Genomic DNA, 55635 nt, shown 5'->3' with positions numbered 1-55635 from the left:
GGTGCGCGCCGCCGTAGCCACCGCCGCCACCGATCGACTGCAGCAGCAGCGCCGGCGCCGCGTCGCCGACAGTGGAGACCTGCGCGCCCGCGGTCAGGCTCACCCCGACCGGGCCGCCGCTCCCCGAGGCGCCGCCCGCGCCGCCGATCCCGAACGTGTAGCGGTGGCCGCCCGGGCCGGCCGCCACCGAGGCGAGACCGCCGCCGCCGCCGATGCTCTGCGCCAGGATGCCCACCGCCCCGAAGCCCGTCGTGGCGACCGTGCCGGATTGCACGATCGTCACGCCGCCACCATCGCCCGCCACGCGCCCGGAGCCGCCGAGCGTCAGGCTGCCGGATCTCTCGGAGACGCCGGCCGGATCCTCCGGTGGGGCGATCCGCTCGATGTCGAGCGCGGCGAGCAGGGCGTCCGCCAGCGCCTGGGCGTCGCTCTTCGTCCCGCCCTTCGTCTCGCTCTTGGTCTCGCTCTGAACCTGGCTCGGGCCCGGCTCCTTGGATGATTTCGTCCCCTCCGCCGCAGCGGCGGGGGTGGCAGCGGCGGGAGTGTCGGCCTCGGCGGAGGGCGCCGAGAAGCTTCCGCCACCGCCGCCGATGCTCTGGGCGACGACGGCATGCGCCTCGGCCCCGGCTGTGGTCACCGAGCCGCGGTTATCGACCCGGACAGATCCGCCCCGGGCGCCGGTCCCTCCCGATCCGCCGACGGTCAGGTTGAGCGTCAGGCCCTTGTTCGCTTGGCTGCCGGCGGCCGTGGCGCCGACGCCGTTGCCGCCGCCGCCGCCGATGCTCTGCGCGTAGAGGCCGTAGGCGGCATCGTCCGCGGTGGCGACCGAACCGGTGTTCACGATCTTGGCCGTGCCGCCGATGTTGCCGCTGCCGCCCGTGCCGCCGAGCGTCGCCGTCACGGTCGTCCTGTTGGTCGCCTCCGCGTAGGCGAGGCCACCCTGGCCGCCGCCGCCGCCGATGCTCTGCGCCAGGATGCCGTGCGCGCCGATCCCCATCGTCCGGACGGTGCCGCCGTTCTCGACCGAGACGCGACCGCCGTTCCCGCCCTGCGCGCCGCTCCCGCCGAGCGACAGGGTGAACGCCACGTCGGGCAGCTTGGTGGCGCCCTTCTTCTGCGCGTCCAGATAGCTCGAGACGCTGCCGCTGTAGGACTTGAGCGCCTTGCCGAAATCCGAGTTCTTGAGCTGATCCGCCAGGCCCTTGTACGTGTCGCTGGACTTGATGTCCTTCAGGAATCGATCGAGATCGTCCTTGTTCTCCTTGTCCTTCGCCCACTCCTGGTAGGCGGCGACACCGATCGTCTTCTTGATCTGCGTCCAGATCGTTCCGACGGTGTCGGGGTCGGAAACGTCACGCGCCGCGACGCTGCCGCCCATGCCGCCGCCGCCGCCGATGCTCTGCGCCACGATCCCGTGCGAGCCGTCGCCGCTGGTCGCGATCGCGCCGGCGGCGGCATTGGTGACGGTCACGTCCCCGCCGCTGCCGCCGCTGCCGCCCTGGCCGCCGAGCGTCAGGCCGACGGTGAGCTTGCCGACGGCCGATCCGGACACGGTGCCGCCGTTGCCGCCGCCCCCGCCGATGCTCTGCGCCTCGATGCCGTGGGCGTTCGACCCCCCGGTCGTGATCGCGCCCCGGTTCGTCACCGTGACCGCGCCGCCGACATTGCCCTTGCCCTTCCCGCCGCCGATCGTCTCCGTCACCGAGAGGGTATCGGCGATCGGAAGCTTTCCGACGAGGCCGTTCAGGGTCTTGTCGAAGGAGAAGCCGGGGGCCGCGAGGCTCGCGGCGCTGCCGCCGTTGCCGCCGCCCCCGCCGATGCTCTGCGCGAGGATGCCGACCGCGCCGGCTCCCCCGGTGGTGACGCTGCCGGACTGCGTGACCGTGACCGCGCCGCCGATCCCGGCGACGCCCGCGGTGCCGCCGACGCTCCGCGCCACCGTGACGTTCTGCTTGAGGCTCAGGCTGTTGCTCGTCGCGGTCGCGCCCCCGCCATTGCCGCCGCCCCCGCCGATGCTCTGGGCCTGGATGCCGATCGCGCCGTCCCCGGAGGTGCGCACCGCGCCGCTATTCGCGGCGGTGACGGTGCCGCCATTGCCGCCGCCGCCGCCCGTCCCGCCCAGCGTGGAGGTGGCGGACACGGCCATCTGGCCCGGCGGAGCGACCGCCAGCGCGTAGGCGGCGGCATCGCCGCCGATCCCGCCGCCGCCGCCGACGCTGAGGACCAGCAGCCCCGCGGCCGCGTCGCCGTAGGTGGTGACCCGGCCGGCATTGATCACGCCCGCCGGGCCGCCGTTGCCGCCGTCGCCCCCCGAGCCGCCGATCGCGGTGGAGAAGGCGAAGCTCGGCAGCGACTGCCCGCTCGGCGTGGCCAGGGGCGTCGTGATCGCCGTCGCGCTGGCCAGGCCGCCGACACCGCCGCCGCCGCCGATGCTGAGGACGGCCAGGCCGTCCGCTCCGAGACCGGCGGTGGTCACGGTGCTGCTGCTCTCGATGCGGGCCTCGCCGCCGTTGCCCCCCTTGCCGCCGGATCCGCCGATCGCCCACGAGGCGGAGAGCGCCGCGCCCACCGCGATGCTCCTGACGTCGCCGCCGGCGCCGCCGCCGCCGCCGATGCTCTGCACCAGCACGGCCGTCGATCCCGTCCCGCTGGTCTCGATCGCGCCGGCCCGGCCGGTGAAGCGCGCGAGACCGCCATCACCGCCGCCGCCGCCGCTGCCGCCCAGGCCGACCGCGAAGAAGGCCCCGGCCGGGAAGGCGCCGCCACCGCTGCCGCCGCTGCCACCGATGCTCTGCACCAACGCCCCGAAGGCCGAGTCGCCCTCGGTCGTGATCCGGCCACCCGCGTTGACGATCTCCGCGGTCCCGCCCGCGCCCCCGGTCCCGCCGGCCCCGCCGCGGCCGAACCAGAGCGAGATGCCTCCGGCCCCGCCGCCGCTCCCGGGCGCCACGTCGAGGGCCGCGAGCGGCAGGGCCGAGAGGGCGCTGCCGCCGCCGATGCTCTGCGCCACGAGGCCGGTCGCCCCGGCGCCGGACGTCGTCACCATCCCGCTGTTGGTCAGGGTCACCGATCCGCCCGGGGCGGCATCGCCCCCGCCGCCGCCGCCGAACACGCCGCCGCCGCCCTTGCCGCCCGGCCCGCCGACCGATTGCGCGACGAGGCCGAGGGCGTAGTCGCCCGCCGTGACGATCGTGCCGCTCTGGGTCACCGTGACGGTCCCGCCGTCACCGCCCCGGCCACCGGGCCGGCCGCCGGCATCGGGCTGTATCCCGCCGTCGCCGCCGATGCTCTGGACGAGGCCGCCGAGGGCAGAGTCGCCGGAGGTCCGGATGGTCCCGGCCATGTCGAGGCGCGCGGTGCCGCCCGCGCCGCCCGGCGTCACGAAGGGGTTGCTGTAGAAGGTCCCGGACCCGCGGATCGAGCCCGCGCCGCCGATGGACTCGACGATCACCGCGGTCGCCCCGACACCGTCGGTCGTCACCTGCCCGGAGCGTGTCACCGTGAGCGCGGCCGCGCCGCCGGCGCCGCCCCGTCTGGAGGCGGTCTGGTCGGCGTCGGTGCCCCCGCGGCCGGCATCGCCGCCGACCGCACTGACCCGGACCCCCAGGAAGGCCTGCCCCTCGGTCGCGACGCGGGACGACAGGGTCAGGGTCGCCGGCCCGGCATCGCCGCCGGCGCCGACATCCTTCTGGGCGTCGCCGCCGTTCCCACCCCGGGAGAAGACCCAGAACCGCGGGATCGGCCGGAACTGGAGCTGGGAGACGCGGGCGCGCGTCGTGTAGCCGACCTGATCCCCCTCTCCGCTCACATCCTCTCCGAGCGTCACCGCGACGGCACCGCCGCGCCCGCCGCTCGCGCCCGGGACGGATGCCAGCCCCGGGACCGCGTCGCCGCGCCCGCCCGCTCCGCCCACTGAACCGGTCCGGATCGTCGCGGCGAGGTCGTTGCCGGCGGCCGCGGCATCGACATCGATCAAGGACAGGTCAGGGCCGTCGGCACCGGCCGTCGCGACGACATTCGACGCGATGACGTTGGCTCTTCCGTCGCGGCCGCTGGTGGCGGTCACCACCTCGGGCCGAGGTCGCTCCAGGGCGCGCGCCGGCAGGTCGAGGACCAGGACCAGGCCGGTGCTGGCCGCGACGACGAGCCGTCCGCCATCGCGGATCTGCCGGTCGCGGCGTGGGACACAGAGCTGACCTGGCCGGTGACCCATCAGGAACGCGTCTCTCTGCGCCGCTGTCTCAAGAAAAAAATCCGGGCCCTCGCGGCTCAGGGCAACCAGCGATCGTCCACACGAAGTTTTGAATGCATTCCTCTCACATGGTTAACAAAACGTTTAGGACGATCTTTCGGGCCGATGATGGTCCTATTTTTCCCAATTCTGGAGCAAATGTGCGGACTGAGATCGATATTTCTGACAGCGACCGAACCCATATTTCTTGGTAATTCACGATTTTTAGTATCCGAGTCCATGTTTAAACGTCCTCAGATATTCGAGGCCGCGCCTGGAGCGAATTGCACGCGTCGCGGGTGCAGCAATGTAGGTGCGGTGGATTTAGACGGTCGGCGTTGCCCACCCCGTCGGGGGACGCGTTTCACACCGCCACAGGCCGGAGACGGAACAGGAATGACGGCTGTCCCTCGACGACCGTCCTGCCGGGTCTCGTCGCCGTAGCCGGCCGTCGGAACCGGACACGCTCGCCGGGCTGCTCGGTAAGGCAAGGCGCGCGCCGGCGTGGCAAATGGCGACGCCCGCGATATATTAGGATCCGCTAAATAAGAGACCCTGAGAGCGCCCGGATCCGGACCGATGGACGTCGTCACGCCGAACGAACTGCTGCGCCTTCAGGACAGGGCCGGCGACGCGGCCCGTCTGCTCCGTCTCCTCGCCAACGAGAAGCGCCTGCTCATTCTGTGCCTGCTGGTCGCCCGCGGCGAGATGGACGTGACGAGCCTCGCCGAGGCGGTCGGACTCAGCCAGTCGGCCCTGTCGCAGCACCTCGCCAAGCTGCGAGAGGACGGGCTGGTCGCGTACCGGCGCGAGAGCCAGACGCTTCACTACCGCCTGGAGGATCCCCGGGTCGCCCGCGTGCTGGCGACCCTCAAGGACATCTTCTGCCCGGAACTCGCCTGACCGCGTCAGCCACGCAGGATCTCCACCGCGAGTCCCGAACGGTCCGGCCGGTTGCGCAGCCGCAGGCTCGGCCCGCTGCGGCGTGACGCCATCGCGGCGATGGCGAGAGCGAGCCCGCAGCCCGTCGCGCGCGGCGATCGCGGAGGAATCCCGCGTGCTCCGGGAAGCCGGCCGGCGCGTCGCTCCGGCGCTCGCAGGCTTGCCGCAGAACATTAGGATAAGCTAAATAAGAACCGTCTAATGTTCTCGCGCGGGACAGCGTTCTCCGCCGCCGAGCCGGGCCTCGCCTGGACCGGAGCTGTGGGCAGATCGAGATGGATCACTTCACCCCGGTCGGCGCCCTTCTCGGCGGAGCGATGATCGGCGCATCCGCGTCGCTCCTCCTCCTCCTCACCGGGCGCGTCGCCGGAATCAGCGGCATCCTCGGCAGCCTCTTGGTCCCGCCCGCGCGCGGGACCGTTTGGCGGGCCGCCTTCGTGGCGGGCCTCGTCCTGGCGCCGGTCGCTTACAGGGGTCTCGGGGGCGACCTGCCGCCGGTGACGATCGGGGCGTCGTTCCCGCTCCTCGTCGTCGCGGGCCTGCTGGTCGGCTTCGGCGCGCGCCTCGGATCCGGCTGCACCAGCGGCCACGGCGTCTGCGGCATCGGCCGCGGCTCGCCCCGCTCGCTGGCCGCCACCGGCACGTTCATGACCGTCGCGATCCTCACCGTCCTCGTCGCGCGGCGTCTCGTCGGAGCCTGAGCCATGGCCAAGACCGTCTCCGCCCTCGCCGTCGGCCTCCTGTTCGGCCTCGGCCTCCTCGTCTCGGGCATGGCCGACCCGGCCAAGGTGCGCGCCTTCCTCGACGTGACGGGCCGCTGGGACCCGAGCCTCGCCCTCGTCATGGCGGGTGCCGTCGCGGTCTCGGCCGCCGGTTACCGCCTGGCGCTGCGGCGCGGCCGGCCGGTGCTCGCGCCCAGGTTCGATGTCCCGACCCGGCGCGACCTCGACCTGCGTCTCATCCCCGGGGCCGCGATCTTCGGCCTCGGCTGGGGCCTGGTCGGCCTCTGCCCCGGCCCCGCCCTCACCATCCTGACGGTGGCCCCGGCCGAGGCCCTGACCTTCGTGGCGGCGATGGTCGCCGGCATGCTGCTGTTCCGCCTCGTGCCGCCGGTACGTCCGAAGCCGAAGGCCGTGCCGGGAGCCGGCGCCTGAAGCGCACCGCTCGGGCGAGCGGGTTCGCTGCGTCGGGATCGGACGCTCCCGCCATGTCGTCCGCGTGCCGGCGTCGCCGTGGGCTCGCGGTCCGACAGCCCCAAGGCGACGCTCTGCGGGCGCGGCGGGCACGGCTCGGGTCCGGAATCCGGCATCGCTCCGGTGGTGGCGGCCGCGACGGTGATGCGGCTCCAGCCTTCGGGTCTCGCGCTCCGCGCATCGCGCCCGACGGAGCGTCGGCGGCGCTGTCAGTCGGTGGGCTGGAGCCGCAGAGCGATGCCCCAGGGATCGCGGACAACGAGCGCGCCGTCGTCCGCGCCGAGGGGCGCGTCGGCCTCGCGCAGACGGTCTCCCGTCGATGCCAGGGTCGGTCGATCGACCAGCAGCAGCACCTCGGCGAGGCCCGTCCGCCCCTCGGATCTGACGGCCGCACCGCGGCTGTTCCAGACGTTGCCGGCCAGTTGATGGTGGTAGCCGCCGGAGCCGAGGAACAGGGCCCCCGGATAGCGGCACATCACGTCGAAGCCGAGCAGGTTCGCGTAGAAGCGCTCTGCCGCTCCGAGGTCGCCCACTTGGAGGTGGACGTGCCCGACGCAGGCGGCGGCCGGCATCGCCGACCAGGGACGTGTCGCGGCACCGACGATTCCGGCCTGATCGAGCCGTTCGTTGCGCATCACGACCGAACCGTCCGACGCACGCGGCCACGCCGATGCCGGGCGATCGACGTAGATCTCGATGCCGTTGCCTTCCGGATCGTCGAGGTAGACGGCCTCGCTCACGAGGTGGTCGGCGCCGCCCGTGAGCGCGATGCCGTGCCTCTCCGCGTGCAGGAGCCAGGCACCGAGGTCACTCCGGTCAGGCAGCAGGAACGCCGTGTGGAACAGGCCGGCCTCGCGCGGGTCCCGTGACCGCGCGTTCGGGTCACGGCGCAGGACGAGGCGCGTCGCGTCGCCCGTCCCGAGCTGCACGGCACTCTCGGTCTCCGAGAGGATGCCGAGCCCGATGATGTCCCGGTAGAACCGCGTGAGCGCGTCGAGGTCGTGCACGGCCAGGGTCACCGCACCGATCCGGTACGGCGCCTCGGCCAGGACGCGGTCCGGCCCGGCCTGGGGCCGGCTCGAAGCGGGTGTCGCCATGGTTCGTCTCCCGATCTCTGTCCGTCCGGCAGGTGGGATCGCCGGCCGGTCCTCAGCGGCTTCTCGTCTCCCGGGCGGCGGGCTCCGGCGCCCCACGCCAGGATCCGAACAGGCTGAAATGCGGGGTCCCGCCCTCGGACGCGACCGCGACCGTCGCCGTGCGGCCCGCGACCAGGCGGGTCTCGTCGGGAACGTCGTCCAGCTTGATCCGCACCGGGATGCGCTGGGCCAGCCGGACCCAGGCGAAGGTCGGGTTGACGCTGGCCAGCAGGTTCGAGCCCGCCGTGCGCTCGCGATCCTCGATGCCGCCCGCGAAGCTCTCCACGCGGCCGTTCAGCGTCGACGTCTCGCCCATCAGGCGGACGCTGGCCTTGTCGCCGACATGGATGCGCGGGAGCTTCGTCTCCTCGAAATAGCCCTCGACGCGCAGCGTGTCGCTGTCGATGAGCGCCATCACGCCCCGCCCGGTGGACACGTAGGTGCCGGGACGCAGCTCCATGTTGGTGATGCGCCCGTTGACCGCGGCCTTCACCGCGGAGCGTTCGAGGTTGAGCTTGGCGAGGTCACGGTCGGCCACCGCCTGCCCGTACGCCGCCCTGGCCTCCAGGTCGGTCGCCCGGGCGGCCTCGACCCTCTGCTGGGACGCGGCGGCGTCGCTGAGCTTCTGATAGCGGACGTAGTCGGCGGCGGCCCGCTCGGCGGTCGCCTGCTTGCCCTCGACCACCGCCTCCGCCTGGCGCAGGGCGAGATCGAAGCGCTCGGGATCGATGCGGAACAGCACGTCGCCCCGCTTCACCACCTGGTTGTCCGCCACCAGCACCTCGGTGACGAGGCCGGAGACGTCGGGGGCCACCTGCACCACGTCGGCGCGCACGCGCCCGTCGCGGGTCCACGGCGCCTCCATGTAGTAGTCCCACAGCGCCAGCCCGACGACGATCGCGGCGGCGACCGTCCCGAGGGTGACGAGGAGGCGGAACGAGAGGGCGAGAAGCCGGGGCATGGAGGGATCCGGAAGGTGTGGGCAGGGCGAGACCGGGCGGCCGGACGAGCCCGCCGGTCAGGAGGTGAGAGGGACCGCGACCGAGACGACGAGGCCGAGGAGCACGACGTAGAGGGCGAGGTCGAACAGGGGCCGGTGCCAGACCATGCGGTAGAACCCGGTCCGGGCCAGCAGCCGCCGCACGAGCAGGCTCAGGGCGAAGGCGATCAGCATCCAGGCCGCGAGGCTCGGCACGAACACGCCGTACAGGTCGAGTTCACCCGTCATGCCGCGAGCTCCGGATGCGTGGTGGTGGGCAGCGTCGACCGGTAGGGCGGCGCGTCCGGGAACAGGCCGCGCCGGACGCCGACGAGACCCATCAGCGCGGCCCGGCCGGCCGCCTGCCGCGCGTCGCGGGAGGCGGCGTCCAGGGCCCCGTCGACGGCATCGAGCAGGCCGGGGGCGGGCTTTCCCGGCTCGGCCGCGAAGTGCCGCGACAGCGCGACGAGGAGTGCCTCGACCGCCGCCCGGGTCGGCTCCGAGAGCTGCCGCCGGTCGCGCCGCAGTTCCACGACGTTGATGCCGACCCGGACCTCGGCGAGGAGGTCGGCGGTCCATTCCGCGTCGTCGGACGGCAGGGCGGCCAGCCGCGGCGCGATCAGGCCGACCCGGTCGAGCATCAGCGCGGCGAGTTCGAGACCGTTCTGCGCGCCCTGGCGCCCGGCGGCGCGGGCGAGGCTGCGGCGGTTGACGGCCCGCAGGCGCCGCGCCGACCAGCCGGCGCCGACCGAGCGGACGAGGCGCGTGACGATGGCCGCGACCCACATGCCGACGATGACCGCGACGGAGGCGTTGGTGAAGGCCGCGAAGTCCCCCGTGTAGCTGCCCTGGAGGGCGATCATGGCCGAGCCGTTGACCGCCGCGCCCATCGCCAGGGGCGCGGTCCTCGGCTGGGCCATGAACACCCCGCAGGCCAGGAGGGCCGGGGACAGCGCCAGGGCCAGCATCTCGAAGGTGGTGGCCAGCGGCAGGACCGCGAACAGGTAGGCGCCCGCCCCCAGGGCGCCGACGATGGCCGAGTTGGCGAAGCTGACGATGAACGGGGCGGGATCGTCCTGGGCGGCGAAGAAGCAGCAGCCGACCGCGGCCATCATCGGGGCCGCCGAGCCGTGCGGCCATCCGGTCGCGATCCAGATCGCGCAGGTGACCAGGATGGTCAGGAACACGCCCAGGGCCGACAGCAGCGCCATGCCGTGGTCGCGGTGGCGGATCGTGCGCGCCGCCGCGGTGTACCGGAAGGTCAGGTCCTCGGTGACCGGCGTCCCGTCCGCGATGTGCCGCTGCAGGATCCGGGCGTCCTGGCGCAGGTCGATGAAGTCGCGCAGCCGCGCCAGGAGGCTCGCCAGCACGAGGGCGTCCCAGGACGGCCGCTCCCCGAGCCCGGGTTCGAGGGCGTCCGCCTCGGCCTTCAGGCGGTCGGCCTCGGCCTGTTCGGTGGTTCCGGAGGCGAGCCAGCCGGCCATGGCGTCGAGGAGGATGCGCAGGCGCTGCGGCAGCGCGCTCGCCCGCTCCAGCGTCTCGATGCGGTCCGAGACCGCCGAGGCGATGGGCAGGAACATGAGCATGTGCTGGCGCAGAGTCGCCATGGCATCCGCCGAGCGTTCCGCGCCGGTCATGTCGTAGCGCAGCGGCGTCGCCAGGGCATCGAACGCGACCGCGTCCGAGGCCAGCTTCAGCCGGGTGGCCTGCGTGTCCGTCGTCGCGCGGGTGCGGCCGAGGACGTCGATGACCCAGCCCCGCGCGTCGCGCAGCCAGAGGTCGAGCCGGCCGGAGATCACCGGCGCCACCGATTGCGGCAGCACGATCGTGTTCACGAGGCTGGCGCAGAGGATGCCGAGGGTGATCTCCTCGGCCCGGGCCACCGCGACATCGAACATCGTCCCGGGATCGCCCACGGCCGGGAAGCCGATCAGCGCCGCCGTGTAGCCGCCGAGCATCATCAGGTAGCTGCGCGGGGTCCGGTCGAGGAGGGAGAAGTACAGGCACGTCGCGACCCAGGTCGCGATGGCGAGCGTCAGGAGTTCCGGCGCGTTCACGAGGTTCGGCACGAGGGCGACCGTGACCACGGCCCCGAGCAGGGTGCCGAACACCCGGTAGAGCGCCTTGGAGCGGGTGGCGCCGGCCAGCACCTGGCTGGTGATGTAGACGGTGCCGAGCGCCCAGTAGGGGTTCGGCAGATCGATCCAGAACGCCAGGAACAGGGCCAGCATGCCGGCACCGAAGGTCTTGAGCGCGAAGGCCCAGTCGCGCCAGCCGGGGAGCGTCATTCCGCGGCCTCGCCGCGACGCGCCCCGGCCTCCGCCCCGTCGAGCCCGGCCTCGCCGCGGAGATGATCCTGCAGGGCCTGGAACACCCGCAGGCCGGCCTCCAGGTCCGCGGCGCTCACGGTCGCGAACACCGTCTCCCTGAGGCGCTCGAGATCCGCCTCGATCCGCGCGACGACCGCCTGTCCCGCGGGCGTCAGGGTCAGCACCTTCGCGCGGCGGTCGGTGGGGTCCTCCCGGCGCGCGACGAGGTCCGCCTTCTCCAGTTGATCCAGGAGCCGCACCAGCGACGGCCCCTCGATGCCGATCGCGTCCGCCAGGGTGGTCTGGCGCGGCTCGCCGCCCATGCGGGCGATCAGCACCAGCGGCAGGGCCTTGGCCTCCGAGATGCCGTGGGCCTCGGTCGCCGCGTTGGCCAGGCGCCGCCACTGCCGTCCGGAGAGCAGCAGCGTGTGGGTGTAGGCCAGACGGAGCTGCCGTAGGGTCTTGGCTGCCATCTCAAGCCTCCCGGCGGATCGTGGTGACGCGCATCGGGCGGCCCCGCACCGATATTGATAGTAACCTATCGATTGGCGCGGCGCTGTTCAAGGGCGCGCGCCGGCGGGCCACAACGCGCGGTGGTCCATCCCGCGGATCTTCGAGGCCGGAAGCCCGGTCCGCGAGGAACGCGACGCCGGCCTCGGCGATGCGCCCCTCGCGGCCGATGAGCCGACGCCGGCGCCGTCTCCGCCTGGGACGTCCCGGCAACGCGGCGTGTGCGGCCGGGGGGCTCCCACCTTCCCGCCCATGCGGCGGGCCAGGCGCCCGGGCGACCGTGACCTTCGTCACGGTCGCGGAGCGGCGCACAGGGCATGTCAGTCTCCGCAGGCCAGGAGGATCAGATGACGGCTCCGTTCTCCCTCATCAGGCGATGGCTCGACTGCCGTCGCGCGCGGAGCGAACTCGCGTCGTTCAGCGAGCGCGACCTCGCGGATCTCGATCTCGTCGGCTGTGACGTGAAGCGCATCGCCTCGGCGCGGTCCGTGCGGAGAGGCGCGGCCTGAGGATCCCGGCGCCGTCAGCGCGGCGACCTGCGCCGGTCGCGTGTCAGGCGGTCGACGGCGAACTCCGCGGCGATGCCGATGACGGCACCCGCCAGCACGTCGGCGGGGAAGTGCGCCCCGCGGAGAACCTGCGCCGTGACGACGCCGGCCGCGGCGGCGTAGGACGGTCCCCTGATCTCCGGATAGGCGCGCGCGGCGGCGCACGCGACGGCGGTGCTCAGGGCGGAATGACCCGAGGGGAAGGATTGCCACGGACCGATGCCCGTTCCCGGCCATCCCCGCACGTAGACCCCCTCATCCATCAGGACGTTCGGCCGCGTCCGATGCACCGCCCGCTTCAAGCTCGTCTTGACGACACCGGCCAGGAGACCGGCTTGCAGCATGTGCCGCCCCGCTTCTGCCATCCGGCGATCGCGCACCATGAGCCCCAGGACGAGGGTGCCGGCAGACAGCGAGAGCAGGGACTGCCAGCTCCCGATCTCGCTCGCCGTCCCCACCGTTCGAACGACGGGGTGGTCTTTCGCGCGTGCCAGCCCGACGCCGAGGGCGACGTCGGCCGCCTCGAATCGGTTGGCGGTGTCGCGTGCTCTGACGTCGGACGGGCTGTTCGGGGATCGCGCAAGCATGGCCATAAACGCGCCCGACGGGCGTTCGTTCGATGCGGCCTCCGCGGGCCGAGGCACCCGCGAACGGCACCCGCCACCGCACCCGCGCCCGATCAGGGACGCGCGCCGCGTCGGCGAACTCACGGTCCGGACGGGAGAGGCCGTGATCGCCTGAACTCGGGCCCGGCGGATGGAGAGGATCGGCCAGGATCTGAGCCAGGATCTGAGCCAGGATCTCAGCCAGGATCTCAGTCAGGACCGGCGAAGTCGGACATGCGGCTCGGCCCCGAATACCCGTCAGGCCGGCCCGGAGTTGACGGAATCGGACAGATTGGACAGGTTCCAGTGACTAACCTGTGTTACAGTCAGGGCGACGATGTCCACTGATCTCCCCCAGGGTAGAGTCACGTTCCGCGGCCGCGGTCTGGCCTTCGCGCACGGCGCCAAGCTGGTGCTGAAGGTCTGCCCGCTGTGCTCGCAGTGGAACGCGCCCCGGGCTGCCGACCTCGGGCAGTGCGGCTGGTGCGCCTACACCCCGTCCTGTCGCGACGTCGAACCGGCGCCGAGCCGCCACGACACCGACGTCACCTCGTGAGACCGCGGAGGCTCGGACCGGCGCGCGACGCCGCGCATCGCGACGGTGCGGGCGCGGCGTTCCGCACCGATGCCGGCATGCCCCGCGCCGTTCAGCTGTACTGAAGCTCGGCCCGCGCGCGGGAGAGCTTGCGCAGGATACGGCGGATGTGCTCGCGGAGCATGAGGGTCTCGTCCGTCGGGTTCTCTTCCGAAGCCATCGCCGACACATCCAAGACACTTACGGCCCGGTAGCGCATCCGCTCCTCCGCACGACATCACGACGTGTCCTAGCAGCTACTTTCAATTAACGCATCCATCATTTGATCGATTCCGCGCCTCTGCAGCGCGCAAGTTTACGTAGATTTCTCAATCGATGCCCTGATCGGGCCGCGCAATAGAGTTTCCACGTCCCTCGCTTCACCGATCTGGCTTGCGCACGAAATAATCCCGGCCCCGATCAGCTTCGGCCGCTCGGTCTCGTGGCAGACGGTGGCCGGCTCGACACAGACCGCGCGCGGGTTCGAAGGACTTCCCCGCCCCGCCGGCCGGGCGGCGCTCGGGATGCCGCGGACAGGGGGCGCTCTGGTCGAGCCGCGATGCCTTGAACGACGTGCCGAGATCCTGAGCGCGGCCGGATCGGCATCGGCTTTCCTGCGCTTTGACCGCCCCGGAAGGAACTGATCTTCCGCTCTGCTACGACGCGGCGCCGCCGGGGCGCGGCCGGCGCGACGGACACCCCACCCCGGCGCCGGTCGTCCCGGACCTGCGCGTCCGCGCGGCCGCAGCGTTCGGCCGAGCGACCGTGATCGGGAGGTGCGCGCGTCCGGCGTCGCCCGCGCTAGGAATCCGCGGTCCGGCGCCCGATCTCGCTGTCGAGATACACGGACCAGTCCGACAAGGTCGTGAGCTGCGAGCCGAACATCTTGCTGACTTGGTAGTAGCCCAGGGCGCGATAGCTCTCGAACTGGCTCTCCGAGAACCACTGGTTGGCCGTGCTCTCGTGCGGGAAGGCCGGGCTGGTGGCGCCGTAGGCGCGGACTTCGGCGGGGATGTCGTCGAGGAAGCTCGGCTTGATGTAGATCAGCGAGGCCGCGTCGCGGGCCCCCGGATACGCGATCGTACCCCGCGCGTAGCCCAGCGCACCGGCACGCTTGCCCTCGCGCTCGATCGTCGCGCGGGGGAGAATGCGCATCTCGCCCATCTGGACCTTCGCCAGCCCGTCCACCTCGGCCTTCCGGATCACGTTGCCGAGGTCGAAGAACGTGCAGCGTTCGTCCTGGCCCGCGTCGATCACCACGATCCGCGCGCAGCGCCGCCGCAGCATCTCGTAGACGCCGAGATTGTCGAAATGGCCGCCATCCGAGAGGTAGATCGCCTGCCGGACATCGGTGCTGCGGCCGCCGAGCTCGCTCAGGAGCGCGAGCACGGAGTTCCTCGGCTTGGCGAGCTTGAGGTCGTCCCGGCGCGCCACCGCGGGGTTGGGCAGCCAGGCGCCGAGCCGGACGTTGAACAGGGTCATCAGGAACGCGATCAGGCGCGACGAGTGATAGCCCCAGTTCGGGCTGACCGCCGCCCCGGAGATCGTCAGCAGACCGCCCAGCAGCGGCCCTCGGCCCGCGCTGACACGGTCGCCCGGGGTCTCCATCCCGGCGTATTGCGACGTGCGGATGTAGGCCCCGCGCGGGCCGACGGTGCCTGGCCGGTCGCGCGCCCTGTCGGCGCGGTCGAGGATCGCCGAGCCGCAGGCGAAGGGTGTCGCGGTGAACGAGGCGGCCTTCCGCTCCGCCCACTCGGTGTGGAGGAGATCCGTCAGGTTGAGCGTCATGTTGACGACGGGCAGGAGCCGCTTCTCGGTCCCGAGATCGGCGATGCGCGGGCTGTCCTCCTCGTCGAAGTCCGTGAACGGATCGGCGTCGCGCCGCGTCCGCGCCGAGCCGAGGAAGCCCCGGGTCAGGCGGTTGCGGTAGACGCCGTGCATGGAGAAGCGGTTGACGTTGACGCGGCCGAACAGCCAGACGGCCCCGGCCAGGATTGCCGCCACCGCGACGTCCAGGATCACGATCATGCCGTAGGGGTTGATGCCGCAGACGGAGCCGGCATCCGCGCCGGTGTCCGCGCCGCCGAGCGCCCGGCGCGGCAGCAGGCAGTTGCCCCACCAATCGTGCGCCTGGCCGAGGAAGCGGCCGAGGCACCAGCCCATCAGGGCGAACAGGCTGATCCCGAAGACCGCCGCCATCGCGCTGAGGCCGATCATCACGAGGTCGTCCATGCGTCCCTTGGCGGCCAGGGACTGCGCGCGGACGAAGACCTGCTTGCCCAGGAAGGCGGCGGCCGGGCCGGTGGCGAGGGCGCCGAGCGCACCGAACAGGGCGGGGATCTGCGCGTCCTGGCGGCCGAGGGCGTCGGCGGACAGGACGAGGCAGCACAGGCACAGGCCTGTCCAGCCCATCGCGGCCAGCAGGAGCTGGCCGTCGACCCGCGCGACCCACTCGCGGTCGAGGTCGGCGCACTCGGCGCTCTTCCGGAACCCGATGAAGATGACGCTCTGGAGAAGGTGGATGACGATCAGCGCCGGCGGGGCCGCGACCGTCAGGATCTGAGAGACCTCGGCCTTCGCGGCGTCGAAGCCGGCAGCGGAGCCACCGACCAGCCAGCCGATGGACGCGTCGGCGCAGACGCAGATCAGCCCGGCCGAGACGAGGCTGCTGGCGAGCCAGGGACCGAGATTCCGCTCGTACAGCCAGAGGCCCGGATGGCCCTTCGAGGTCTGCCAGATCAGGCCGCTGAGATAGGCCGCGACCTGCACGGCGAAGTAGGCGAGGCCCAGGCGGCACAGGGAGAGGCCCGAGACCGGCAGCGGCTGCTCGAACAGCGCGCGGAGCGTGAACGGCAGTGCGAGGGCCCAGACGCAGGTCGGCGCGATGATGCAGGCCGCGATCCGCGCCGGGGACGCGTACGCCGTGACGCCGCCCGTCCGTGGCCGATGGCTCGGCAGGAGGGTGCAGGCGCTGAACGTCGCGACGAACAGCGCCGCGCTGCCGAGCACCAGGGGCAGCCACAGCGTGCTGCCGCTCGCAGCCTCGAGCGCCGTCCGGTAGGCGAGCAGCGCGAGGGGGACGAACAGCAGCAGCGGGAAGATGATCAACCAGTTGAGGATCGTGTTCCGGATGTAGAGAACGATGCCGGCCCAGGTGTCGCGCGACAGGATCCCGACCTCCGGGGTCAGGTAGTTCGTGTAGCGCCGCAGCTTGGCGAAGATCTCGTTGCCCGAGCCGCCGAGCTGGCGCTCGGCCTCGGCGATGCTGCCGCACTGACGGATGAACGTCTGCAGCCAGCCGCCGGCGAAACCGCCCCCCGATACCGTCGACAGGTAGTGGAACTCGCCGAGCATCCGCCGGCTGGCCAGGGCCTGCAGGGCGCCGAGGCAGAAGGTGGCGCTGCGGATCCCGCCGCCGGACAGGCACAGGGCGGCGAGCCGGGCCTGGTCGGCCCGCGCCTGCCAGGGCGCGCGATCGCCGGGCTCCGGCGGCCCGCAGAAATGATCCATCTCCTCCGCGAGCGCCTGCTCGGTGTCGAGGAACCACGCGTCCCGGCCCGTTGTCAGGGCGGGCAGATGGTGGGGAGAGGCATCCGCCTGGATGTCCGCGACACTGGCGCTCATCGCTCCTCCTATCGCCCGCTATCGCCCGCGCTGTGCCGGACCGTGCCGGACTGTGCGGTTCAGCCGCCGGGGCACGACAGCGACCGTGCCCCGGCCGTCCTGATCGGTGACCTCTCGAACATCTCCCCGCCCGATGTCGAAACAAGTGACAATAAAATTTTACGGGATCAATAACCGCTGTATAAACGATATCGACAACAACGGTCGGGAGAACAGGTTACCCGAATCAGCATTGCGGCCGAGCAGGGGCGCTGCACCACCGAAGCCCGAAACTACCGGCGCGCCGACCCTCACAGAAAAACTGTATTCGAACATCATCCATTCGAATGACGCGCGCACGGGGATCGGCGTTTATTGAAATCGGTGAGACGCTTCGCGAAGGCAGGGTTCCCGCCATGTCCCAGGTGCGATCGTGACCCGCTCCCAGGCCGCCCGCCAGACTGCCCGCCACGCCGCCCGCGTCGTCGCGCTCACCGCGGCGATCCTGCTCCCGGCGCAGGCCGGATCGCGCGCCGCCGACCGAGGACCGACAGACGGGCCGGGTGACGGGCCGGCAGACGGGCCGAGCGACAGGCCGGACGGCACCCCGCACTTTCTCGAACAATCCTGGACGCCGCAGGAGCGCGCGTGGTTCTACCGGGCGAGCCAGGGCTCGCAGATCATGCCGTATGCCTGGTTCATGTCCCTGGAGCGCCCGGACGACGACACGCTCTTCGTCGCGGACGGGCTCGCGCGTTTCGGCTACCTGCCGAACCCGTACGACGGGACGCGCGGATCGGACCGCAGCGGGCTCCCCATCGGGTTCGTGAAGGACGTCGACGATCGCGGCGAGTGGATCGGCATGACCTGCGCCGCCTGCCACGTGAACCGGGTCGACCTGCGCGGTCGGTCGATCCTGATCGACGGCGGCCCGGCCGATGCCGACATGTTCGCCTTCATCGAGGAACTCGGCCGCGCCCTCGCGCGGACGCGCGACGACCCGGCGCGCTTCGAGCGCTTCGCCCGCCGCGTCATCCCGGCGGAACTGTCGGCGCCGGGGACGGGCCCGTCCGAGCCCGACCGCCGCCGCCTGCGGGCCAGCCTGACGCGGCTGGCCGAGGACTTCTCCCGTTACGTCGCGTCGAGCCGGACCGCGGTGCCCTGGGGGCCGGCACGCCTCGACGCGTTCGGCATGATCTTCAACCGTGCAACGGGCATCGATCTGCGCGACCCGCACAACATCGCCCCGCCCGACGCGCCCGTCAGCTACCCGTTCCTGTGGGATACGTCGTGGCACGACCGGGTGCAGTGGAACGGCTCCGCCGCGAACGGGCTCGCCGTCGAGCGCCTGGGCCGGAACGTCGGCGAGGTGCTCGGGGTCTTCGCCCGCACCGACATCCGGGAGTCGACCCTGCCGCCGCTCTGGTTCGAGACCTCGGCGGACCGGGTCAACCTCCTGCGGATCGAGAACCAGCTGGGCGCCCTCACGGCGCCGGCCTGGCCCGACCGGATCGCGCCGCGCACCGAGGCGCAGGCCCGGGACGCCGCGGCCGGCAAGGTCCACTACGACCGGTACTGCGTGTCCTGCCACGCGATCGCCCCGACCGGCGCGAACCGCACGCTGACGGTGACCCTGACGCCGCTGGCGGAGATCGGGACCGACCCGAAGATGGCGACGAACGCCGTGTCCCGGCGCGCGCGGACCGGGATCCTCGAAGGGATCCGGATGCCGTTCCTGGCGACGACGCCGCCGCTGGCCGCCGAGACGAGCAGCCTCGAACTCGTGGCCACGCTCGTCGCCGGCGCGATCCTGGCGCCCCTCGACCGTGGACCGGACCCGGCGGGCGTCGGGGCGGACCAGACCGTCATCCTCGACCGGCTGCTCAAGCGCGGCGCCGCCGCCCTCGAGGCCCGCAACGCGATGCTCGACGATGTCTCGACCGCCGGCGGCAAGGGCCTCGTCGCCGCGTTCGTCGGGGCGCGGAGAGACCGCGACCTGATGGTCTACAAGGCGCGGCCGCTCAACGGGATCTGGGCGACGGGCCCGTACCTGCACAACGGCTCGGTGCCGAACCTGTACGAACTCCTGCTGCCGTCCGGCCGGCGATCCAAGACGTTCCGGGTCGGCAGCCGGGAACTGGACGAGGACCGGATCGGGTTCCGGTCCGATAGCGGGCCGTTCCTGTTCGACACCGCGCTGCCGGGCAATGCCAATACCGGCCACGAGGGGCCCGCCTACGGGACCGAGCAGCTCGACGACGCGCAGCGCCGGCAGCTCCTGGAGTATCTGCGAACCCTGTAGGCGCGCTCCGCGGTTTCGATTTCTATCTTACCAGTATTGATTTGTCGTTCGATTGCATCCGTAATGGAACAACCGATTTCGGCACCTGTCGGTCCGACCGGATGGCTGGAGATCTGACAACACTCAAGACTCGCACTCAGCGCGGAGCGTGGCCATGCAGGATCTCGAGGCGTATTCGGTTCTGGTGGGGTCGATCTACGACCGCGTCGGTCAACCGGAGGAGTGGTCGGCGCTCCTGGAGGATCTGACCGATTTCGTCGGCGGCCGGGTCGGCCAGCTCGCCGTGTTCAGCCTCGACGGGAACCGCAAGCCGCTCTGGGCGGTGTCCGGCTTCGAGCGGTCGCGGTACCGCGAGTTCCTCTACCGACACGCCACCGAGGATCCGCGCCTCCCCTACATCCTGTCGAACCAGGGCAAGGTCATCCGCGCCGAGGAGGGGGTCGACGCGGTGCAGTTCCGCGAGTCCGCCCTGTTCAAGGAGGTCGTCCAGCCCTTCGAGATCGAGCACAGCCTCGTCACCTACTTCGCCAAGGAAGCCGACGTCATGGCGACGCTCGCGGCGATGCGGGGCGAGGAGGGCGGCCCCTTCCGGTCCGACGAGGTCCGGCGCCTGGCGATGCTCGTCCCGCACCTGCGCCGGGCCTTCGAGCTGTACGCATTGATGCGGCAGGCCTCCGAGCGCACGTCCGATCTCGCCTCCGCCCTGGACCTGCTCGACGCCGCCGTGATCCTCACGGATTCCGACCTGCGGGTCGCGCACGCCAACCGCGCCGCCGAGGCGCTGGCGCGGTCCCGGACCGGCCTGTCCTTCGTGAAGGGCAGCCTCGTCCTCAAGGACAGCCAGACCGGGCGGCGGATCGCCCGCGCGGCCGGCGAGGCGCTCGCGGCCGCGAGCGGCGACGTCGCGATCACGCAGGCCGACCACATCACCGTGACCTGCGGCGAAAGCGGCATGCCCTACCGGGTGTCGCTGCACCCGCTGTCGAAGCGGCCGGCCGGCACCGGGTCGAAGGTGCGGGCCGAGCTGGCGATCGTGATCCGGACCGGGACCCCGAAGGTCCAGGGGAGCAACGCCGCGCGGCTGCAGAAGCTGTTCGGGCTGACCGCCGCCGAGTCGATCCTCGCCAACGCGGTCGCTTCGGGACGGTCCCTCGACGACCACGCCCAGGACCGCGGCATCGCGATCTCGACCGCCCGCACCCAGCTGCGCGCCCTGTTCGCCAAGACCGAGACGCACCGGCAGGGCGAGCTCGTGGCGCGCCTGCGCGAGGGGCTGGACGTCTCGCTCAACTGACCACCGGGTGTCGGGCCGGACGGCCCGCGCCGCTCCGCGAACGCCACAGGAGGTCGTGCATGCGCGCCGCCGCTCCCGAGACGCCCTGCCTCGCCTTCCTGGAGGCCCTGCCGGTGGCGGAGCGCTGGCAGCGCGCCCGGGACTGGATCGCCCGCGCCCCCCGGCCCTTCTTCGCGCAGCTGCGCGCGCGGCGGACCGCCCTGGATTGCGGCGCGGCCATCCTCGTCGCCGGCCGCGCCGAGGTCGAGGAGATCCTGTCCCTGCCGCAGGTCTTCTCCGTCGCGCTCTACAAGCCCAAGATGGGCGAGTTCATGCTGGCGCTCGACGGCACCGAGGTGAATTACCGCGACAAGGCGGTCATGCGCGCCGTGCTGTCCTGGCGCGACCTCCCGGCGATCCGCGCTCTGGCGGGCGCCGAGACCGACGCGGCCCTCGACGCTGGTCTCGACCAGGGGCTCGGCCAGGCCGGCGGATCCATCGACGTCGTGGCGTCGGTCTCGCGCCGCGTCCCGCTGCGGATCGTGCAGCGCTTCTTCGGGTTCGCGGCGCCCGATGCCGACCTGCTGCGCTGGTCGTACGCGAACCAGTTCGACCAGTTCAACAACCTCCCCTTCGACGAGCGCCCGGACGCCGACGCGATCCACGCGGCGGCGGATCTGGCGCGCCAGGAGATGCGGGCGGCCTTCGCCAGGATCATCCCGGCGCGCGTCGCGGCGATCGAGGCCGGCGCCGACCTGCCCGACGACGTCCTCACCCGGCTGCTCCGGCTGCACCTGCCGGCGGCGACCGGCTTCGGCATGGACCGCGTCGTCATCAACGTCGGCGGCCTGCTGATCGGGGCCATCGAGACCACGTCGGAGGCCGTGGTGCACGCCCTCGCGGAGCTCCTCGGCCGGCCGCAGATCCTCGCGGCGGCCCGCGCGGCCGCCCGGACCGGACCCGCCGCCTTCGACGGCTACGTGTGGGAGGCGCTGCGCTTCGCGCCGATCGTCGCCTTCATGTTCCGCCAGGCGGAGACCGACCACGTGCTCGGCCGGGGCAGCCCGGCCGAGAGCCGGATCGCCAAGGGCCGGGTCGTCCTGCCCCTCAGCCTGTCGGCGATGTTCGACGCGACCGGCGTGCCCGACCCGGACCGCTTCGACCCGGCCCGCCCGGAGCAGACCTATCTCCATTTCGGCCGGGGCCATCACGAGTGCCTCGGCCGCTACGTGGCGGGCGCGATGGTCCCGGAGATCGTTCGCCGCATCCTCCTGCGCGATGCCGTGCGGGCCGACAGCGCGGTCGAGGACGGGGGCACGCCGTTCCCGACCGCGTTCCGGATCTCCTGCGCCGGCCGGCCGGCGGGGGACGCCGGGCCCGGTTAGCCCGGCGCGCGCGGGACGTCGCCGACACCGCGCCCGGTCCCTCCGTCGCGAGCCCGGGCGGCGCGCGACCGCGCGCGCCCGGATCCGGGGCGTCGCCCGGAGCCCCGCCCGATCGGCGCCCGGCCGCGCGCGGGTGCCGGCCGTCCCATCAAGGCTTCGTCACCGCAGAGCCCGGAGCATCGACATGGCATCCTTCCAGGATTTTCAGGACGGCTACGAGCGGACCTGGGCGTCGCTCCAGATCCGGCCGGAGAAGCTCGCGACCGTGCGCAAGCTCGCGCAGCAGCTCGCCGCCGGCAAGCCGCGCTACCAGGAGATCGAGGCGCGCACCGGCGTGCCCTGGTGGTTCATCGGGCTCTGCCACTACCGGGAATCAGCCTTCGATTTCGACACGTATCTCGGCAACGGACAGAAGCTCGGACGGCGCACCACGATCGTCCCGAAGGGGCGCGGGCCGTTCACGGGGCCGCAGGCCTTCGTCGAAGGGGCGATCGACGCGCTGCGTCTCCAGGGCCTGGTCGGGCTCGGCGACTGGAGCGTCGCGCGGGCCCTCTACCGGCTCGAGGGCTTCAACGGTTACGGCTACCACGGCCGGGGCGTGAACTCGCCGTATCTCTGGGGCGGATCGACGGCCTACGGGCCGCCGGGCGCGCGCGGCGGCAAGTTCGTGCGCGACCACGTGTTCGACCCGAACGTGGTCGACACGCAGATCGGCACCGCGGTGATCCTGCGGAGCCTCATCGACCTCGACGCGACGGTCGCGCTCGCGGCGCCGCGCGCCGTCGAGGCGGCCGTGTCCCGCGAGCCCGACGACGAACTCGCCGACAGCACGCTCTGGGTCCAGCAATCGCTCAATCGCCTCGGCGCGACGCCGCCCCTCGTCGAGGACGGCCGGAACGGGCCGCGGACCATGACGGCCGTCGCGACGTTCCAGGCGCGGTGCGGTCTGGACGATACCGGCCTCGCGGACGCGCGCACGATCGCCGCCATTCAGGAGGCGCTGCGGCCGGCGGCGCCGGACCACGCGGTGCTGACGCGGATCCAGGACCTGGAGCGACAGCTCGCCGCGAGGGCGGTCACCCCGATGCAGCCCGCCCCGATGCAACCTGCCTCGATGCCCCCGGTGGTGATCGCGCCGGCCGCGCCGCCCGCCGACGTCGCGGCGCGGCTCGACGAGTTCCTCCAGGCCCTGCGCCGACAGATCGACGGTGCGCGCCTCCCGACCGCCCCGATCTTGCCCGGCCCGCCCGCGGCGCGTCCCGACGGCGCGGTCCTCGGGCCGGTCAACGGCGCGCTCGGGCAGACGATCGGGCAGCTGCTTTCCGGCAAGAAGTCGGCGATCGGCATCATCGGCGCCGTCGCCACGCAGATCCTGTCCCAGGTGCCGCTCAACACCGGTCTCGGGCAGGTGCTCGCACAGCTCACGCCCGCCTTCGGGCTGAGCCCCTACACGATGCCGATCTTCATCGGGCTGACGGCGTGGGGCGCGCTCGGGAAGTTCGAGAAGTGGAACGCACGCGCGGGGCAGGCGACCCCGTAGCGCGCGACGGGCTCCCGGGAAGTCCGGCGCTCACGACGCGCCGCGCCCGCTCACTCGGCGAGCACGAAGGCGAGGCCGAGGATCGCCACCAGCAGAGCTCCGCCCGCGAGCTCCTCGCGCGGCTCCTCTGCGAAACGCGCGGACCGGCTCGCGCTGGCGATCCCAGCTGCGGCGAGCCCGATGATCAGGAAGCCGAGGCCGAGCAGATCGGTCGTCTGAACGGACGGTAGCATCGGTGGTCCTCCGTCAGAGGTGCCTCTCACCCCTCTGGCCAAACCCAGTGCGCCTCGACATGCGCGATCAGCCCGAGCGCGTGATCGCGGACGAGGATCGCGGCCCGATCCGCGTCGCGTGCCTGCAAGGCGGCGATGATGGCGGCATGCTCGCGCATCGAGTCCTCGAGCCTCCCGGCCCGATGGAGGAAGGCCGACCGGATCGCCCGCATGTGGATGAACAGGTTGGTCGTCATCTCGACCATCAACCCGCAGCCGCCGAGACGGATGATCGTCCGATGGAAGTCGAGGTTGGCCTCGTCGTAGGCCTTCAGATGGTCGGGCAGAGTCGCGATATCGAACGCCTCGAAGGCCCTGCCGAGCGCGCGGAGATCGGCATCCTCGGCGTTCCGTGCGGCGGCATGAGCCGCCATGCCTTCGAGCGCGGCCCAGACGGTGATCATCTCGACGATCTCGCGCTTGTTCTTGCGCGTCACGAAGAGGCCGCGGCGCGGCACCGTGGACACGAAGCCCTCCCGCTCCAGGAGCGTCAGGGCTTCCCGGACCGGCGTGCGGCTGATGCCGAGATCCTGCGCGATCTGGTGTTCGTGCAGCCGGATCTGCGCCGATCCGGCGTAGAGATCCATCGCCAGGATCGATTGCTTGATGCTGTCGTAGGCCTGTTCACGCAGACTCAGGGTCTGTCCGATCGAGGCTAGACCCAGAGAGGTCTCGGAAGGCTGCAGCACAGTCGAACTCCGGGAACGCGAGAATGGATTCTGGCCTCAGGTCCTGGAATGGCGCCGAGCGCGGCCGGGCTATCGCGTGAGAGCGAGGCGCCAGGAAAGCCGCCCCTCGCCCGATCGTCGATGCGCGCCCGAACATGCGCGATCGTCCGCGGCGCCCTGCGTCTCGACGAGACGGTCTCCGTGCGGGCCAGCTGCCCGGTGCTGGCCGACCCGGCTCCGGAATTCGGGAGCCGGGTCGGGGAGGCTTCGCCCCGGCCGCGGAGCGGCCGGGGCCGTCGCTCAGGCGTGGGCCAGCTTCATCGCCGGAGCCGCCGCGTCGTTGTTCGCCGCGTGGTGCTGCTTGAGCATCGGCCGCAGGACCGCGATCGCCAGGACGGCGGCGATCAGGTCCATGGTCGCCACCGTGTAGAGGACGGTCGCCCAGGTGCCGGTCGCCTGCATGATCAGGTTGCCCACCGGCACGAACAGCGCGGCGAAGCCCTTGGCGCAGTAGAGCACGCCGTAGATCTTGCCGATGTGCTTCGAGCCGAAGGTGTCGGCGGCCGTGGCGCTGAACAGCGAGTAGACCTCGCCCCAGGCCAGGAACACCACACCGGACAGGATCACGAAGGCCCACGGGTTGGAGCCGAAGTAGCCCAGCGCCACGATGCCGATACCCTCCATCGCGAACGCGATGAACATCGTCTTCTCACGGCCGATCCGGTCCGAGACGAACCCGAAGAGGGGGCGCGAGATGCCGTTCATGATCCGGTCGAGCATCAGCGCGAAGGGCAGCGCGGCCATGGCGAAGAAGTACAGGTTGACCTGGAAGTTCTTCACCCCGAGATCCTGCGCGATCACGCCGAGCTGGGCCACGGCCATCAGGCCGCCCGTCACCGTGCAGGTGAACATCAGCAGCATCACGTAGAACACAGGGGTGCGCAGCGCCTCGCCCAGGGTGTAGTCGCGCCGCGACTGCAGGACCTTGGTGGAGAACGGCACCTGATCCTTGCGCGGGGCGCGCATGGCGATGGCGGCGGCGATGATGATGGCGCCCTGGATCAGGCCGAAGACGAAGAAGGCCTGGGCGTAGTTGCCGCCGTCGATCATCTTGGCGATCGGCAGGATGGTGAGCGCCGAGCCGGCGCCGTAGCCGCCCGCCGTGAGGCCGACCGCGAGGCCGCGCTTGTCCGGGAACCACTTGAGCGCGTTGTTGACGCAGGTGGCGTAGACGCAGCCGACGCCGATACCGCCGGCCACCGAGCCGAGGTAGAAGCCGCTCAGGCTGGTGGCGTAGGAGTTGATGACCCAGGCCAGGCCCGTCATCAGACCGCCGAACATGACGACGCGGCTCGGGCCGTACTTATCGATGAAGTAACCCTCGATCGGGGTCAGCCAGGTCTGGACGACGACGAAGATCGTGAAGGCGACCTGGATCGCGGCGCGGTCCCAGCCGAAGGTCTTCTGAATCTCGGGGACGAACAGCGTCCAGGCATACTGGATGTTCGCCGCTGCAACCATGCAGATCACGCCGAGCACGATCTGCAGCCATCGATTTGTACTGGGTACTGCCGTAGCCGGCGTGGCATTTGGCATGGCCATGAGCTTCCTCCCTCATTCCTGCGCTGACATTCAGCGGCGTGCTATAGGATTGGCGTGCACGCCGACGAATTCCTTGCCCGCGCCGGAACCTTATGTCGGGTTCCGAAATTGGCACGGCGGCATGCATTATTCTGTGTGCCAGGAACGTATGGCAAGCAGAATAATTCATCCGTTTCGGCCGAGAATTCGGGATTAGAGGGCGATCTCGCGCGTGCTACCGGATCGCGCGGCCGGCCGCCGCTCTCGCGGACGCCCGTCCTCGGTGTGCCGGCGCCATCTGAGACCCGGCCCGCGGCGTCGGCGCGATCCCCAGCTTTGAGGATCGGACGACGTGATCGCTCGGCCCTGAACAGCACCGATGCAGACGATCGGCCCGGATCGGAGGGATCGACGGGCGACGCGGACGGCGGCGCCGGGTCGCGGGGCGCGTCAGGGAATCAGCTTGCCGGGATTCATGAGGTTCCGGGGGTCGATCGCGCGCTTCAGGGTCCGCATGAGGCCGAGCGCCTCCGGCCCGTGCTCGCTTTCCATGAAGCGCATCTTCTTCTGGCCGATCCCGTGCTCGCCCGTGCAGGTGCCGCCCAGGTCCAGCGCGCGGGCGACGAGCCGGTCGAGGAAGCCGGCCACCGCGGACATCTCCTCGGGGCTGTCGGCATCGACGAGCGGCAGGGTGTGGAAGTTGCCGTCGCCGACATGGCCGGCGATCGGCGCCGTGAGCCCGGTCGCGGCGATGTCGCGCTTCGTCGCCTCCACGCATTCCGCGAGCCGCGAGATCGGCACGCAGACGTCGGTCGACATGTTCTTGATCGTGGGACCCGGCCGCAGCGCGACCGAGGCCCAGTACACGTCGTGGCGCGCCTGCCAGAGGCGCGCGCGCTCGTCGGCCCCGGTCGCCCAGTCGAACGGGCCGCCGCCGAGATCGGCGGCGATCTCGCCGAACCGCTCGGCCTGCTCGCGCACGCCCGCGTCCGTGCCGTGGAACTCGACGAGGAGCAGCGGGGTCTCCGGCAGGGCGAGCTTCGAGTAGCGGTTGCAGGCCGCCACCTGCACCTCGTCGAGCAGCTCGATGCGCGCGACCGGGATGCCGGACTGGATCGTCAGGATCGTGGCGTCGCAGGCCGCCTTGATCGAGGGGAACGGGCAGATGCCCGCCGAGATCGCCTCGGGGATGCCGTGCAGGCGCAGCGTGACCTCGGTGATGATCCCGAGCGTGCCCTCCGAGCCGACGAGGAGCCGGGTGAGATCGTAGCCGGCCGACGACTTGCGCGCCCGCCGGGCGGTCGTGACGATGTCGCCGTTCGGCATCACCGCGGTGAGCGCGAGCACCGCGTCCTTCATCGTCCCGTAGCGCACGGCGTTGGTGCCCGACGCCCGCGTCGCCGCCATCCCGCCGATCGTGGCGTCCGCCCCGGGATCGATGGGGAAGAACAGGCCGGTGTCGCGCAGGTACGCGTTCAGCGCCCTGCGGGTGACGCCGGCCTCGACCGTGCAGTCGAGGTCGTCGGCATGGACCGCGCGGACGCGGTTCATCGCCCCCGTGTCGATCGAGACGCCGCCGAACGGCGCGTTGACGTGGCCCTCGAGGGAGGTGCCGACGCCGTAGGGCACGATCGGCACGTCGCGCTCGGCACAGGCGCGCACGACGGCCTGCACCTCCGCGGTGGAGTGCGGGAAGACCACGAGGTCCGGCGGCTCGCACGGCGCCCAGGTGAGCTGGTTGGCGTGCTGCTCGCGCACCGCCGGGCTCGCCGTCACCCGGTCCCCGAGCACGGCCCGCAGGGCCTCGGCGAGACCCGCGATCGTCGCCGCGTCCGGGCGGGTCCGCGGGGCGGGAACGGGGGCGTTCATGGGCTGCTCCGATGGGCTCGAACTGGGGCGTCGCCGGGGACGGCGCCGGGGACGGCGTGTCCCGGGGGGGGGCGCGGCCCTGCGACATGGCCTCCGCCGGGAGGACCTAGCAACGCGACCGTAGGTCGATCGGCGGCCGCCCGCCACCCGGGCGCGGCGGGGCGGCGGCGCTGCCCCCTCCCCCCGGGTCGCGTTCACCCACCGCGTCTGCCCCGCCGCGTCTGCCCCGCCGCGCCTACTCCGCCGCCCGCGCGCCGCGCGCCGCGGCCTGCTCCAGGTGCCGGTCGTGGGTGAGGCAGAGGACCGTCACCATGGCGGCGAGGCCGGCCGCCGCGATGAGGAGGAGGCCGCCCGTGAAGGTGCCGGTGGCGTCCTTGATCGCGCCGACCGCGTAGGGCGCGGCGAAGCCGGAGAGGTTGCCGAGGGCGTTGATGATGGCGATGCCGCCGGCCGCCGCGGCGCCGGACAGGTAGGCGGTGGGCAGCGTCCAGATCACCGGGAGGCCGCCGAAGATGCCGAAGGCCGAGACGCTGAACAGGGCCATCTTGGCGTAGGGATCGGAGACCAGCGCCGCCGCGGCCGTGCCGCCGGCCGCGAGCAGGAGCGCGAAGGCCGCGTGCCCCTTGCGCTCGCCCCTGCGGTCCGAGGAGCGCCCGAGGGCGAGCATGCCGACGATCCCGATCGCGAAGGGGATGAGGCTGACGAAACCCGTCTGGACGTTCGTGAGGTCGAAGCCCTTGACGATCTGCGGCAGGAAGAAGCTGAGCCCGTAGAGCAGCGCCACGTTGCCGAAATACACGAAGGCGACGGCGAGCACGCGCCGGTCGAGGAGCGCCTCCGCGACGCTGTAGCGGCGGGCGGATTCGCGCGCCCGCCGCTCCTGCGCGAGGCGCTCGGTGAGCCACGCGCGCTCGTCCTCGGGCAGCCAGGCCGCCTGCGCCGGCCGGTCCGTCAGGAAGGCCAGGACGATGCCCGCGAGGATGACGGCGGGCAGCGCCTCGAGGACGTAGAGCCACTGCCAGCCCTTGAAGCCCCAGACCCCGTCGAGGCCCAGCAACGCCCCCGAGACCGGCGAGCCGATGACGCTCGAGAGCGGGACCGCGGCCATGAAGGCGCCGATGATGCGCGCGCGGTAGCGCGCGGGGAACCACAGCGTGAGGTAGAAGATGATGCCGGGGAAGAACCCGGCCTCCGCAGCGCCCAGCAGCAGGCGCACGGCGTAGAAGCTCTTCTCGCCGACGATGAAGGCCATCGCGCCCGACAGGAGTCCCCAGGTCAGCATGATGCGGGCGATCCACACCCGCGCCCCGACCCGCTCAAGGATCAGGTTCGACGGCACCTCGAAGACGAAGTAGCTCAGGAAGAAGATGCCGGCCCCGAGCCCGTAGGCCGTGGCGGAGATGCCGAGGTCCCCGTTCATGGTCAGCGCGGCGAAGCCGACATTGACCCGGTCGAGGTAGGAGATGAAGTAGCAGGTGATCAGGAGGGGCAGGAGCCGCCTGCTGACCCGCCGGATGGCGCGCGCTTCCACATCCATCGTCGCCCCCTCGAGGATCCGGAACGGACGCCGGGCGCCCGATCCGACCGGGCCTCCGGTCAATTCGCGGGTGACATAGCCGGGCCGTCGGCGCCCCGATAGGAGCGGACGCGGTGCGGCGGCGGGCGCCTACGCGCCGGGGCGGGATCCGGCCCCGCCGCGACCGAGCGCGTCGAGCAGGAGGTCCGCGACGGCCCGGGGCTGCTCCTGCTGAACCCAGTGCCCCGCCCCCGCCACGAAGTGGCAGCCGACCAGGCCCGCGCCGGCGGCCTCCTTCATGCGCTCCAGCGCGCCCGGCGCCTGGAACGGGCCCCAGTCGCGCGTCCCGGACACGAACAGGAGGGGGACCTCGATCCGCCGGCCGGCGAAACGCGCGAGGTCGCGGTCGATGCTGCCATCCATGCGGCACCGGTAGCCCTGGAGCGCGCCCTGGAAGCCGGAGCGCGCGTACTCGGCCGCGTAGACGGCGAGTTCCGCCTCCGTCAGCCAAGCGCAGTCCGCGCCGCCCCGCTCCGGCATCTCCGGCGCCACGGTCGCGGGCATCGTCCGACCTTCATCCATCACGTAGTAGGTCGGCATCTCGGCGAGGGCCTCGGCCGTCCAGCCGGCGAGCGCGCGGGGTCGATTGTCCGGCCAGTCCGCGCTCTTGTGGTGGAAATAGGTGCGCAGGAACGCGGCGAGGCCCTGGGGACTGCGCTCCATGTCGGCGGCGGCGCGGCGCATCGCGTAGTAGCGGTGGTAGTGCGTGCGCGGGCGCGGCAGGGCGGCCAGCGCCGCGTGGATCGGGTCGTCGGCCGGCGTCCGGAGGCCGCGGGCCAGGGCGTCGAGCCCCGGCGCCCCCGCGAAGGGCGCGCTCATGAGGGCGACCATGCCGAAGAGATCGGGCCGCGCCAGGGCGCAGTAGCCGCAGACCCAGGACCCGTAATCGTGTCCGACGAGCGCCGCGACCCTGTCGCGCTTCAGGGCGCTCATCAGGCACAGCAGGTCGAGGAGAAGGTTGTGCAGCCGGTAGGGCGCGAGGTCGTCCGCGAAGGCGACCGGCGCGTCCGCGGTGCGGCCGTAGCCCCGGAGGTCGGGGGCGACGACGTGGTAGCCCGCCGCGGCCAGCGCCGGCATGACCTTCCGCCAGGAATAGGCGATCTCGGGGAAGCCGTGCACTAGGAGGATGAGCGGGCGGTCGGGACCGCCGTCGCCCGCCTCCAGCACGTGCATGCGCAGGCCGTTGACGCCCTCGACGAAGCGGGCGCGGATTCCGTTCGGGAGGGCGGCCGGATCGAGCGGGGGCAGGACGTTCGTCACCATGGCCGCGCGCTCCCGTGCCGATTGTTCGACGGCCGCCGAGCGTACACGCTCCGCGATCCGACCGCGAAATCCGACCCGCGCGCATCCGGCCCTGCCCCACCTCCGCGCCCGGTCGGCGCGCCGCCGAACCGTCAGGCGGTCAGGGCGGCGCGGGCCTGCCGGTGCCCGGCCTCGGCCCGCCACGCGTCGCGCTCGGCCTCCAGGCCCTGGATCCGGGCATGGAGCTGCCCGGCATCGATGGCCGTCTCCATCAGCATGTCCTGCGCGCTGGCGAGTTGCTCGCGCAGCTCGGAATTCTCGGTCACGAGGGTCAACAGGATCGCCGCCACGTCGTCGCCCATTCGTCCACCTGCCTCACCGTCCGGGGTCGCGGCTGGTAGGACCGGCATGGTTACCGCTCCGGAAAGGATGGCGGCCGGGCGCCCGCGCCGAGGCCCCTGTCCACAGCCGGATGGCGCCGGCCGCCGGGAGGCCGCCCGCGGGCCGCGCCGTCTCAGCCGCAGGAACAATCGTCCGTGCGGGAAGATGCCGTCATGCGCACCCCGCGCGAACGGAGCTGCTCGCATGTTCATGAAGCTCGACCGCCTTCAGGCCGAACTGCCACAGCCGAAGAAGCCCGATCCCAACGCGGCGGCCGCGCTGCAGGAGCTGCTCGGCGGCAAGTACGGGGAGATGTCGACCCTCGGGAACTACATGTTCCAGAGCTTCAACTTCCGCAACAAGTCGAAGCTGCGCCCCTTCTACAGCCTCGTGTCGAGCATCTTCGCCGAGGAGCTCGGGCACGTGGAGCTGGTCTCGACCGGCATCGCGATGCTCAACAACGGCCCCGGCGACGACACCGAGGAGGTCGACGTCTCGAAGGCCCCGTTCCACGACATGCAGGACATCCGGCTCGCCGGCAGCTTCCTGAGCAACGGCGGCGGCGCGACACCGGTCAATTCCAACGCGCAGTCCTGGAACGTCGACATGGTGACGACGACGGGCAACATCATCATCGACCTGCTGCACAACTTCCACTTGGAGTGCGGCGCGCGCCTGCACAAGCTGCGCGTCTACGAGACCCTGAAGGACCCGACCGGCCGCGAGGTCTGCGGCTACCTGCTCGTGCGCGGCTCGGTGCACGCGCACGCCTACGCGCTGGCGCTCAAGAAGCTGACCGGCGTCGAGATCGAGAAGATGCTGCCGACCCCGAACATCGTTCTCGACAAGATTCCGGAGTGCCAGAAATATCTGCAGGAGGGCTCGCACCGGCGCCTCTACCGCTTCAGCCCGGACGACTACAAGGAAGCGGCCGGCGTCTGGTCGAACGACGAGGTCGCGCTGCCGGGGGATCCGCCCGGCAACCTGGAGGTCGTCGACGGCCTGCCGGAGGGCGGCAAGATCCCAGAACTCGACGGCAATTACGGGGCCTTCGCGCCCAACTACGCCCCCGAGGAGATCTTCGAGATCGCCAGCAAGCTCTACAAGAAGGGGCGCTGAGGCGCGCTGAGAACCGGGCAGGGCCCCGCGGTCTCAGAACCGCGGGCCGCGCCGTCCCCGGTCAGTACCAGTCGTCGTCGTCGGCGGGCGATCCTGGCGGGAGGGGGCCGTCACCCATCACGCCGGGATCCCCGTAGTTGAACGGAGGTCCGTCGAAGCCGACCACACCGTCCGGATTGTCCGGCGTCACGTTCGGATCGACCTTCAACTCGGTATCCTCGCGCCCGAGCCGTTGATCGAGGCGATCCATGCGCTTGAGATCCTGCTGGATCGGGATGTCCTGCTGGGCCTGCGCGACGATCGCGGGACTTGCGAGGGCGAACACCAGCGCGGCGACGGTCAAGCGTGTCATAGCAATCGGCCCTTCGCGTCCCGGCGCGCTCCTGAAGTCGATGCATACCGTGGACGGACCACCGAGCATAGCATTGACGGCCGTCAACACTAATCGCGCGTGCATGTCGACCGGGCGCGCGCTCGGCGAATGCGCGTCGCCGCCCGGCCCGACCGGATCGAGATCTGCCTTCGCGCCGTGAGACGTGCCCTCCCCGCCGGGCATCATGCGGGCACCGTGCAGGCCTCGTGCAGGTCAGATCGCGGAAGGCCGGCAATCCTGCGGGCGCCGGGCCTGACCGGTCAGCGCGGCTGGCGGCCGGCCGGGCCGGCGACGTGCGGGCCAGCGGAGCGGTCGGCCGGCACGGGCCGGTGGTAGGTGACGGAGATCTCGGGCAGCATCACCGCGGTGACGTCGGACAGGCCGTGGCGTGCGGCGGATCCCTGCGCGGAGGCGGGCGTCGCGAGGGCGGCGGCGAGGGTCGCGGCGAGCGCGGCGGCAGCGAACAGGCGGACGGTCATGGCAAACCTCTTCTGACTTCGGCACGAAGTCATCCGGTCAACTGTCGCGAGTGAGGAAGATCGTCGTTCCGGCGGTCTTGATCGCCTCGGCTCTGTCGGGCCGAATGTCATCCTTCAACATGGATGTTAGGCCGGCGGTTGCCGCGAATGCGTGCGACGCCGCACAATCGTCAGTATCGGATCAAGCGCGAGGTCTCTTCGTCGCGCCGGACCGGCCCCTTTTGGGCGCGCCCGGCACCGCGGCTCGATCCGGCGCGGCGATGGCCGGCATCCGCGACTCGCGGGCGCGCCGGGGCGCTCCCGCCGGGATTTCGTGGACGGACGTTCGCTTTCCGTACTCATGTGGCATCGGAGTGGCAGCCGGCGCGCGACGGCTCCGCTACGGTGCGGACGTCTCCCTGAGGCGCCCTCGATGCTCATCCCCGCCCCGACCATCCGCCGTCTCCTCATGCTGGGGCTCGTGCTCGTCGCCCTCGTCGCGCTCGCGGACGGCGTGGCCCGCCACGAGTTGCGCACGGCCGCGCGCGCGATGACCCTCGCCGACGCGGCCCCGCAGACGGAGCGCGCGTCGGATGAGTAGGCGCTCGCCCCTCGCGGCCGGCCTGACGCTCCTCGCGGCCCTGGCGGGGGCCGAGCCCGCTGCGGCGCTGGCAGCGGAGCCGGCCGACCTGCCGGGCCTGGAGCGGGCGTGGCACGGCTGCGTCCGCGAGGCCTTCGACCGGCAGCCGGCGCACCGGAGCAGGCCCGGCCGGGAGCGGGGCGCCCTGGACGCGTGCAAGCCCCAGGAGGACGCCTACGTGGCGGCCCTGATGGCCGCCCGGCCGATCGACGCGAACCGCCCTGCCCTGGCCTGGGCGCGGACCTGGATGGCCTACGTGGTGGATCCGCTGAGGGACTGGATCGCCGCGCTGCATCGCTGAGCCGTCCCAGCCGCGGCCGGGCGGAGGTCGGGCGCGGACGGCCATCCGCGCGGGGCGGGACGCCTGCAGGTCTCACGCAGCTCTACCGAAGGTGCGCTCCGAGCATTCGCACCAGTATTGTGCATCCCTTTCCGATGTTCGCGCGTTCCAATCTCGAACCGGCCGATATTTCGGTGCGATTGTCGACATAGAGGAGGCGCGAATGCTGCGCGGTGGATTGCTGTGGCTGCTGGGAATCCCGCTGCCGATCATCCTGTTGCTGTATTTCCTCGGCGTGTTCCACTAGGTCGAGGCGGACGGTCGTCGTGCCCTACACGGTCGAGATCACCACGCCGCCGGTGCGGATCGACGGCGCCGAGCAGGCCTCACGGATGTATCAGCTGCCGGACCCGTTCAGCACGCTGGCCGAGGCCAAGGAAGCGGCGATCGCGCATATCGGGGGTCTCGGCCTCGATCCGGCCGGCATCCTCTACACCGTCTTCGATCGCGAGGGTTTCACGGTCGCCTCCAACGCGGATCAGGGCGCGGGGGCCGGATAGAGCGGGCCGGCGGATCAGGGTCCCGTCCCGCTCTGCGGGGCCCTCCGAGCCCGGAGGCGGCCTCCCTGCCCGCCTCCGGCCGGTGCGCGGCCCGGGATCCGTGCGCGAGCGGCGGCCCTGCAGGTGTTCCGGGACACGCCGGACCTGAAAGCTTGGGCGTACATCGGGATCACACCGCGAACACAGTCGCGAACCCGATGGAGACGACGATGACCTGGACCAACCGCATCGCCTTGGTGGCGACCCTGATCGCCGGCGCGGTCGCCCTCGTGACCTACGCGCAGGCCCTCAGCCTGCCGGCCCATTTCGCGTGAGCGAGACGGGCCCGGCGGCCGTCTCGCCCACCGTCGCCGCCTGAACGCGCGCCGAACGGTTCCGCGGCGCAGCGTGACTCTTCGCACCGCACGCGGCCGGCCGATCCGGCATCATCATTGCAGTCGGTGATCCCGGGTCTCGCCCGAGACCCGCTGCTCGATGAGAGGCGTGCACGACATGGTCCTGAAGGGCTTCTCCTACGCGATGATCGGCGCCTTCCTGGGCGGCCTCGCGATGACGGTGACCGGCTCGGCCGGGGTGCTGATGGGCTTCTGAGCCGCGGCGGCCCTCGGGGCCGCCCGGGCGACGGATTGCCCGAACGGACGGCGGGAACGGCGGGGCGAGAGCCCCGCCGTTCCCGTATGCGGACCCGGACGATGCCGCGGTTCGGGTCGAGGCCGCGCTCACGCGACCGGGTCATCCCATCCGATGGCGCGGCGCAGGAAGGTGAGCCCCAGCGCCCGGAACGCCGCCGTCTGCTCGCTGTCCTTGCCGGCGCCGTGCCCGCCGGTCGCGGGCTCGTAGAAGGCGACGTCGCAGCCGAGGACGCGGAGCTTCTGCGCCATCTTCCGCGCGTGGCCGGGATGGACCCGGTCGTCGCCGCGGCTCGTGGCCAGCAGGATCGGCGGGTAGGCCCGCCCGGCCTCGGCGGCGTGGTAGGCGGAGATGCCGGACAGGAACGCCCAGTCCTGCGGGTCGTCCGGATCGCCGTACTCCCCGATCCAGCTCGCGCCGGCCAGGAGCTTCGTGTAGCGGCGCATGTCGATCAGCGGGATCGTGCAGGCCAGCGCCCCGAACCGCTCCGGGTAACGGGTGAGCATGTTGGCGATCAGCAGGCCTCCGTTCGAGCCGCCCTCGGCCGCGATCCGCCCCGGCCGCGTCACGCCGCGGGCCACGAGATCGGCGGCCACCGCGGCGAAGTCGTCGTGCGCCCGGGCCTTGCCCTCGCGCCGGCCCGCGTGGTGCCAGCGGGTGCCGAACTCGCCGCCGCCGCGGATGTTGGCGGTCACGCAGGTGCCGCCGCGCTCCAGCCAGAGCTTGCCCAGCACGGGCTGGTAATCCGGCAGGCGCGAGAGCCCGAACCCGCCATAGGCCGTCAGGTAGACGGGGGCCGCACCGGTCTCGGCTTCCGGCCCGACCTGAACGTATGGAACGCGCGTCCCGTCCGCCGACCGGGCCTCGTGGCGCGTCACCCGGATGCCGCGCGCGTCGAAGGCCGGGGGCGCCCGACGCAGGACGGCCGGGGCGTCGAGCGCGGGCGGGAAGGCGAGCAGCGCCGGCGGCGTCACCGGATCGTGGGCCAGCGCCAGCAGGGCTCCGTCCGCCCGCTCCGGATCGCCGTCGAGGGGCCAGAGATGGACGGAACCCAGGGCGGGCAACCCCGCGAGGGGCCGCTCGGTCCAGCCGCCCGGCCCCGGCTCGAAGACCCGGTAGGTGGGACGCAGGTCCTCGAGCACGTCCACGATCAGCCGCCCGGCCGACCAGAACACCCTCTGCAGGGCGAGCCGCGCGTCCGGCTGCCAGAGGACCGTGAAGGCGCGACCTCCCGCCAGCAGGTCGGGGAGCGCGATCGCCAGCACCGTGTCGGTGTCGTGGGCGACGCCGTCCACCGTCCAGGGCCGCCGCAGCCGCACGGACAGGTGGTCGCGGTGCAACTGGACCCCGGCATGCGTGGGCAGGTCGAGGCGCGCGCGCAGGCCGCCGCGATCGCCGATATGGACAGCCGCGTCGAAGAAGCCGAGCTGCTCGACGACCGTGATCCGCTCGGTCCCGGTCTGCCGGTCGGACGCGCCCCAGACCGCCATGCTGGTCTCGGCGGTCTCGAACAGGACGGACGCGTCGCGCGGGTCCGTGCCGCGCGGCCAGAGCCGGACGGTGCGCGCGTAACCGGACCGCGTGGCCATGCCCGGGCCGAGGGCGCTCGACAGGAGCACCGTCTCGCGATCGAGCCACGTCGCGCCGCCCTTGCCCTCGGGCAGGACGAAGCCGTCGGCCACGAAGGTGCGGGTGTCCAGATCGAACTCGCGGATCACGGCCGCGTCCTTGCCGCCGCGGCTGAGGCGGACGAGGGCGCGATCGAGCGCGTCCCTGAGGATCGTCGCCCCGGCCCAGACCCAGTCCTCGCCCTCCGTCGCCGCGAGATGGTCGAGATCGAGCAGGATCTCCCAGTCCGGGACCGCGGCGCGGTAGCCGGCCGCGTCGACGCGCCGCCACAGGCCGCGCGGATGCGCGCCGTCCGTCCAGAAATTGTAGAGCCAAGTGCCGAAGCGCTGGACGAACGGGATGCGGTCCGGCCGGTCGAGAAGCGCGCGGGCGATGTCGCGGTCGCGGAGGAAGCCGGCATCGCCGTAGCGGGCGAGCGTCTCCGCGTTGCGCGCCTCGACCCAGGCGAGCGCGTCGGGCCCGTCGACCTCCTCCAGCCAGAGGTACGGATCGTCGTCGGGCCGCGCGAGGGTCGGCCTGGGGTCGGGGTGGGGGTCGGTTGCCGCGGACATCAGTGGGAGCGTAGCCCCTGCGCGCCACCCTCGATAGGCGCGCGGCATTCTCCCGATGAGCGGTCAATCGTCTCGGACGCGCAGATGTTCGCACGCCTCGCGCAGGTGGAAAGGACGATCCAGACACGCGGATCAGGACGTTTCCGCATGCGGGCGGCCGATCCCCCTCCCGAACGTCGCCTCCGCGCGCGCCGTCGACTCGGCCGGCAGGTCGCGCAGGTCTCTCGGGCGCATCTATACTTATCTTTCCAGCACCATTCGGACCATATCAGATCTTTGACTGTTTTCGTTTTTATCAAATCAGCACATATGCCTTGCATTCGCACCGATCATGGTATTCAATGATGGTTCTGTCGCGTACGGTCTGGTTCGTGCTCTGAGTCCCCATGGCCTTACCGGGGGTCGCTGCGATGCGCGTCGTCGAACAGGGGTTGCGCAGGTCTCGGCTCGCCGAGGCGGCGATGGTCGGCGTCGCGGGCGCCGCCATCCTGGTCTCGGGTTGTCTCGGCATCTCGCCCGGATGGGCGGTGGACGCGGACGCGGTCGTCGGGACCTGGCGCCTCGCCGCGGCCACGCGCCGGATCGTGGACACGGGCGAGACTATCGACGCCTACGGCGGCCCGAAGCCGACCGGGTGGATCCATTACGGCCGCGACGGGCGCATGATGGTGGTCTGCGCCCACGAAGGCCGGGAGCGGCCGGTCGCCAACGACAAGATGTCCGACGCGGACCGGATCAAGCTCCACAAGACCTTCTTCGCCTATGCCGGGACCTACCGGCTCGAGGGCGACCGGATCGTCCACGACATCGACACGTCCTGGAACGAGGCCTGGACCGGCACCTCCCAGGTCCGGCACGTCGCGCAGGAGAACGGGCGGCTCGTCCTCACGACGGTGCCGTTCAAGTTCAACGTCGACGGCAGGATGAGCGTCATCACGCTCACTTGGGAGAAATACCCTTAGTCGAAGTCCGAAGACCCTGCGACGTCACGCACTCATCAACCAGAACATTTCACGATGGAGGAAGACATGCTGCGTCCCCACGTCCTGCACGCGACCGTATTCGCTGTCGCCCTGATGACGCCGAGCCTGGGCCGGGCGGACACCGTCCAGGCCGACGCGCAGAGCGCCGCGAGCCAGTGGGACGCGGCGTATAACGGCGGCGACATGGACGCGCTGGCCAAGCTCTACACGCCCGACGCGATCGTCGTCACGAAGGGCGCGCCGCAGACCAGCGACGGCATCCAGAAGTTCTTCGCCGGGCTGAAGGCGAAGGGATGGGACGAGCACAAGACGACGGTCAAATCCGCGCTGCCGAAGGACAACCTGCTCATCGTGTCCGGCCGCTGGGAGATGACCGGCCCCGGGGACGGGGGCGCGAAGAAGAAGTTCGAGGGCAACTGGGTGAACGTGCTGGAGAAGCGCGACGGCGCCTGGCGCACGGTCCTGCACACCTGGAACTGATCGCTCCGCCCAGCCGGGGGACGGCCGGGCGGAGCGCCTCCCGGTCTCAGTGGATCGGGCGCGGAACCGTGCCCCGCGCCCGGGCGGCCGGGCCGCCCTCGGCCGGCGCCACGCCGGCCTCCAGGCTCTCCAGGCTCTGGCTGCGCGGCTCGACGCCGAACGCCGCGACCGCCACGATCTGCAGGGCGAGCAGCCCGATCATCAGGCCGGTCACGCCCGCGATGCCGTAGGTCTCGAACAGGGTAACGACCAGGAAGGGCGTCACGATGGTCGCCCCGCGCCCGACCGTGTTGCACAGGCCCGACGCCCGCAGGCGCACCTCGGTCGGGAACAGCTCGGGGATGTAGATCCCGAACAGCAGGGCGACCAGCACGTAGATCGGCACCGTCAGCCCGAACCCGACCAGCGGCAGCAGGACCGGGTCCAGGGTCATCGGGTAGAGGATCCCGAACAGGATGGCCGTCGCCGAGGCGCCGATGATCGTCGGCTTGCGGCCCCAGCGGTCGGCGGTCAGGGCGCCGATGGCGCTGCCCACCGGCGCGCCGAGCCCCATCAGCAGCGCGTAGCCGAAGGAGGTCGCCACTGAGAGGCCCTGCCGGATGAAGAAGGTCGGCAGCCAGGTCACGAAGCCGTACAGCAGGGTGTTGATCACCACGAGGCACAGGCAGCCCAGCAGCAGGCGCGACAGCAGCGGCGGCCGGAACAGGGCGGCGAGCCCGAGCTGCGTGACGGGCGCGGCCGCGGCGGCGGGCGGCAGGGGCGCGCCGCGGGCCGCCTCGGCCTCGATCGCGCGCATCAGCGCCTCGGCCTCGGCGTGGCGCCCCACGGCCTCGAGCCAGCGCGGCGATTCCGGCAGGCTCTTGCGGGCGTACCAGACGGCGAGCGCCCCGAGACCGCCCAGCGCGAACATCGCCCGCCAGCCGAAGGCCGGGATGATCAGGTAGCCGATCAGGGAGGCGGCCGGCAGGCCCGTGACGACGAACACCGCCATGAGGCCGAGGAAGCGCCCGCGCGAGCGCGCCGGCACGAACTCGGTCATGGTCGAGTAGCCCACGACGTTCTCGGCCCCGAGCCCCACGCCCATGATGAAGCGGAGCACGATCAGCACCGTCATGTTGGGCGCGAAGGCCGCCCCGATGGCGGCCAGCCCGAAGACCAGGAGGTTGGCCTGGTAGGTGAAGCGCCGCCCGTAGCGGTCGCCGAAGAAGCCCGTCAGGAACGAGCCCGCCATCATCCCCACGAAGGTGGCCGAGACGAACCACGCGTTCTGCGGCAGGGTCGAGAAGCCGCTCTTCAGGGTCGCGCCGAGCACGGTGGCGGCGATGTAGATGTCGAACCCGTCGAAGAACATGCCGATCCCGATCAGCCACATGATGCGGCGGTGGAACGGGCCGATCGGCAGGCGGTCGAGGCGGCCTCCGGCGTTGACCGCCGGGCTCACGGCTTCGGACATGGGGCGTTTCCTTCCTCGGGTTCGGGGCCGGCGCGGAAGGGGTCCGTCTGGCGCGGACCTCGCATCCCCCGCGCCGCCGGACGTCAGTTCAGGCGGCGCTGGCCGGCCGTGTCGCGGTACCAGTCGAAGGGCCCGTCGCCGGTGGCGACCATCACGCTCTTCACGTCGAAATGGTCGTTGAAGCTCTCGATCCCGCACTCGCGGCCGAGCCCGCTGTCGCCGACCCCGCCCCAGGGCGAGGCCGGGTCGAGGCGGTGGTGGTCGTTGATCCAGACGATGCCGGCCTTGACCGCGTGCGCCACCCGGTGGGCCCGGGCGACGTCGCGGGTGCGCACGGCCGCGGCGAGGCCGAAGGGCGAGTCGTTGGCCAGCCGGAGCGCGTCGGCCTCGTCCTCGAAGCGGGTGACGCTGGTGAAGGGCCCGAACACCTCCTCCTGGAAGATGCGCATGTCGGCGGTGACGTCCGCGAACACGGTGGGCTCCACGAAGTAGCCGCCCTCGAAGCCCGGCACCCGGGCCGCCCGCCCGCCCGCCACCGCGCGGGCGCCCTGGTCGCGGCCGTAGCCGGCATAGGCCAGCACCCGCTCGCGCTGGCGCTCGGAGATGACCGGGCCGAGCTGCGTCGCCGGGTCGAAGGGGTCGCCGAGGCGGATCGCGGCGGTCTTGGCGGCGAGCCGCTCCACGAACTCGTCGTAGATCGAGGCCTGGACGAGGTGGCGGCTGCCGCACACGCAGGTCTGGCCGGCGCCGATGAAGGCGCCGAAGGCCGCGTAGTTCACCGCCCGCTCGACGTCGAAGTCGTCGAACACCATCACGGGGGTCTTGCCGCCGAGCTCCATGGTCTGGTGGGCGAAGACCTTCGCGGCCGCGGAGCCCGCGATCCGGCCGGCCTCGGTGCCGCCGGTGAGCACGAGCTTGTTGATGTCGCCGTGCTCGGCCAGCGCCTTGCCGGTCGAGGCGCCGAGCCCCAGCACGATGTTGAACACGCCCGGCGGCAGGCCGGCCTCGGTGAAGATCTGCGCGAGCTTCAGGGTCGTGAGCGGCGTGTACTCGGAGGGCTTGACCACTGTGGTGCAGCCGGTGGCGAGCACGACCGCCAGCGACTTGCACAGGATCATCAGCGGGTGGTTGAACGGCGTGCAGTTCGCCACCACGCCGATCGGGGTGCGGCGGGTGTAGTTGAGGTAGTTGCCCTCGACCGGGATGACGTCGTCGCGCCGCGCCAGCGCCACGCCCGCGAAGTAGCGGAAGAAGTCCGGCAGCCGCGAGAGCTGCGCCCGGGTCTCGTTGACCGGCCGGCCGTTGTTGGTGGTCTCCAGCCGGTAGAGCGTGTCGAGGTTGGCCTCGAACGCGTCGGCGAGCCGGTTCACCAGCCGGGCGCGCGCCCGGATGTCCATCCCGCCCCATTCCCGGCCCTCGAAGGCCGCCCGGGCCGCGCGCATCGCCCGGTCGACGTCGGCCGGCCCCGAATTGGGGATCCGCGCGATCACCGCGCCGGTGGCGGGATTGCGCACGTCGATCAGCGTCCCGTCGCCGGCCTCGACCTCGCGCCCGTCGATGAAGTTGCCCCGTGTCTCGACGGTCGGTTCCGGCGCGTGCAGGGTCATGGCGTCTCTCCCGTGTCGGGTCCGTAGTCGGGCCGGGTCGGGCCCGGTGTCGTGTTCGACCGCGTCCCTCGGCTCCGCGCCGGGCGCGGGCTCGTTCAGAGGACGATCGCGCTGCGTTCCAGGGCGGTCAGGATGCGGCGCTCGGCCTGGGCGACGTGCGCGCGCACGAGGCGGCGCGCCCCGCGCCCGTCGCGGCGCTGCACGGCGTCGATGATGGCGGCGTGCTCGTCCACCAGCTGCGCCGGGTCGCGCCCGCGGATGCCGTCGAGGCTGACCCGGACCAGCCGGTCCGCCTGCTCGACGAGGTCGCGCACGGTCGCGGCCATGCGGCGGTTCCCCGACGCCTCGGCGAGGGCGATGTGGAAGGCGCGGTTCTCCGCGATGAAGTCGGCGCCGTCCGCGACGGCGCGGAACGCGTCGAGGGACGCCAGGACGGAAGCGGGCGCGCCGGCCGCGGCCTCGGCCGCGCAGGCCGGCTCCAGAGCGAGGCGCATGCGCAGCAGATCGCGCGCGTCCGCCACCGAAATCGCGTTGATCTGATATCCCTGACGCGCGTGAACCGTGACGAGCCGCTCGCGCTCCAGGCGCAGCAGCGCCTCCCGGACCGGCTGCCGGCTCACGGCGTAGCGCTGGGCCAGTTCCTGCTCGCGCACCTCCGCGCCGGGGCGCAGGACGCAGGCCAGGATGTCGGCGCGGATCGCCGCGTAGATGTTGTCTCGGAGCAGCACGCACGGCCTCGTTCGATCGACACATGCTGCCATTCGTGAAATATCACGTCAACCGGATTGCGAGCGAACGCGTCGGATGCGACAGCGTCGTGGAGCCGCCGGCAGAGGCGGCGGGGGAGGTTTCGGATGCAGGCGATGTTCGCGGATGGCCAGGTCGCGGTGACCGCTTCCGGCGAGGGCCCGCCCCTCGTCCTGCTGCACTCGCTGCTCGCCGACCGGACGAGCTTCGACCGGGTCACCCCGGCGCTCGGCCGCGACTTCCGGCTCCTCGTCCCCGACCTGCCCGGGTTCGGCGCCTCCGCGCCCGCGCCGGGCGGCCTCGAGGCCGTCGCCGACCGGGTCGGCGCGGCATTGCGCGCGGCGACCGGGGGTCGGCCGGCGGCCGGGCTGGGCAACGGCTACGGCGGCTTCGTGCTGCTGCTCTGCGCCCTGCGCCACCCCGACCTCTTCGACCGGCTCGTCTTCGCCGATTGCGGCGCCTGCTTCCCGGAGCCCGGCCGGGCCGCGTTCCGCGGCATGGCCGGCGCGGCGGCCGAGAAGGGACTCGCGGCGCTCGCCGACACGGCCATGCGCCGGCTGTTCGCGCCCGCGTTCCAGGCTGCGCACCCGGACCTGATGGCCGAGCGCCGGGCCGCCTTCCTGCGCACGGACGTCGACGTGTTCCGGGCGGCCTGCGCGGCCCTGGCCGGCCTCGACCTGCGCGCGCGCCTCTCCGAGATCCGCGCGCCTGCGCTGGTGCTCGTCGGGGAGGAGGACGAGGCGACCCCGCCGGCCATGGCGCGCGAGCTCGCGGCCGGGCTGCCGGACGCGCGGTTCGTGACGCTGCCGGACTGCGCCCACGTCCCGCAGCTCCAGGCCCCCGAGCTGTTCGCTCGCGAGGTCCTGGCGTTTCTCCGGCCGGGTGCCGCCTGAGCGGACGCGCGGAACGGTGCTAGGTTCGGCCGCTCCGGCGGGGTCGGCGGCCCCGATCCGCGCGGCCGCGGCGGCGCGCCATCCAGCGAGACGGACATGAAGACATTTTTCGTGCAGATCAAATGCGAGATCGGCAAGACTTACGCCGTGTCCGACGCGCTCGTCGCGATGGAGATCGCGTCCGAGATCTACTCCACGGCCGGACGGTTCGACATCATGGCCAAGTTCCACGTGGACAACGGCGTCGATATCGGGCTGTTCGTGAACGACTTCCTCTTGCGCCTCGACGGCGTGAAGGATTCCGAGACGATCATCGCCTTCAAGGCCTTCCACTGACGCGCCCGACCGGGACCGGCGGCCGGCCCCGCGCGCCGCGGACGTCCGGGGCGGCCCGGCTCAGCGGACGCGCGACGGGTCGATCACCAGGAAGTACTCGCACGCCTCCGTGCCGACGTTGGTGAAGGCGTGCCCGGCATCGGCCTCGAAATACAGGCTGTCGCCGGTCTCCATGATGACCGCGCGCTCGCCGATCACCGCCCGGAGGCGGCCGCGCAGGACGTAGATGTACTCGGACACGCCGCGGCGATGGGCGGTGAACTCGCCGGTGCTGGCGCCGGGCGGCAGCGTGTTGAGCACCCAGTCGATGCCGCGCCCGGGCAGGACCGGCGAGATGCAGCGCCGCAGGTAGCCGGACGCCTCGTCGCGCAGGATCGGCTGGCGGCTCGCCGGGATCACCAGGATCTCGCGCTCCGTCGCGGGCGCCATCAGCCGCGAGAAGGTGACGCCGAGCGCCTCCGCGAGGCGGGATAGCACCACCGTCGACGGCACGGCCTCGGAGCGCTCGATCTTGGAGATCATCGAGCGGCTGACGCCCGAGCGCGCCGCCAGCGTCTCCAGCGACAGGCCCTGCTCCCTGCGGCGCCGCCGGATCTCCTCGGCGATGTGGATCTGCGGGGACGTCTCCGTCGCTGCCGGGTCCGCCCCGATGATCGTCCTCGCCGTCATGCCCCGTCATCCGCGCCCGCGTCCGGGCCGTGCGACCGGGGCGCGGCACCGAGAGAGTCGCCCCCGCCTAGCGCAGGGGCTGCCGAAATGCACCTTGCGCCGCACCTTGCGCTGAAGCGCACTCCGGAACGCGCGTCGCCGGGCTGGCACGCCGCTTGCCTCCACAAGAATGGATTTTTATCCATCACAGTGGAGGATGTGCCGTGGCCGATACCGCGTTGCCCCTTGAGGCGTCCCCCGTTCTCGATGCCGGCCCGGTGCCGGTCGCCGACCGGCGCCAGATCGTCTGGTCGAGCGTCATCGGCACGACGGTCGAGTGGTACGACTTCCTGATCTACGGGACGGCCACGGCGCTCGTGTTCAACAAGCTGTTCTTCCCGAGCTTCGACCCGCTGGTCGGCACCATCGCGGCGTTCGGCTCCTACGCGGTGGGCTTCCTGGCGCGCCCCCTGGGCGGCGTCATCTTCGGGCATTTCGGCGACAAGATCGGCCGTAAGGCGATGCTGTCCCTGACCATCATCATCATGGGCCTCGGCACGTTCCTGATCGGGTGCCTGCCGACCTACGCGCAGATCGGCATCTGGGCCCCGATCCTGCTCGTGGCGCTGCGCCTGGTCCAGGGCATCGGGATCGGCGGCGAGTGGGGCGGCGCGGTCCTGATGGTGGTGGAGAGCGTCCCGGCGGAGCGGCGCGGCTTCTTCGGCAGCATCGTCCAGCTCGGCTACCCCCTCGGCGTCATCGCGTCGATCGGGGCCTTCGCGCTGTGCGGCTTCCTGCCGGAGGCGGACTTCCTCGCCTGGGGCTGGCGGATCCCGTTCCTGGCCAGCGCGCTGCTGGTCGGCCTCGGGCTGTTCATCCGCCTGCGCCTGCACGAGACCCCCGCGTTCCAGCGGGTGAAGCGGCGGTCCGCGGTGGCGCGCCTGCCGGTCATGGAGATCCTCACCGAGCACCCGCGCACCTTCCTGAAGGCCGTGGGCCTCAAGGTCTCCGAGATCGCCTACGTCAGCGTCGTGACCGTGTTCTCGATCTCCTACGTGACCGGCCAGCTCGGGCTGTCGCGCAGCATCATCCTGAACGGCATCCTGGTGGCGGCGGTGATCGAGCTCTTCACCCTGCCGGCCTTCGGCTGGCTGTCGGACCGCTACGGCCGCCGGACCCTGTTCGTCGCCGCCTGCCTGTTCTCGATCGCCTTCGCGTTCCCGCTGTTCACCCTGCTCGACACGCGCGACCCGACGATCATCACCCTGACCGTCGCGGTGGCCCTGAGCTTCGGCCAGGGGATCATGTTCGGCACCGGCGCCGCCTGGATGTCCGAGCTGTTCGACGCGCGCCTGCGCTACAGCGGCGCCTCGCTGGGCTTCCAGGTGGGCGCGGCCCTCAGCGGCGGCTTCACCCCGCTGATCGCCGCGGCCCTGCTGGGCTGGAGTTCCGGCGCGACCTGGCCGATCTCCGTCTACCTGATCGCCCTCGCCTGCATCACCCTGACGGCGACGCTCCTCGCCCCGGAGACGGCGCGCAAGCCGATCGACTGACCGGATGAGCCGCCGCCCCGGACGCGCGCGGCGGCTTCCCATACAGTGGATTATCGTCCACTATCTGAAACAGACCGACGCGAGATCCACTGCATGACGAAGCACACCATACGCACCGAGAAGGCCGCTCCGGCGGTCGGGCCCTACGCACAGGGAATCCGGGCCGGCGGGCTGGTCTTCGCCTCCGGACAGCTGCCGATCGATCCCGCCACCGGCGCGTTCCCGGACGGGATCGAGGCGCAGACCCGGCGCTCCCTCGCCAACCTCGCCGCCGTCCTCGAGGCGGGCGGCGCCAGCCTCGCGAGCGTCGTGAAGACGACCGTGTTCCTCAAGGACATGGCGGAGTTCGCCGCGATGAACGCGGTCTACGCCGAGCACTTCCCGGGCGAGGCCCCGGCCCGCTCCACGGTCGAGGTCGCGCGCCTGCCGCGCGACGCCCGGGTCGAGATCGAGGCGATCGCGCTCGCCACGGAGGCCGCATGACAACCGAGGCGACCAGCACGATGACCGGCGAGACCGCACCCCGCATGGTCGAGGCCTTCGCGCACGCGGCCGGATCGGCCGCCGTCCGGGTTCCGGGCGGCGCCGCCGGCTGGGTCGGCAGCCTGACCCACATCCACATCGCCCCCGCGGCGAGCTACGAGATGGAGGAGGTGTCCGAGGCCGTGTGCGTGGCCGGCCGCGGGATCGAGGGCGACCGCTACTTCCTCGGCACCGGCACCTACTCGCCCAAGCCCGACGTGCGCGAGGTCACGCTGATCGAGCAGGAGGCCCTCGACGCCCTCAACCGCAACGACCCGCCGCTGCAGGAGGGGCCGCTGCGCCTCCTGCCGGGGGACCATCGGCGCAACCTCACGGTGCGCGGCGTGCCGCTCAACCACTTGGTCGGCCGGCGCTTCCGGGTCGGCGCGGTGATCCTGCGGGGCGGGCGCCTCAACTTCCCCTGCCGCTATCTCGAGGAGCTGCTCGGAATGCCGGTCTACCTGCCGCTCTACAACCGCTCGGGCCTGAACTGCGGGATCGAGAGCGGCGGCGTGATCCGGCCCGGCGACGCGATCGCGCTGCTGGACTGACGGAGCTGCGCGCGATGACGGCCCGCCTGATCATGAAGCTGCGCGTCGCCGACGCGGTCGCGACGACGCCGGAGGTGCTGCACCTCGGTCTGGTCCATCCCGCGCGCCCGGAACTCCCCGCCTGGACGGCCGGCGCCCACGTCGACCTGCGCCTGCCGGACGGGCGGGTGCGACAGTACTCGCTGTGCGGCGACCCGGCCGACCGGAGCCGCTACGAGATCGCGATCAAGCGGGAGGCGGCCGGCCGGGGCGGCTCGGCCTGGGCGCACGAGACGCTCGCGCCCGGGGCGTTCGCCCACGTCTCGGCGCCCCGCAACAACTTCCCCCTCGACCCCGAGGCGCGCCGCCACCTGCTCGTGGCCGGCGGGATCGGGGTGACGCCCCTGCTCGCCATGGCGCGCGCGCTCGCCGCGTCGGGAGCGGAGTTCGCGTTCCACCTCTGCGCCCCCTCCCCCGAGGCGGCGCCGCTGCTGGCAGCGGTGCGGGCGGTCTGCGGGCCGCGCCTCCGGTGCTGGTTCGGGTCCGAGGGGCGGCGCTTCGACCCCGACGCCCTCGGCCCGGCCGAGACCGGGACCCACGCCTACGCCTGCGGGCCGCGGCGCCTCATGGACGCGGTCCAGGAGGGCCTGGTCGCGCGGGGCTGGCCCGCCGAGCGGGTGCACAGCGAGCATTTCGAGCCGCTGCGCGACGACGGCTTCGTGCCGGAGCCGTTCGAGGCGCGCATCGCCTCCACCGGGCAGGTGCTCCACGTGCCGGCCGACCGGTCGCTGCTCGACGTGCTGCGCGGCGCGGGGCTCGACCTGCCCTCCTCCTGCGAGCTCGGCGTCTGCGGCGCCTGCGAGTGCGGCTATCGCGACGGCGCGGTCCTCCACCGCGACGCGGTCCTGCCGCTCGCCAAGCGCCGGAGCCGCATGATGCCCTGCGTCTCGCGCGCGCGGGACGCCGTGACGCTCGAGTTCTGACGGCCGGACCCGCGCTGCGGCGTTATCAGACGTGCGGCCCCGCGCGGGCGACGACGCCGGCCGCCTCGCCGCGCGGCCCGCGCGACCGTGAGCTGCGCCAGCGCGCCGCACGATTCGGATCAGCGAACCTCACGCGGCGGATGGCGATGCCGCTCGGGCTGGGTTAGCCCGCCTCGACAGTGCCATCGCCGTGGGGCAGTGCCCCGCCCGCCAAGAGGAGGTTGTGAGAATGAGCCGATCCACGCTGTCCATCAGCGCCGGTCTGGCGGCGGCCGCAGTCGTCCTGGCGGGCCTCTGGATCTCCTACGGGCCCCGCCCTCACGCGAGCCGCGACAGGCAGGCGTCCACACCGATTCCCGTGTCCAAGCAGGACCGATCCGGGATCGACCCGCAGGGCGAGGCCATCCGGTCCGTCTATCCGGGGCCGAACGCCGGATCCGCCCCGCGCGTCGCCCCAGCACCGCGGAACGCGACAGCCGCCCCCCCGTCGTCCCTGGCGGCAACCCCGCCCGCATCGCCGCCCGCATCGCCGGATGCCCCCGTGGCGAGCGGGGTGGCGAAGCCGGCGGCGCCGCCGCAGCAGGTCGAGGGCGCGCCGGGCTCCGGCCAGCCGCCGGCCTCTCCGGGCCAGGGCGTCGACCTCAACACGGCGTCCGTCGAGGAGCTGAACGCCCTCGGGGCCGGCATGATCGGGCGCCGGATCGTCGCGTTCCGGCCCTACGGCTCCCCGGAGGATCTCGTGACCCGGCGTGTCCTGAAGAAGGCCGATTACGAGGCGATCAGGGCTGCCGTCGCGGTGCGGCAGACCGAGTCCGCTGGCGCGGGCCGCCCGGATTGAGGGTCGAAGCCCGTCGGCACCGAGCCGGGCTCGCCGGTCCCACGGTGCCAGGGGCCACGGCCCGGACGCTACGCGCGCTTCGACGGGGCGGGCTGCTTGGCGGCGAGACGTTTGCCGAGCCGCTCGATGTCGACGATCATCCGCTCGTGCGTCCCGGCCCCGATCTGCTCCGACTCGTCCCAGGCCGCGACGCGGAACTGGATCTGGCGTCCGGCGACGCCGACCACCTCGGCCTCCGCCCGGACGCGGTGCCCGACCGGGGTCGCCGCCATGTGGGTCACGTCCACCTTGGTCCCGACGGCGCTCTCGCCGGGATCGAGGTACTGGCGGACGGCGTTCAGCGCCGCGTTCTCCATGATCAGGACCATCATCGGCGTGGCGAAGACCGGCGGCAGGATGTTGTCCTTGAACTGGCTGGCCAGATGTGACGGTCCGACCAGCATGGCGAAGCTCCCCTTCGCCCCCAACGGGATGTCCTGCATGCGCGCGCTCCAGATCCGTTTCGACCCGATGACCGGTAGGTAGGGCTGAGGGACCGCGTTCGGACATCCCGGGACCTTCGCCGCACGCAGCCCAGCCCCCTCCCCGCCGCCCGGCCCGGCACGGGAACTCCGGACCGGGCCGCTGGGAAGAGAGGGACGAGCGCCCGCAAGCGAGCCGCGTCCGGTCAGCGCCGACGGCGGGGCTGGCCGGACGCCTCGAGGATGAGGTCCGCGATATCCGGAGCGCGCGAGATCAGGGACAGGTGGCTCGCCCGGAGCTCGACGGTCCGCGCGTTCATGCGCTTGGCCATGAACCGTTCGAGGTCCGGGTCGATGGTCCGATCCTCGGTCGACACCGCGTAGAAGCTCGGCTTCGAGCGCCAGGCGGCCTGGGTGGTCCGTCCCGTCAGCAGGGCCTTGCGGAACGGCTGCTGGACCGCGAACAGCACCCGCGCCTTCTCCACCGGCAGGTCGCCCGCGAAATCCCGCAGGAACGCCGCCTCGCTCAGGCGCCCCTCGTCGCCGTCGAACACGATGCCGGCCGAGGCGGGCGGGGTCGGGTAGGCCTTCGCCAGCGCCGCGTAATCCTCGTTCGCGTCCGGCGCCCGCGCCGCCACGTAGACCAGCGCCGAGACCTTCGGGTCGATCCCGGCTTCGGTCACGATCATGCCGGAGAACGAGTGGCCGACGAGGACGGTCGGTCCCTCCTGGCGGGCCAGCACGCGCTGCGCCGAGGCCACCGCTTCCGCGAGGGTGGTCAGCGGGTTCTGCACGGAGGTGACGGAGAGGCCGGCCGCCTGCAGGTGCGGGATCACCTCCGACCAGCACGACCCGTCGGCGAACAGCCCGTGGACCAGCACGACGTTGCGCGCCCGCGGGAGGTCCTGGGCGGTGGCCGGTCCGGGCAGCAGCGCGGCGGCCGCGCCGGCGGCAAGGGTGCGGGTCAGCGTTCTGCGCGTCATCATGGGGGCGCCTCCATCCGGACTCGTCGATGCGGGACGTACCGTCCCTGTTCGCCGTCGGCGCGGGAAGGATACAGCCTCGGGCCGCCCAGGGCGCATCTCGGCGCGCATCTCGGCGCGACCCGGCGGCGGCCGGGACCGCGCGCGGACGGGCACATCCGGGCGCAAGCGTCCCGGGATGTTACCCGGATATGCTGCGCGATGCTGGACGAGGGCGGCCTTTCAGCCTCTCATGGCGGCACGAATTGAGTAAAGACCGGGAGAGGAAACCGAGATGCTGCGACGCGTGCTGCGTCGGCTGACGGCTGCGGCCTCGCTGACAGTGCTGACATTCGCCGTTCCGGCCTTCGCCGAGGAGCCGCTGCGCTTCGAGGTCGATCCGGCCTGGCCGCAGCGCCTGCCGAACGACTGGATCATGGGTCAGGCGGCGGGCGTCGCGGTCGACGCGCAGGACAATGTCTGGGTGATCCAGCGGCCGCGCACCCTCACCGACGACGAGAAGGCCGCGAGCCTCGATCCGCCCCGCACCCGCTGCTGCAAGCCGGCGCCCCCGGTCCTCGTCTTCGACCAGGCCGGGCGCTTGGTGAAGTCCTGGGGCGGCCCGGGCGGGGGCTATCAGTGGCCCCAGAACGAGCACGGCATCCACATCGACCACAAGGGCTTCGTCTGGCTCGCCGGCAACGGCGATACCGACGGCCAGATCCTGAAGTTCACCCTGGACGGCAAGTTCGTGCTGCAGATCGGCAAGCAGGGGCCGCAGACCGACAGCCGGGACACGAGCCGCCTCGGCAAGCCGGCCGGCATGATGGTCGATCCGGAGACGAACGAGCTCTACGTGGCCGACGGCTACTACAACCACCGCGTCATCGTGTTCGACGCGGAGACCGGCGCGTTCAAGCGGATGTGGGGCGCCTACGGCAAGCCGCCGACCGACGACAAGCTCGGCCCCTACGATCCGGCGGCGGCCCCGTCCCAGCAATTCGCCAACCCGGTGCACTGCGTGCAGGTCGCCCGCGACGGCCTCGTCTACGTGTGTGACCGGACCAACGACCGGATCCAGGTGTTCCGGAAGGACGGCACCTTCGTGAAGGAGATGTTCGTCGAGAAGAACACCCGAGCCAACGGCTCGGTCTGGGAACTCGCCCTGTGGCCGGACGAGCGCCAGACCTACCTGCTCAACGCCGACGGGGCCAACAACGAGGTCCGCACCCTGAGCCGCGACACCGGCGAGATCCTCGGCCGCTTCGGCCGCAACGGCCGGATGGCCGGCGACTTCCACTGGGTCCACAACCTCGCCATCGACTCCAAGGGCAACGTCTTCACCACCGAGGTCGACACCGGGAAGCGGGCGCAGAAGTTCCTGTTCCGGGGCGACATGGTGCTGCGCAAGCGCGCCGCCCTGCCGGAGGGCGGCGCGCGATGATCGCGGCGGCCGATCCGGCCACGCCGGTCGCCGGCGCGGGCTGCGCGTGCTGCCTGCCCCGGCGTGGCTTCCTGGGCCGCCTCGCGGGGCTGGGGGCGGCGGCGCTGACGGCCGGCGCCGCGCGGGCCGAGCCGTCGCGCTACACGGGTCTGGTGATCGATTGCCACGGGCACTACACCACCGAGCCGGCCGCCATGCTGGACTGGCGCAAGTGCCAGATCGGCGCGCTCAACGACCCGGGCCAGTCCCCCAAGCCGTCGGACCTGCAAGTCAGCGACGACGCGGTGCGCGCCAGCGTGAGCGGGCGGCAGCTCAAGCTCCAGTCCGAGCGCGGCATCTCCCTGGCGCTGTTCTCGCCGCGGGCCGGCGGGATGGGCCACCATATCGGCACGGCCCGCACCAGCCTCGACTGGTCGATCGTGTCGAACGACATGATCCACCGTGTGACGAGCCTGATGCCGCAGAACTTCGTCGGCGTCTGCCAGCTGCCGCAATCGCCGGGTGTCTCGCCCAAGAACTGCACGGCCGAGCTCGAGCGCTGCGTCAAGGAGCTCGGCTTCGTCGGCTGCAACGTCAACCCGGACCCGTCCGGGGGCTACTGGACCGATCCGCCGCTCTCCGACCGGTTCTGGTACCCGCTCTGGGAGAAGATGGTCGAGCTCGACGTGCCCGGCATGGTGCATGTCAGCGCCTCGGCCAATCCCAACTTCCACGCGACCGGGGCGCACTACATCAACGGCGACACCACCGCCTTCATGCAGTTCGTGACCTCGGACCTGTTCAAGGACTTCCCGACTCTGCGCCTGATCATCCCGCACGGCGGCGGTGCCGTGCCCTATCACTGGGGGCGCTACCGGGGGCTGGCCCAGGACATGAAGCGGCCGCCGCTGTCCGAGCTGATGCGCAACGTCTTCTTCGACACCTGCGTCTACCATCAGCCGGGCATCGACCTGCTGCTCAAGGTCGTCCCGCGCGAGAACGTGCTGTTCGCCTCCGAGATGGTCGGCGCGGTGAACGGGGTCGATCCCGAGACCGGCCACGCCTACGACGACACCAAGCGCTACGTCCAGGCCGCGGCGATCCCGGACGCGGACCGGGCCAAGATCTACGCCGGGAACGCGCTGCGCGTGTATCCGCGCCTCGCGGCGCGGCTCCGGTCGGCCGGCGTGACGCCGTAGGGCCGCCGAGGCCCCCGGAGGAGTCGCAGAGGCGGGGCGGACCCGATCGCGGATCCGCCGGCGCGCGCCTGCCGGTGACCGGGCGAATGTGTCTCAGATCGACGGCGCCGCCGCGCGAACGATGTTGGTCCCAGGGCCGGACCGGCGGGTGAAGCGGGGATGTCGTTCATGAGGGTCACCATCTGCGCCGTCGCGCTCTGCCTTGTCGCGGGCCTGGGCCACGCTCAGGAGGCCGGACAGACGGTCGCCGGCGAGGGCGATTGGGTGCTCAGGAAATCGGCGGCCCCGTCGAGCGGCGACGTCGCCTGCGTTCTGGCGCCGAAGGCGCGGTCGCGCATCCAGATCGTCGGCGACCGCATCGAGATCACCGGCCTACCGAAGAATTCCATCTTCAATTATCAGTATCGGATCGACGAGGGACCTGTTTCAAACGCGATGTTTCCCACAACGCAGATGCAGGACGCCGGAGTGATCACGCTGAATGGGGACGTATTGAAAGACATTCTGGCCGGTCGACGCTTCAGCATCCGCCTGCTGGACCGATGGCACGAAGCCATCACGGAGGAGATCGGCCTCTCCGGGCTGCGCGGCCTGATCGACAAGCGGGCCGAGGCCTGCAGGTAGCCGGCGCCTCACGCAGCGCGCCGGAGCCCCCTCCCCCGTGCGGGCGGATCGCGCCCGGCGGATCTCGGGGACCGGCGGCCTCGCGACCGGTCCGCCCCGGCGGCGCGAGGCCCGCGCGGCGCGACCTCAGAGCCCGGATCGCTCCGGGCCGCGCGCCTGTTCGCGCTCGTAGGCCGCGAACAGCTCGGGGAGGCGCGCGACGAGGAAGTCGCCGAAGGCGGGATGGAGCGTCTCGTCGATGATCAGGCCCACGGTCGTCGGGGTCCGCTCGATGCGCGCCAAGTGGCGCCCGTCCTCCGCCAGCCCCGCCTCCGGCCCCGCGCGGACCACCGGCGGCGCCGGGGCTGGGACCGGCGCCACGGCCGCGTACACGCGCACGAACCGCTGGTCGGAGGACAGGGTCGCGAAGGCGTCCGCGGCGACGATCTCATCGACCCGCGCCCGCATCTCCGGGCTGGCGAGGCGATCCGCGAGGCTCATCCACCGGCGGCGTCCCGCCTTCGGGGCGGGACCGATGGCGGCGATCACGGAATCGGGCAGGGCGCGCCGCGCCGCGATCAGGCGCGACAGCTCGGTCTTGTCGACGAGGAGGGCGGCCATGATCACGTCGCGCCCGTGCCCGAGCCGCTCCAGCGTCAGGGCGAAGGCGGCCCGCTCGATGAAGCTGAGATCGGCCCGCGCGTTGTTCTCCTGACCCTGGGCGACGACGAGTTCGGCATCCGTGAGCGTCCGCACCAGCGCGCGGACCGGCCGCCCCAGCGCGGCGGCGGCCCGCAGCCGCCGGTGGCCGAACGCGACCTGATAGCGCCCGCTGACGGTGGGATGGGGCCGCACCAGGATCGGGGTCTGCTGCCCCTGCGCCCGGATGACGGCGACGAAGGCGTCCTCGCCGGGGCCGTCGATCACCGGCAGCCGGTCGGGGGCCGGCGACGGGTCGACGAGGCCCGGATCGAGATCGACCGCGACGCTGCCGGACCTGAGCTGGTCCTCCGCGGCGCGCGCCGAGACGACCTCGGAGGTCAGGCGCTCCAGGGACCGGCTCATCGCGCCGACCGCGCCGCGGCCGGTGAAGCTGGGAACGGCCGGGGCGGGGCTCCGCTCCGATCGCCCGGCCGCCGCGTCGTCGCGGGGCGAGTTGACCGCGGTCAACTCGGTCTGGTCGGCCGGATCGAGCAGGCCGGCGAGGAGGTTCTTGCGGGCCATCGGATCAGCGTCCCCATGCCGTGCGGATCAGCGCCTCGATCTCACCGTTGACCGCGTCCAGGCTCTCCATCGCGCGGTCGTAGGTCGCCCGCGTGAACTGGTCGCGACTGACCTCGAACAGGGTCTGCTTGGTGATGCCGGCATCCGAGACCGCCGTGCTCTTCAGCATCGCGTTGGTGAGCACGCGCTCCCCGAACAGGGTCCGCATGAACGCGACCATCTGGGTCTGCGGGCCGTCGGTCGGCTCGTAGCGCGTGACGAGGTAGCGCATCCAGTCGTAGTTCATGTCGCCGCCGGCCTTGGCGACGACTCCGAGCATCTCGGAGGTCATCAGCAGGAACTGGCACATCGACATCACGTCGAGCATCTGCGGATGCACGGTGACGAGCACGCTGGTCGCCGCGCACAGGGCCGAGAGCGTCAGGTAACCGAGCTGCGGCGGGCAATCGACCACGACCACGTCGTAGCGGTCGGCGACCGGCGCCAAGGCCTGGGCGAAGCGCGTGAAGAACAGCGAATCGTCGTCGCTGCTCCGCTGAAGGAGGGCGCGCGGTGTCTCGTGCTCGAACTCCATCAGCTCGAGATTGCCCGGAACGAGGTCGAGCCCTGGGAAGTAGGTCTTCTGGATGACGTCGGTCAGGGGACGGCGCGCCGCGTCGTACCGGATCGCGGCGTAGAGGGTCTCGTTGTCCCGCACGTCGAATTCGGGCTGGATCCCGTGCAGGGCCGACAGGCTCGCCTGCGGGTCGAGGTCGACGGCGAGGACGCGGTAGCCCTGCAGCGCCATGTGCTGCGCGAGATGGGCCGCCGTGGTGGTCTTGCCCGAGCCGCCCTTGAAGTTCACCACCGCGATGATCTGGAGATGCTCCTCGGCCCGCCGCTCCTTCCGGTACCGCCGGCCGGTCTTGGCCCCCTCGTCCAGCATGCCGCGCAGCGCCTGGATGTCGGCGCTCGAGTAGGATCGCCGCCCGGACGGCCCGATCTCGGGGGCGGGCCCCTTGCCGTCGAGCGACAGGCGCCGCAGGTAGCCGTCGTCGACCCCGATCAGCTTGGCGGCCTCGCCGGACGAGAATCGCCGCAGCTGCTTGCGCGCCTCGGGCGGGAACAGCCGCTGCCGGTGCGACTGCAGTTTGGCCGACAGCGCCTGCGCGTCGCCGGCGATCAGATCGTGCATCGCCATGGAGGTTGACCCCGAAGAGGGTAGGGCGGCGAGCGCCGCGGGGCTGGCCAC

At 72.0% G+C, this 55635-nt stretch carries 51 protein-coding genes (1 of these 51 only partly in view); 25 read left to right on the top strand and 26 right to left on the bottom strand.

Features of this window, described 5'->3' with window-relative positions:
• A protein-coding gene (locus tag ACX9MN_RS31810; RefSeq protein ID WP_489726397.1) for an autotransporter outer membrane beta-barrel domain-containing protein crosses the window boundary here: on the bottom strand, positions 1-4213 show its 5' portion. It extends 2141 nt beyond the left edge of the window; 4213 of the gene's 6354 nt are visible here — the first part of the coding sequence; it begins with the start codon at positions 4211-4213; its stop codon lies off the left edge, out of view.
• A 597-nt stretch (positions 4214-4810) separates the two neighbouring features.
• On the opposite strand from ACX9MN_RS31810, the gene ACX9MN_RS31805 reads away from it, so the two are divergent.
• The 3 genes from ACX9MN_RS31805 (at position 4811) to ACX9MN_RS31795 (ending at position 6327) form a co-directional block, all read left to right on the top strand.
• A complete protein-coding gene (locus ACX9MN_RS31805; RefSeq protein WP_020095886.1) occupies positions 4811-5134 on the top strand; it encodes an ArsR/SmtB family transcription factor in 324 nt (107 codons plus the stop codon).
• Positions 5135-5448: 314 nt separating this feature from the next.
• Complete coding sequence (locus tag ACX9MN_RS31800; RefSeq protein ID WP_489726396.1) at positions 5449-5874, top strand: YeeE/YedE family protein; 426 nt, start codon at positions 5449-5451, stop codon at positions 5872-5874.
• Positions 5875-5877: 3 nt separating this feature from the next.
• Positions 5878-6327, top strand: a complete 450-nt coding sequence (locus ACX9MN_RS31795; protein ID WP_489726395.1) for a DUF6691 family protein — start codon at positions 5878-5880, stop codon at positions 6325-6327.
• A 248-nt stretch (positions 6328-6575) separates the two neighbouring features.
• Here the strand turns inward: ACX9MN_RS31795 and ACX9MN_RS31790 are convergent, their stop codons facing one another.
• Genes ACX9MN_RS31790 through ACX9MN_RS31770 form a run of 5 tightly spaced genes read right to left on the bottom strand, consistent with a single transcriptional unit; the run spans position 6576 to position 11263 of the window.
• Positions 6576-7463, bottom strand: a complete 888-nt coding sequence (locus ACX9MN_RS31790; protein ID WP_489726394.1) for a VOC family protein — start codon at positions 7461-7463, stop codon at positions 6576-6578.
• A gap of 52 nt (positions 7464-7515) precedes the next feature.
• A complete protein-coding gene (locus ACX9MN_RS31785; protein WP_020095882.1) occupies positions 7516-8463 on the bottom strand; it encodes an efflux RND transporter periplasmic adaptor subunit in 948 nt (315 codons plus the stop codon).
• Positions 8464-8520: 57 nt separating this feature from the next.
• Positions 8521-8730 carry a DUF1656 domain-containing protein gene (locus ACX9MN_RS31780; protein WP_091682073.1) on the bottom strand — a complete coding sequence of 70 codons (210 nt, stop codon included), beginning with the start codon at positions 8728-8730 and terminating at the stop codon, positions 8521-8523.
• A complete protein-coding gene (locus ACX9MN_RS31775) occupies positions 8727-10769 on the bottom strand; it encodes an FUSC family protein (protein ID WP_489726393.1) in 2043 nt (680 codons plus the stop codon). Before ACX9MN_RS31775 ends, ACX9MN_RS31780 begins: the two co-directional genes overlap by 4 nt.
• Positions 10766-11263, bottom strand: a complete 498-nt coding sequence (locus tag ACX9MN_RS31770; RefSeq protein ID WP_020095879.1) for a MarR family winged helix-turn-helix transcriptional regulator — start codon at positions 11261-11263, stop codon at positions 10766-10768. The genes ACX9MN_RS31775 and ACX9MN_RS31770 overlap by 4 nt, the downstream gene beginning before the upstream one ends.
• Before the next feature lie 384 nt (positions 11264-11647).
• Between ACX9MN_RS31770 and ACX9MN_RS31765 the strand changes: the two genes are divergently transcribed.
• Entirely contained in the window at positions 11648-11809 is a 162-nt protein-coding gene (locus tag ACX9MN_RS31765) for a YjiS-like domain-containing protein (RefSeq protein WP_244435356.1), read from the top strand.
• Positions 11810-11823: 14 nt separating this feature from the next.
• On the opposite strand, the gene ACX9MN_RS31760 is transcribed toward ACX9MN_RS31765, so the two are convergent.
• A complete protein-coding gene (locus tag ACX9MN_RS31760; RefSeq protein ID WP_489726392.1) occupies positions 11824-12492 on the bottom strand; it encodes a phosphatase PAP2 family protein in 669 nt (222 codons plus the stop codon).
• A gap of 298 nt (positions 12493-12790) precedes the next feature.
• Here ACX9MN_RS31760 and ACX9MN_RS31755 point away from each other — a divergent pair, with 298 nt between their 5' ends.
• A complete protein-coding gene (locus ACX9MN_RS31755; RefSeq protein ID WP_020095876.1) occupies positions 12791-13009 on the top strand; it encodes a hypothetical protein in 219 nt (72 codons plus the stop codon).
• 819 nt (positions 13010-13828) lie between these two features.
• Here ACX9MN_RS31755 and ACX9MN_RS31750 read toward each other — a convergent pair.
• On the bottom strand, positions 13829-16651 hold the full coding sequence (locus ACX9MN_RS31750) for a hypothetical protein (RefSeq protein ID WP_489726391.1): 2823 nt from the start codon (positions 16649-16651) through the stop codon (positions 13829-13831).
• 412 nt (positions 16652-17063) lie between these two features.
• On the opposite strand from ACX9MN_RS31750, the gene ACX9MN_RS31745 reads away from it, so the two are divergent.
• The 4 genes from ACX9MN_RS31745 to ACX9MN_RS31730 all read left to right on the top strand — a co-directional run bounded on the left by ACX9MN_RS31745 (position 17064) and on the right by ACX9MN_RS31730 (position 23130).
• Positions 17064-18932 carry a di-heme-cytochrome C peroxidase gene (locus tag ACX9MN_RS31745; protein ID WP_489726390.1) on the top strand — a complete coding sequence of 623 codons (1869 nt, stop codon included), beginning with the start codon at positions 17064-17066 and terminating at the stop codon, positions 18930-18932.
• 154 nt (positions 18933-19086) lie between these two features.
• Entirely contained in the window at positions 19087-20226 is a 1140-nt protein-coding gene (locus tag ACX9MN_RS31740) for a helix-turn-helix transcriptional regulator (protein WP_091682082.1), read from the top strand.
• A 59-nt stretch (positions 20227-20285) separates the two neighbouring features.
• Entirely contained in the window at positions 20286-21590 is a 1305-nt protein-coding gene (locus ACX9MN_RS31735; RefSeq protein WP_489726389.1) for a cytochrome P450, read from the top strand.
• A gap of 184 nt (positions 21591-21774) precedes the next feature.
• Positions 21775-23130 carry a peptidoglycan-binding protein gene (locus ACX9MN_RS31730; RefSeq protein ID WP_489726388.1) on the top strand — a complete coding sequence of 452 codons (1356 nt, stop codon included), beginning with the start codon at positions 21775-21777 and terminating at the stop codon, positions 23128-23130.
• A gap of 50 nt (positions 23131-23180) precedes the next feature.
• Here ACX9MN_RS31730 and ACX9MN_RS31725 read toward each other — a convergent pair whose 3' ends face one another.
• The 7 genes from ACX9MN_RS31725 to ACX9MN_RS31695 form a co-directional block, all read right to left on the bottom strand.
• Complete coding sequence (locus ACX9MN_RS31725; RefSeq protein ID WP_020095869.1) at positions 23181-23363, bottom strand: hypothetical protein; 183 nt, start codon at positions 23361-23363, stop codon at positions 23181-23183.
• 26 nt (positions 23364-23389) lie between these two features.
• The gene (locus tag ACX9MN_RS31720) at positions 23390-24091 is read right to left on the bottom strand and encodes a GntR family transcriptional regulator (protein ID WP_020095868.1); all 702 of its coding nucleotides are present in this window, start codon (positions 24089-24091) and stop codon (positions 23390-23392) included.
• A 279-nt stretch (positions 24092-24370) separates the two neighbouring features.
• Positions 24371-25672 (bottom strand): oxalate/formate MFS antiporter, encoded by a 1302-nt coding sequence (oxlT, locus tag ACX9MN_RS31715; RefSeq protein ID WP_091682085.1) that lies wholly within the window; start codon positions 25670-25672, stop codon positions 24371-24373.
• A 429-nt stretch (positions 25673-26101) separates the two neighbouring features.
• Positions 26102-27520 carry an FAD-binding oxidoreductase gene (locus tag ACX9MN_RS31710; protein WP_091981537.1) on the bottom strand — a complete coding sequence of 473 codons (1419 nt, stop codon included), beginning with the start codon at positions 27518-27520 and terminating at the stop codon, positions 26102-26104.
• A 235-nt stretch (positions 27521-27755) separates the two neighbouring features.
• Complete coding sequence (locus ACX9MN_RS31705; RefSeq protein ID WP_489726387.1) at positions 27756-29057, bottom strand: MFS transporter; 1302 nt, start codon at positions 29055-29057, stop codon at positions 27756-27758.
• Between the two features lie 129 nt (positions 29058-29186).
• The gene (locus ACX9MN_RS31700) at positions 29187-30359 is read right to left on the bottom strand and encodes an alpha/beta fold hydrolase (protein ID WP_489726386.1); all 1173 of its coding nucleotides are present in this window, start codon (positions 30357-30359) and stop codon (positions 29187-29189) included.
• Between the two features lie 131 nt (positions 30360-30490).
• Positions 30491-30700, bottom strand: coding sequence for a hypothetical protein (locus ACX9MN_RS31695; protein ID WP_020095863.1), 210 nt, complete (start codon positions 30698-30700; stop codon positions 30491-30493).
• 223 nt (positions 30701-30923) lie between these two features.
• On the opposite strand from ACX9MN_RS31695, the gene ACX9MN_RS31690 reads away from it, so the two are divergent.
• Positions 30924-31838, top strand: a complete 915-nt coding sequence (locus tag ACX9MN_RS31690; RefSeq protein ID WP_010685278.1) for a manganese catalase family protein — start codon at positions 30924-30926, stop codon at positions 31836-31838.
• A gap of 61 nt (positions 31839-31899) precedes the next feature.
• On the opposite strand, the gene ACX9MN_RS31685 is transcribed toward ACX9MN_RS31690, so the two are convergent.
• Together ACX9MN_RS31685 and ACX9MN_RS31680 are read right to left on the bottom strand one after the other, a co-directional pair.
• Positions 31900-32397 (bottom strand): hypothetical protein, encoded by a 498-nt coding sequence (locus tag ACX9MN_RS31685; protein ID WP_244540818.1) that lies wholly within the window; start codon positions 32395-32397, stop codon positions 31900-31902.
• 74 nt (positions 32398-32471) lie between these two features.
• A complete protein-coding gene (locus tag ACX9MN_RS31680) occupies positions 32472-32690 on the bottom strand; it encodes a hypothetical protein (RefSeq protein WP_020095860.1) in 219 nt (72 codons plus the stop codon).
• Between the two features lie 412 nt (positions 32691-33102).
• Between ACX9MN_RS31680 and ACX9MN_RS31675 the strand changes: the two genes are divergently transcribed.
• The 3 genes from ACX9MN_RS31675 (at position 33103) to ACX9MN_RS31665 (ending at position 34149) form a co-directional block, all read left to right on the top strand.
• Complete coding sequence (locus ACX9MN_RS31675; RefSeq protein ID WP_020095859.1) at positions 33103-33270, top strand: hypothetical protein; 168 nt, start codon at positions 33103-33105, stop codon at positions 33268-33270.
• The gene (locus tag ACX9MN_RS31670; protein ID WP_020095858.1) at positions 33263-33610 is read left to right on the top strand and encodes a hypothetical protein; all 348 of its coding nucleotides are present in this window, start codon (positions 33263-33265) and stop codon (positions 33608-33610) included. Before ACX9MN_RS31675 ends, ACX9MN_RS31670 begins: the two co-directional genes overlap by 8 nt.
• Before the next feature lie 305 nt (positions 33611-33915).
• Positions 33916-34149, top strand: coding sequence for a hypothetical protein (locus ACX9MN_RS31665; RefSeq protein WP_020095857.1), 234 nt, complete (start codon positions 33916-33918; stop codon positions 34147-34149).
• A 719-nt stretch (positions 34150-34868) separates the two neighbouring features.
• Here the strand turns inward: ACX9MN_RS31665 and ACX9MN_RS31660 are convergent.
• Positions 34869-36959 carry a prolyl oligopeptidase family serine peptidase gene (locus ACX9MN_RS31660; RefSeq protein WP_489726385.1) on the bottom strand — a complete coding sequence of 697 codons (2091 nt, stop codon included), beginning with the start codon at positions 36957-36959 and terminating at the stop codon, positions 34869-34871.
• 410 nt (positions 36960-37369) lie between these two features.
• Here ACX9MN_RS31660 and ACX9MN_RS31655 point away from each other — a divergent pair, with 410 nt between their 5' ends.
• Both ACX9MN_RS31655 and ACX9MN_RS31650 read left to right on the top strand, forming a co-directional pair.
• Complete coding sequence (locus ACX9MN_RS31655; protein ID WP_489726384.1) at positions 37370-37921, top strand: lipocalin-like domain-containing protein; 552 nt, start codon at positions 37370-37372, stop codon at positions 37919-37921.
• A 66-nt stretch (positions 37922-37987) separates the two neighbouring features.
• Positions 37988-38422, top strand: a complete 435-nt coding sequence (locus ACX9MN_RS31650; RefSeq protein WP_489726383.1) for a YybH family protein — start codon at positions 37988-37990, stop codon at positions 38420-38422.
• 46 nt (positions 38423-38468) lie between these two features.
• Here the strand turns inward: ACX9MN_RS31650 and ACX9MN_RS31645 are convergent, their stop codons facing one another.
• The 3 genes from ACX9MN_RS31645 to ACX9MN_RS31635 all read right to left on the bottom strand — a co-directional run bounded on the left by ACX9MN_RS31645 (position 38469) and on the right by ACX9MN_RS31635 (position 42210).
• Positions 38469-39875 carry an MFS transporter gene (locus ACX9MN_RS31645; RefSeq protein WP_100253121.1) on the bottom strand — a complete coding sequence of 469 codons (1407 nt, stop codon included), beginning with the start codon at positions 39873-39875 and terminating at the stop codon, positions 38469-38471.
• A gap of 83 nt (positions 39876-39958) precedes the next feature.
• Positions 39959-41482 carry an aldehyde dehydrogenase gene (locus tag ACX9MN_RS31640; protein WP_056524199.1) on the bottom strand — a complete coding sequence of 508 codons (1524 nt, stop codon included), beginning with the start codon at positions 41480-41482 and terminating at the stop codon, positions 39959-39961.
• A 95-nt stretch (positions 41483-41577) separates the two neighbouring features.
• A complete protein-coding gene (locus ACX9MN_RS31635) occupies positions 41578-42210 on the bottom strand; it encodes a GntR family transcriptional regulator (protein ID WP_020096173.1) in 633 nt (210 codons plus the stop codon).
• A gap of 126 nt (positions 42211-42336) precedes the next feature.
• Here ACX9MN_RS31635 and ACX9MN_RS31630 point away from each other — a divergent pair, with 126 nt between their 5' ends.
• Together ACX9MN_RS31630 and ACX9MN_RS31625 are read left to right on the top strand one after the other, a co-directional pair.
• Positions 42337-43122 (top strand): alpha/beta fold hydrolase, encoded by a 786-nt coding sequence (locus ACX9MN_RS31630; protein ID WP_091927582.1) that lies wholly within the window; start codon positions 42337-42339, stop codon positions 43120-43122.
• 96 nt (positions 43123-43218) lie between these two features.
• Positions 43219-43458: an Lrp/AsnC ligand binding domain-containing protein gene (locus ACX9MN_RS31625; RefSeq protein WP_012329666.1), complete on the top strand. Its 240-nt coding sequence runs from the start codon at positions 43219-43221 to the stop codon at positions 43456-43458.
• Positions 43459-43518: 60 nt separating this feature from the next.
• On the opposite strand, the gene ACX9MN_RS31620 is transcribed toward ACX9MN_RS31625, so the two are convergent.
• Positions 43519-44127, bottom strand: a complete 609-nt coding sequence (locus tag ACX9MN_RS31620; protein WP_020096176.1) for a helix-turn-helix domain-containing protein — start codon at positions 44125-44127, stop codon at positions 43519-43521.
• A 203-nt stretch (positions 44128-44330) separates the two neighbouring features.
• Between ACX9MN_RS31620 and ACX9MN_RS31615 the strand changes: the two genes are divergently transcribed.
• The 5 genes from ACX9MN_RS31615 to ACX9MN_RS31595 all read left to right on the top strand — a co-directional run bounded on the left by ACX9MN_RS31615 (position 44331) and on the right by ACX9MN_RS31595 (position 48532).
• A complete protein-coding gene (locus tag ACX9MN_RS31615) occupies positions 44331-45659 on the top strand; it encodes an MFS transporter (RefSeq protein WP_091682098.1) in 1329 nt (442 codons plus the stop codon).
• Between the two features lie 93 nt (positions 45660-45752).
• Entirely contained in the window at positions 45753-46142 is a 390-nt protein-coding gene (locus tag ACX9MN_RS31610) for a Rid family detoxifying hydrolase (RefSeq protein ID WP_042670561.1), read from the top strand.
• Between the two features lie 20 nt (positions 46143-46162).
• Positions 46163-46732 carry an MOSC domain-containing protein gene (locus ACX9MN_RS31605; protein ID WP_026605417.1) on the top strand — a complete coding sequence of 190 codons (570 nt, stop codon included), beginning with the start codon at positions 46163-46165 and terminating at the stop codon, positions 46730-46732.
• Between the two features lie 14 nt (positions 46733-46746).
• The gene (locus ACX9MN_RS31600; RefSeq protein ID WP_489726382.1) at positions 46747-47694 is read left to right on the top strand and encodes a PDR/VanB family oxidoreductase; all 948 of its coding nucleotides are present in this window, start codon (positions 46747-46749) and stop codon (positions 47692-47694) included.
• Positions 47695-48235: 541 nt separating this feature from the next.
• A complete protein-coding gene (locus tag ACX9MN_RS31595; RefSeq protein WP_244540039.1) occupies positions 48236-48532 on the top strand; it encodes a helix-hairpin-helix domain-containing protein in 297 nt (98 codons plus the stop codon).
• A 68-nt stretch (positions 48533-48600) separates the two neighbouring features.
• Here the strand turns inward: ACX9MN_RS31595 and ACX9MN_RS31590 are convergent, their stop codons facing one another.
• Positions 48601-49014 carry a thioesterase family protein gene (locus ACX9MN_RS31590; RefSeq protein ID WP_091927586.1) on the bottom strand — a complete coding sequence of 138 codons (414 nt, stop codon included), beginning with the start codon at positions 49012-49014 and terminating at the stop codon, positions 48601-48603.
• A gap of 185 nt (positions 49015-49199) precedes the next feature.
• Positions 49200-49979, bottom strand: a complete 780-nt coding sequence (locus ACX9MN_RS31585; RefSeq protein ID WP_489726381.1) for an alpha/beta fold hydrolase — start codon at positions 49977-49979, stop codon at positions 49200-49202.
• A gap of 271 nt (positions 49980-50250) precedes the next feature.
• Between ACX9MN_RS31585 and ACX9MN_RS31580 the strand changes: the two genes are divergently transcribed.
• The 3 genes from ACX9MN_RS31580 (at position 50251) to ACX9MN_RS31570 (ending at position 53201) form a co-directional block, all read left to right on the top strand.
• Positions 50251-51399 carry an NHL repeat-containing protein gene (locus ACX9MN_RS31580; RefSeq protein ID WP_489726380.1) on the top strand — a complete coding sequence of 383 codons (1149 nt, stop codon included), beginning with the start codon at positions 50251-50253 and terminating at the stop codon, positions 51397-51399.
• A 149-nt stretch (positions 51400-51548) separates the two neighbouring features.
• Positions 51549-52577: an amidohydrolase family protein gene (locus tag ACX9MN_RS31575; protein WP_489726646.1), complete on the top strand. Its 1029-nt coding sequence runs from the start codon at positions 51549-51551 to the stop codon at positions 52575-52577.
• Between the two features lie 168 nt (positions 52578-52745).
• Entirely contained in the window at positions 52746-53201 is a 456-nt protein-coding gene (locus ACX9MN_RS31570) for a hypothetical protein (protein ID WP_489726379.1), read from the top strand.
• A 126-nt stretch (positions 53202-53327) separates the two neighbouring features.
• Here the strand turns inward: ACX9MN_RS31570 and repB are convergent, their stop codons facing one another.
• Together repB and repA are read right to left on the bottom strand one after the other, a co-directional pair.
• Complete coding sequence (repB, locus tag ACX9MN_RS31565) at positions 53328-54404, bottom strand: plasmid partitioning protein RepB (RefSeq protein ID WP_489726378.1); 1077 nt, start codon at positions 54402-54404, stop codon at positions 53328-53330.
• A 4-nt stretch (positions 54405-54408) separates the two neighbouring features.
• The gene (gene repA / locus ACX9MN_RS31560) at positions 54409-55584 is read right to left on the bottom strand and encodes a plasmid partitioning protein RepA (protein ID WP_489726645.1); all 1176 of its coding nucleotides are present in this window, start codon (positions 55582-55584) and stop codon (positions 54409-54411) included.
• Positions 55585-55635 lie beyond the last annotated feature (51 nt).

It is taken from the genome of Methylobacterium sp. 1A (genome assembly GCF_058072805.1).
Note: the sequence above shows the minus strand (reverse complement) of the source record. Positions and strands in the feature narration are given on the sequence as shown.

Bases quoted from the DNA above. Each gene is read 5' to 3' on its own strand.
- ACX9MN_RS31735 (WP_489726389.1), top strand. From the start codon at position 20,286: ATGCGCGCCGCCGCTCCCGAGACGCCCTGCCTCGCCTTCCTGGAGGCC.
- ACX9MN_RS31670 (WP_020095858.1), top strand. From the start codon at position 33,263: ATGAGTAGGCGCTCGCCCCTCGCGGCCGGCCTGACGCTCCTCGCGGCC.
- ACX9MN_RS31630 (WP_091927582.1), top strand. From the start codon at position 42,337: ATGCAGGCGATGTTCGCGGATGGCCAGGTCGCGGTGACCGCTTCCGGC.
- ACX9MN_RS31730 (WP_489726388.1), top strand. From the start codon at position 21,775: ATGGCATCCTTCCAGGATTTTCAGGACGGCTACGAGCGGACCTGGGCG.
- ACX9MN_RS31655 (WP_489726384.1), top strand. From the start codon at position 37,370: ATGCGCGTCGTCGAACAGGGGTTGCGCAGGTCTCGGCTCGCCGAGGCG.
- ACX9MN_RS31585 (WP_489726381.1), bottom strand. From the start codon at position 49,979: ATGATGACGCGCAGAACGCTGACCCGCACCCTTGCCGCCGGCGCGGCC.
- ACX9MN_RS31620 (WP_020096176.1), bottom strand. From the start codon at position 44,127: ATGACGGCGAGGACGATCATCGGGGCGGACCCGGCAGCGACGGAGACG.
- ACX9MN_RS31695 (WP_020095863.1), bottom strand. From the start codon at position 30,700: ATGGGCGACGACGTGGCGGCGATCCTGTTGACCCTCGTGACCGAGAAT.
- ACX9MN_RS31755 (WP_020095876.1), top strand. From the start codon at position 12,791: ATGTCCACTGATCTCCCCCAGGGTAGAGTCACGTTCCGCGGCCGCGGT.
- ACX9MN_RS31675 (WP_020095859.1), top strand. From the start codon at position 33,103: ATGCTCATCCCCGCCCCGACCATCCGCCGTCTCCTCATGCTGGGGCTC.
- ACX9MN_RS31605 (WP_026605417.1), top strand. From the start codon at position 46,163: ATGACCGGCGAGACCGCACCCCGCATGGTCGAGGCCTTCGCGCACGCG.
- ACX9MN_RS31725 (WP_020095869.1), bottom strand. From the start codon at position 23,363: ATGCTACCGTCCGTTCAGACGACCGATCTGCTCGGCCTCGGCTTCCTG.
- ACX9MN_RS31645 (WP_100253121.1), bottom strand. From the start codon at position 39,875: ATGTCCGAAGCCGTGAGCCCGGCGGTCAACGCCGGAGGCCGCCTCGAC.
- ACX9MN_RS31710 (WP_091981537.1), bottom strand. From the start codon at position 27,520: ATGAACGCCCCCGTTCCCGCCCCGCGGACCCGCCCGGACGCGGCGACG.
- ACX9MN_RS31780 (WP_091682073.1), bottom strand. From the start codon at position 8,730: ATGACGGGTGAACTCGACCTGTACGGCGTGTTCGTGCCGAGCCTCGCG.
- ACX9MN_RS31740 (WP_091682082.1), top strand. From the start codon at position 19,087: ATGCAGGATCTCGAGGCGTATTCGGTTCTGGTGGGGTCGATCTACGAC.
- ACX9MN_RS31765 (WP_244435356.1), top strand. From the start codon at position 11,648: ATGACGGCTCCGTTCTCCCTCATCAGGCGATGGCTCGACTGCCGTCGC.
- repA (WP_489726645.1), bottom strand. From the start codon at position 55,584: ATGGCGATGCACGATCTGATCGCCGGCGACGCGCAGGCGCTGTCGGCC.
- ACX9MN_RS31660 (WP_489726385.1), bottom strand. From the start codon at position 36,959: ATGTCCGCGGCAACCGACCCCCACCCCGACCCCAGGCCGACCCTCGCG.
- ACX9MN_RS31770 (WP_020095879.1), bottom strand. From the start codon at position 11,263: ATGGCAGCCAAGACCCTACGGCAGCTCCGTCTGGCCTACACCCACACG.
- oxlT (WP_091682085.1), bottom strand. From the start codon at position 25,672: ATGGCCATGCCAAATGCCACGCCGGCTACGGCAGTACCCAGTACAAAT.
- ACX9MN_RS31805 (WP_020095886.1), top strand. From the start codon at position 4,811: ATGGACGTCGTCACGCCGAACGAACTGCTGCGCCTTCAGGACAGGGCC.
- ACX9MN_RS31600 (WP_489726382.1), top strand. From the start codon at position 46,747: ATGACGGCCCGCCTGATCATGAAGCTGCGCGTCGCCGACGCGGTCGCG.
- ACX9MN_RS31640 (WP_056524199.1), bottom strand. From the start codon at position 41,482: ATGACCCTGCACGCGCCGGAACCGACCGTCGAGACACGGGGCAACTTC.
- ACX9MN_RS31625 (WP_012329666.1), top strand. From the start codon at position 43,219: ATGAAGACATTTTTCGTGCAGATCAAATGCGAGATCGGCAAGACTTAC.
- ACX9MN_RS31570 (WP_489726379.1), top strand. From the start codon at position 52,746: ATGAGGGTCACCATCTGCGCCGTCGCGCTCTGCCTTGTCGCGGGCCTG.
- ACX9MN_RS31690 (WP_010685278.1), top strand. From the start codon at position 30,924: ATGTTCATGAAGCTCGACCGCCTTCAGGCCGAACTGCCACAGCCGAAG.
- ACX9MN_RS31590 (WP_091927586.1), bottom strand. From the start codon at position 49,014: ATGCAGGACATCCCGTTGGGGGCGAAGGGGAGCTTCGCCATGCTGGTC.
- ACX9MN_RS31705 (WP_489726387.1), bottom strand. From the start codon at position 29,057: ATGGATGTGGAAGCGCGCGCCATCCGGCGGGTCAGCAGGCGGCTCCTG.
- ACX9MN_RS31650 (WP_489726383.1), top strand. From the start codon at position 37,988: ATGCTGCGTCCCCACGTCCTGCACGCGACCGTATTCGCTGTCGCCCTG.
- ACX9MN_RS31795 (WP_489726395.1), top strand. From the start codon at position 5,878: ATGGCCAAGACCGTCTCCGCCCTCGCCGTCGGCCTCCTGTTCGGCCTC.
- ACX9MN_RS31790 (WP_489726394.1), bottom strand. From the start codon at position 7,463: ATGGCGACACCCGCTTCGAGCCGGCCCCAGGCCGGGCCGGACCGCGTC.
- ACX9MN_RS31750 (WP_489726391.1), bottom strand. From the start codon at position 16,651: ATGAGCGCCAGTGTCGCGGACATCCAGGCGGATGCCTCTCCCCACCAT.
- ACX9MN_RS31680 (WP_020095860.1), bottom strand. From the start codon at position 32,690: ATGACCGTCCGCCTGTTCGCTGCCGCCGCGCTCGCCGCGACCCTCGCC.
- ACX9MN_RS31700 (WP_489726386.1), bottom strand. From the start codon at position 30,359: ATGGTGACGAACGTCCTGCCCCCGCTCGATCCGGCCGCCCTCCCGAAC.
- ACX9MN_RS31800 (WP_489726396.1), top strand. From the start codon at position 5,449: ATGGATCACTTCACCCCGGTCGGCGCCCTTCTCGGCGGAGCGATGATC.
- ACX9MN_RS31610 (WP_042670561.1), top strand. From the start codon at position 45,753: ATGACGAAGCACACCATACGCACCGAGAAGGCCGCTCCGGCGGTCGGG.
- ACX9MN_RS31775 (WP_489726393.1), bottom strand. From the start codon at position 10,769: ATGACGCTCCCCGGCTGGCGCGACTGGGCCTTCGCGCTCAAGACCTTC.
- ACX9MN_RS31580 (WP_489726380.1), top strand. From the start codon at position 50,251: ATGCTGCGACGCGTGCTGCGTCGGCTGACGGCTGCGGCCTCGCTGACA.
- ACX9MN_RS31785 (WP_020095882.1), bottom strand. From the start codon at position 8,463: ATGCCCCGGCTTCTCGCCCTCTCGTTCCGCCTCCTCGTCACCCTCGGG.
- ACX9MN_RS31685 (WP_244540818.1), bottom strand. From the start codon at position 32,397: ATGATGCCCGGCGGGGAGGGCACGTCTCACGGCGCGAAGGCAGATCTC.
- repB (WP_489726378.1), bottom strand. From the start codon at position 54,404: ATGGCCCGCAAGAACCTCCTCGCCGGCCTGCTCGATCCGGCCGACCAG.